The organism is Streptomyces bluensis (assembly GCF_014650715.1).
Classification (GTDB): Bacteria; Actinomycetota; Actinomycetes; order Streptomycetales; family Streptomycetaceae; genus Streptomyces; species Streptomyces bluensis.
In genome coordinates this window covers 452,377-510,047 of the sequence record NZ_BMVM01000001.1, presented here as the reverse complement: position 1 = coordinate 510,047, position 57,671 = coordinate 452,377, and the positions used below count along the sequence as shown (strand labels likewise).

Genomic DNA, 57,671 nt, shown 5'->3' with positions numbered 1-57,671 from the left:
GAGGTCCCGCCCCTGCATGTCGGGCGGGGTCTCCAGCCCGAAGTAGTTCAGGAGGGTGGGCGCGATGTCGATGGTCTGCGCGAGCGCGCCCCGGCGGGTGTCCACGCCCCGGGTGCGTGGGTCCCACAGGAACATCGGCAGATGCACGAGTTCGTTGAACCACGGCATCACCGACTTCGCCCACCAGCCGTGCTCGCCGAGCAGGAAGCCATGGTCGGTGTTGACGATCAGCAGAGTGTCGTCCCACATGTCGTGCTCGTCCATGACGTCGAGCACCCGGCCCAGCGAGTGGTCGCACATCGACACGAGGGCTGCGTACCGGCGTCGTGCGTGCTCGACCTGGTCCGCGGGCTCGGTGACCTTCTGGTAGCCGGGCCAGTCGAACTCGGGGCCGGCGTGGTCGTCCGGATAGCGGGAGGTGTACGGCTCGTGCACGAAGAAGGGCTCGTGCGGGTCGAAGAGTTCCAGTTGCAGCAGCCAGCGGTCCGCGCCCGCGTTGGTGTGCAGGAAGTGCACACCGGCGTCGACGGTACGGGTCTGGGAGTGTTCCGCCTCGGTGGGCATATAGGTGCGGTTGATCGCGTCCTGCCGACGCATGGACGGGCCCTCGCCCTCGCGGAGTCCGTCGACGACGCCTTTCCACGGATCGCCTTCCTGGCCGCGGAAGAATTCCCACGTGGTGTAGCGGGTGTGATACGTCGCCCCACCGTCCTCCCAGTAGTGCGGGTGGTCGGAGGCCAAGTGGGTGTGGATTCCCGCGTCGCGCAGTATTTGCGGCATCGAATCGTCGAAGGGCTCCAGCGGCCCCCACGAGCGGTGCAGGAAGTTGTAACGTCCGGTGTGCAATTCCCGGCGGGCCGGCATGCACGGCATTGATCCGGCGTAGAAGTTGTCGAACGTCACCGCCCGGGACGCCAGCCGCGCGAAATTCGGCGCGTCCACGATCGTATCCGCGTACGGAGCGAGCATGTGCCGGTTCAGACTGTCGAACATGAGGATGATGGCACGCACGGGAAGTGTTTCCTTCGTTCAGCGGGGTGTCGCGGACGTTCAGCGGGCGTCGCGGAGCAGCAAGAGGAGATCCGGGGCCTTCGCGTTTTCCGGAGCGTCGAGCAGCACCCGCCTCAACGTCTCCAGGCGCTCCAGATAGGCGTCTATCGCCTGGGCGCCGGCCTCGTGGGACCACTCGGCCACGAGCGTCGCCAGGTCCTCGTCGAACGCAGCGGACGTATCGACGGCTTCGCGGCGGTCACGGAAGCGGTAGCGGGCCACTTGCTCGTGACGTGCCGTGAGCTCGATGTCGATGAGACGCAAGAGCTGCTCACGCGTCATGAATCCGGCAAAGGCGAGCCGCGTCCCGAAATCCGGGTCCTGGAAACGTGTCGGAGGGCTGTACGGCCCGGTGAGCCAGTCGAGGAAGACGGTCATTCCCTCGTCGGTGATCCGGTACGTCTTGGCGTCGGTGGCACCGGCTCGCTGCTGAACGGTGTGGATCACCCACCCGCTGGCTTCCATTTTCCCCAGTGATCGGTAGACCTGACTCATCTGGGTGTTGGAACGCAGAAAGCGTCCATGGGTGTCGAGGTATTTCTTCAGGTCGTACCCGGTACTGGGGTGCCGGGCGAGCACACCCAGCAGAATGCTTTCGAGCTTCATCGCTCGCTCCTTACGGCGGCTCCGCGGGACTGTCCCTGCCCGGCGGACGATGCATGCCACAAGTGGAATGGCTAAGGTGGGGAGACCATGACACATGTTGAATGCCCCCGCAAGGGTTTGGACAGGCCGGAACCCACAGCTTCCGAGGCGCCCCGGCCGAAGGCCCGGTTTCCCGCCGGCTCGTCTCCCGGTGCGCGCTCTGCGCGCCCTCCGCGCGTGCAGACCCTCCTGCCCGGCCGGATCGCGCAAGCAGAGAGGAAGCGAACATGAGACGCCTCCGACCGCGCGAGCCGCGCTCCGGTGCCTCCATACCCTGGTACGAGGAGGGCGAGGAGCCGGACTACCGCTTCTCCCTGGCCAACGAGCGCACGTTCCTCGCATGGATCAGAACCGGGCTTGCCCTGCTGGCCGGTGCCGTCGCCGTCGCCCAGTTCGTCCAGCCGCTGACGCACAGCGAAGCAGGCCCGGCGCTCGGGGTGCTGCTGGCCGTGACCGGAACAGCGCTGTGCGCCGCGTCCTACGGACGCTGGCTACGGGTCCAGCGCGCGATGCGTCACCACCGCCCGCTGCCGATGACCCGGCTGCTCCCCGCGCTGGCCTGGGGCGCGTCCCTGTCGGGCATCGCCGTGCTGCTGCTGGTATGGAGAGTACAGTGACCACCTGGCACCCCTCCGGAACGACCCCGCACCCCGCAGACCCGCGCGACCCCGGCCTGCAAGCGGAGCGCACCGCACTCGCTCGGCGCCGCACGGCGCTCTCAGCGCTGGTGGCCGCGGCACTGGCGCTGCGCTTGGGACTGACACACGATGCCCCGCTGGTCACCGCGGCGGGCGCCTGCCTGGTGGCGACGGCGGCCCTGACCGCCAGGTCATCCGGAGTCGGCCGGCACCGGCTGCGGGCCGTGGCGTTCTGCGCCGCGGTTGCCGGCCTCCTGGTCACCGCGCAGGCGGCACTGCCCGCTCACTGACATCGGCCGCCCCATCGCTCGTAGCCCCGGCATCCACTCTCACCGAAAGGAGCAATGCCGCACATGCCCCCGCACTGCTGCCCGCCCGGTCGGCCCGGCGACCCGTCCGCCGCCCCGGCCCCTGTTGCCTTTGAAGGGAACGGTCAGGGCGACCACGCCTCCGCCATACCGCTCCCCGGCGGAACCTTCCTCATGGGCAGCGAGGACCCCGACGCCAACCCCGGCGACGGCGAAGGGCCGGTACGCGAGGTCACCGTGCACCCCTTCGCCATCGACGCCCACTGCGTGACCAACGAGCGCTTCGCCGCGTTCATCGAAGCAACCGGGTACCGCACCGAAGCCGAACTGTTCGGCTGGTCGTACGTCTTCGCCGCCTTCCTGCCCGGCGAACTGCGCCGCGCCTCCCCACGCCCGAAGAGCACCCCGTGGTGGTGCGGGGTCCAAGGGGCGTCCTGGGCATCGCCGGAAGGACCCGGCAGCGACCTTTCCGGCCGCTCGGACCATCCCGTCGTGCACGTCTCGTGGACCGACGCGAGCGCGTTCTGCCAATGGGAGGGATCACGTCTGCCGACCGAGGCGGAGTGGGAGTACGCCGCCCGCGGCGGCCTCAGGGGCAAACGCTTCCCCTGGGGCGACGAACTCACCCCTGGCGGCGAGCACCGCTGCAACATCTGGCAGGGCCGCTTCCCTTCCCACAACACCGCCGAGGACGGCTACGCCGGCACCGCCCCCGTCACCGCGTACCGGCCCAACGGCTACGGCCTGCACAATGTCGCCGGCAACGTATGGGAATGGTGCGCCGACTGGTGGGCCGCCGCCCCCTCCCGGACAAAGGGCTCCTGCCTCAACCCCGCCGGGCCCGGCAACGGCACCGCACGGGTGCTGCGCGGCGGCTCGTACCTGTGCCACGACTCCTACTGCAACCGCTACCGAGTAGCCGCCCGCACCAGCAACAGCCCCGACAGCTCCAGCGGGAATACCGGCTTCCGCGTCGCGTGGAACATCCCTCCCGGGTCCTGAAGTCGGCGTACCTCGGGCCGGTCAAGTCGTCGGCGGTCACGCCGGGGAGGAGGGTGCCGGCCTCGTGGCTGGCCTCGATTGGATCGCCGCGACCACCAGCGTGTACTCCGCCGCGCTCTCGGGCGGGGCGAACTGGTTCGACACGGCTTCTGTAGGCAGATCTGTCGCGTCTCATTGACGATGCGCAGGGCCGGGGCCTCACAGTCTGTGCTCTGCAGACGATCGCGTCTCATACGTACGGTCGCCGACGTGCTCATGACCTACTTCTCATGGACCAGTTGGGAATCCTGGGGGCTGTCGAGTCAGCCAGTCATCCCGGACCTCGTGCCGCTCTTGATAGACGACGATCTTCACCTCGAAGACTCGGCCGGCCCTCGGGTCACGACTGTGATCAACCGGTGCGCTCAGGAACTCCCGGCGAACGGATGTCCGGCCCCAGAGTCGTGGGAGGCGTACGTCCGCGTCGCGCGGGACTGGACGGTCTTCCTGGCTGACCACGGCATCCAACTCTTCGATAACCGAGCCGAGTTGCGGCGCGGCCTAAGCGCGTACGCGGTGTACCGCGCATGCGGGCCGCTGAAGGCGCGGTTCGCTGCCTCTACCTGGAACCAGCACATGAGCATCCTGTCCTTGTTCTACAGGTGGGCGGAAGACGAGGGATTCGCGTCCGCCGTGCCGTTCACCTACAAGCAGGCCGTCACGGCGTACGGCGACCGGGTGCGCATACCGTCCGTGAACCTCGCCAAGCGGCGGCTGCCGAAGCCGCACGTGACTATCAAGTACTTCGAGAAGGACTTTGCTTGTCCTTTAACCTCCGTCCCGACTCTGACGCTCCCGCTTAATGGGGTGATCATGACGGGCTGATCCGACACACTGGTCCGATGCGGCGCGATGATGAAGAGCCTTTGTCCGGCGGCAACGTCAGTGATGGTGTCGTTCGCGTCGGGGACACCGTTCGCCGTCCGGCCGGACCATGGACTCCCGCTGTGCATGCCCTGCTTGCCCACCTGCATGAGGCGGGATTCGGCGCGGCGCCTCGCCCACTCGGCATTGACGATCAGGGGCGCGAGGTCCTGACCTTCATGCCGGGAGATGTGGTCTGGCCCGACCGGTTCTCGCTGATGGAACCCGCTCGACAACTGGCGCGCGTTGCACGGCTGATCCGGGACTTCCACGACGCCGTGCAGGACTTCACGCCGCCTTGCGATGCGCAGTGGCAGACTCTGATCCCTGCTGAGGGCAGTGACATCATCGCCCACAACGACCTGGCCCCCTGGAACCTCGTGGTCGCAGGTGAGGCGCGGTGGGCCTTCATCGACTGGGACACTGCAGGTCCCGGCTCGCGCCTGTGGGATGTCGCATACGCCATTCATGGGTTCATCCCGCTGTCCGCGCATCCGGACTGGCAGAGCCCGGACGCGGCGGACCGACTGCGATTCTTCGCCGACGCCTACGGTCTTGCTGAGTCCGAGCGTTGTCGGTTGGTCCCTGTGCTGGGGCGCCGTACGCGTTCCATGCACGACTTCCTGCGCGACCAGGCAGCCCAAGGAGCCCAGCCCTGGGCAAGGCTGTGGGCTGAAGGCCATGGCGACGCCTGGCGAAACGACGCCGAATACATCGAGCAACGCGAAGACCAGTGGATGCAGGCTCTGCTCGCTGGCTGAGGCATCAGCGCCCGTGCCTGGCTCCCGGCGTCGAACGACATCTCGAACTGGATCACTCACCTGGGCATTCGCCGGACATTGAAGCGGCCTTCGTCTGATCATGTGCTCCGACCAAGGTGCACCGATCAAGACGAAGGCCGTGAGGGTGAGTCTGCTGCCTGACGCCGGTCCCGGAGAAGCGTTCACGCAAGCGTCACGCTTCCGGGAAGACTTATTCGACTGCCTGACCGCGCGCGAGGACGAACTGTTCGACCTCGTCGACGCGTTGCTGTGCGTGGACGGTCCGGTGACCTCGCCGGTGGACCTCACGCTGGTGGCCGAGCACCGGCGCGGGCACGGCGCGATGTACGAGGCACTGAACCACGGGAGTGTGAACGTGCCCCGGCTGCGGCAGGTGCTGGCCGGTCTGCCGATGCCGCGGGCCGCTGACGGCCGCCTGGTCCTGGCGGTCGACGTCAGCAACTGGCTGCGCCCCGACGCTCCGACCAGCGCGGACCGCTTGTTCTGCCACGTCTATGGCCGCAGCGGACGGTCCTCGGATCAATTCGTCCCCGGCTGGCCATACTCCTTCGTCGCCGCCCTCGAATCGGGCCGGACTTCCTGGTGCAAGCTCCTGGACGCCGTCCGTCTCGGACCCGAAGACGACGTCGCCGAGGTCACTGCCGCCCAGCTCCGCCGTGAGGTCGAGGACCTGATCGAGATGGGCCGCTGGCATGTCGGCGACCGCGACATCCTCATCGTCTTCGACGCCGGCTACGACGCCCCGCGCATGGCCCACCTCCTTACCGGCCTCCCGGTCGAGGTACTGGGACGGATGCGCTCCGACCGCGTCATGCGACGGCCGATGCCTACGCTCAAGGAGTACGCCCTGGCCTATCCCCAGGGCGGGCGGCCGCCGAAGCACGGCAAGGAGTTCCGCTTCGCCAAGCCGGACACCTGGGGTGGGCCGGACGCGGCAACCGTGCAGGTCACCGACCGGTACGGCACCGCCCGCGCGATGGCCCGGGACCGCATCCACCCCCGCCTGACCACCCGCTCCGCATGGGTCGACCACGCCGGCGAACTCCCCATCATCGAAGGCACGCTGATCCGCCTCCAGGTCGACCGCCTGCCCAACGGAGGCGACCCGCTCCCGCTCTGGCTGTGGTCGTCCGCCACCGGCCTGACCAGCGAGGAGGTCGACGTGCGCTGGCAGGCGTTCCTGAGGAGGTTCGACATCGAGCATCTCTTCAGGCTGATGAAACAGACCCTCGGGTGGACCCGTCCAAAGCTGCGAACCCCTGCGGCCGGCGAGCGCTGGACCTGGCTGATCATCGCAGCCCACACCCAGATCCGCCTCCTGCGCGAGGCCGCCGCCGACTTGCGGCGGCCGTGGGAGAAGCCCGCCGAACCCGGTCGGCTCACCCCAGCCCGAGTCCGCCGGGGGTTTAGGAACCTCCGCCCGCACCTGCACTGTCCGGCCCAAGCACCGATATCCTCAACTCCCGGACCTGGAAGGCCACTTGGCTCGAAGAACCGACGGCCCGCCACCCGCTACGACGTGGGTAAGACCGTGAAACGACCCGAGAGCATTATGGAACGAAACCGACTCAGACCATAAAGAACAAGTTGAGGACCTGTTCCTGAAGGGACTGGGCGGGCTGCGCCCGGACGGCACCGAAGACGGCGCCTACCGGGGCCGGACGACTGCGCGCAACTCAGCCGTGGGCGGCTTCGTCCTGTCCAGCGGGCTGCGGCGGCAGGACTTCACGTACCTGCTTGAGTGTGAGGTGCCAACGTTGCCGCCCCGCTCGACCGAGCTGCCGATTTGGCTGCCGGTGCCGCCCGGGGTCGCCAAGGGCCGCAAGTCCCGCACCACGTGGACGACGTACGGGCTACTCGCCCGGCTGCACCAGTACCTGCGACTACAGCGTGCCCTGGCGGTGGAGCGCTCGTCGTGGAGCCCGCCGGCCGAGTGGGCGGGAGACCCGGCCGCCCTGCCCCGTCCGCCTCCATCAGGTCACGGTGCACACCGGCCGGGGAACATCGGCCACAGTGAGATCGCTGACCACGACTCGGTGGTCTTTAGTGGGCGTATGCAGCCTGCAGCTACGGAAGTTCACGCCCCGGCCGAGGATGTAGTCGAACTTGGCCGCCTCGGTGGGGAACCCAGGCCCGGTCCTCGGGAGGGTCTTGGTGCACCGGGGATCCTTGACCGGTCCGCAGAACTGGTCGACGTCCTTGAATCCGGCCTGCCAGATCGGGGCCATGACTTTTGTGACGTGCGGCCGGGTGTTGAAGTCACCGAGAACGAGTGCGCGAGGGTGCGGTCGTGTGGCGGTCACCAGTTCTCCAGCCTGCAACTTCCTCAGTTCTTCGTGTTCGTGGCCCGGTGCGCTGAGGTGCGTGTTGAACACCCGGACCCACTGGCCGTCAAGCTTCGTGGTGAAGGACTGCATGCCACGCGCCTCCAGCCATCCCTCGTCCTCGCTGTAACCCTTCTTGTTGTGCGCCCTGACCGTGGTGCCCTTGGAGTACACGATCGCGGTGCCCAGCCGGCCCGGGCACCCGCCGTTCAGGGCGGCCAGTCCGCTCCGGTACTCGTACTTGAGTCCCGCTTCGTTGAGCTGCCGAACGGCCTCACGCACCTCGTTCAGACAGGATTCCTGCAACGCTGCCACCTGCGGAAGGAAGTGCTTGATCTGTTCCGCGATCGCCTTCGGCGTACCGAGGTCCTGCCCATTCGTGTTCCACGTCATGAACCGGTTGGGGATTGGCTTCAGGGGTACCTCGGCGGCCGTGGGTTCGCCGTCCGCAGGTCCGGCGTACGCGGGCGTCATAAGCCCCGCCACCACCGCCATCGACCCGATCAGCCCCACCTTCGTGGCGCGCCATGCTGTGCGTGCTGTGCTGCTCGTCCTACTCACGTTTCCCCCCGTTGCGTGGACAGTCGTGTGCGAAGAGACATGACACCCCATTTTCGTTGAAGGGTCTGCGATGAGCGCCCTGCGCGGGCGCCTGATGCTGCGCCAGCCCGACCGCAGCCCGTCAAACAAAACGGCCGAAGCAACTGTGAGTCGGGTCGTGGCATCCGTCCGGTACGCGGTTCGGGAACGGCCGCACGAATGCCACCGGAGGAATGACCAGCAGGGTGATTCGTGCTGCAATCTCACGGATTCCCGGAGAGACGGAACGTGGCCAGGACCAGGCGGTGATCCGACGAGGGACTGTAGAGGACCTTCGTCCGTCCCACGGTTTCGGGGCCGCCCCGGTAGAGGATGTAGTCCAGCTTCATGTTCTTGTACGTCGGTCGGCCGGGATGTGCCCAGGGGTCGGGGGCCGGGTCCGCGGCGTCCCGGAAACCCTCGCGGTAGAGGGGCTTCATCATTTTCGGGACAGCGTTGAAGTCACCTGTCAGGATCTGTCGGCCGGGCCAGGACTTCGAAAGGTCGACCAGTTCATTAATGTTGCTCGTGGGCTTCTCCCACGCGGGCGTGTCATTCCACGGGTGGGTGTTCAGGACGCGAACCTTCTGTCCGGCGATATCGGCCGTGAGCGCGACATAGCCTCGTTTCTGCGAGTCGGAACTCTTGTACTTGTATCGTTCGACCGATCCCGCTACGACACTCACCTTAGCTTTGCGGGTGAGTATCGCCTGGCCCTGGTATCCGCCCGCGCAGGCAAACGGATGCCAGTTCGTCTCCCGCCAGATGAGCATGTAATCGAGGTGGTCCTCCCACCTGAGCTGCCGTTGCAGCGTGATTGCCTGGTTCCTGCATATCTCTTGCAGGGAGATGATGTCTGCCCGCTGGTTCCTCAGGACCTTTCGCCAGCCGGACGGGACACCGTCTTCAGCGCCCCAGACGTTCCACGTCATCACCGTCACCTGCGGTGCCGCGGCAGCCGGTGCGACGGGGCCCGGGTCGGCCGATGCCGCCGCCGGCACGCCCGCGCAGAGGGCCAGGACCGTCGCCAGGACTGCGCCACGGCGCGTCAGAAGCCCGACTCGCATCGTTTACTCCTCGTCTCTGGGGGCCTCCGATAACCCGGTTGGTCCGGGCCGCTGCGTGCCCCACGGTGCCTGAGTGGTGCAGTCACGAGGATGCCGAGGGCGAGAGCGCTCGGCCTTGTCATTCCGCGCAGGGTGGTTGCCGATTCGCGCACGCCTTGGACGGGAGGTTTCTGTAGTCCCGTGGCGGGATCCCGTAGGTGGTTCGGAAGAGGCGGCTGAAGTGGGTGGGGTTGGTGAAGCCCCAGCGTTCGGCGATGGTCTGGATGGGGCGGGTGTTCAGGTGGGGGTTGGCCAGGTCGAGGCGGCAGCGTTCCAGACGGCGGTGGCGTATCCAGGCTGCCGGTGACGTGTCGTCCTCGGTGAGCAGCTGCTGGAGATGGCGCAGGGAGATGTGGTGGGCGTCCGCGATCGTCTGGGGAGTCATGTCAGGGTCGGCGAGGTGCTGCTCGATGAACGCGTTGATCTGGACCCGCAGGGCGCTGCGGCGGGCCTCCGGGCTCAGCGCATCGTCAGCCTCAAGGCAGCGGGCGATGACGGAGGCCAGGAGGTCCAGGGTGACTGAGGTGAGGGTGGGGATGTCGGCTCGGGTGAACTCGCCGGCGCGTGCGTTGAGGTCGGACAGCCAGCGCGCAAACACCCCGCCCATGCCGCTGCGCCCGCTGATCGGGACAGCGAGCAAGCCCCTCACCCTCTTCTCCGGCAGGGGCAGGAGCTTGTGAGGAAGCTGCACAATCAGTTGCGACCAGCTGTCCTGAAGAGGATGTCGGTGAGCATCGAAGGGATGACTGCTGTCCAGCACCATGAGGTCGCCCGCATGGAACGTCGTGTCGCTCCCGGCCTGAGAAAAAGACCCCTCGGCACCGAGCATGTAACTGATCATGTACACCTCGGGGTCGGAGTGCCGGATCATCTTCGCTGTCCGCGCGATCTCCAGATGTGGGAAGGACAGCGCGGACACCTGTAACTCCCCCAAGTCCACGACACGCACCTTGGCACGGAAGTCCTCCCGGTCGTTGCTGCGCTGCCGAGTGGGTATGTGCGACTCTGCTGTGTTTTCTTCGAACAGCACGAACCGCTCCGGCGCCGCCACGACCTCCGTGCTGAACTCCGTCACCAGCATTTCCAGCCCCCCGTAGCCGGTTTCCCTGCGGCTTCGAACGTGACATGGGGGGACGTACGCAGTCCAGCAGCACTTCGGTCACATATGCCGCCACGCACCGTCTCGCGGGCAACGAAGTCCCAAGATCAAGACGCGTCGAGCTTTAGAAACACGTTCATGGCACAGGGGTTCTGCGCCATGGCGTCGTCGGTGCGGCACCCGACCCTCGAACACAAAGACGGGCCCCGAAGCAACGCCTCGGGGCCCACACGGACAGGTTCTGCCAGTCGAATCCGACTGCCCTCCGATCCGTGAACGTGATGTCTGCGCTCACCAGGCGCTGGTCTCACAGGTGTAGTCGGTGTCGCCAGCAGATCCGTCATCCCAGAACGCGCGGACGAGCGTGCACCACTGCTGGTTACCTGAGATGTTGTTGACGGCTGCAGTGTCGGCAAGGTACGAGACATTCTCGCCGTACTTGCTCGTGCCGCTGCTGGCGGGTACGCCGTCCATGTAGACCTGCACATGAATCTCGGCGGCGGACGCAGAACTGCAGCGCAGGTAGCCGGTGCCGTAGACCCGCGGGCTAGAATAGGTCGGAACGGCAGCGGTAACGGTGCATGAAGTGGCTGCACCTGCTGAGGTTGCTTGTGCTGGGGCGGTGATAACACCGCCGGCAATGACCGCACTGACCGCCGCGCCTGTCATCAAATGACGAAGCTGCATATTTTCCCCCTGATCTCCGATGATTTCGACTCACTGGCGGGGAAATCTCAGAGGACATGGAAGTCCTAGAGCTTTCCCTTGCAGAATGCTTGCCCGTAGCTGCAATTAGCGCTTGGACCTGAGGTACCGTCACACAGAAGTGCGCGTCACACCCGTGCCCACCCCCGAGGACCTACCTCACCGACAGTTCACATCCTCCGACGGGACCGGCCTGCGCCACGCCCCGTCTCAGCTGGATAGGTTCGAGGACGGGGGCTAAGGGGTTGTTCGGAATTTCGACATCCAGGATGCCGAGGGGAACAGCACCGGGCCTTGTCATTCCGCGCAGCGTTGTTGCCGATTCGCGCACGCCTCGGGCGGCAGTTTCCTGTAGTCCAGCGTTCCAGACGGCGGTGGTCTATCCAGGCTGCCGGTGACGTCCGTCACGCACCTTCTCGCGGGCAATGAAGTCCGCAACGGCGTGCTGGAACCGCCCGCAAGCTCGGTGTCACCCTGATCGGCGTACTCCATTCGCGGCGCCCGTGATCTTCGCCGTAGCAGTGGTGAGGGGCCTGCTGTCTGCTTCGCTCACGCCACCTGGACGATCTGTCGGCGCCGAGGGGGCGCCGGGCCACCTGCGCTGCCCGCCCCGCGTCCCGCGGCCGGCCTTTCGCGTCGCCGGATCGCGATCCAATACCTGCACACCCATTGACCTGGCCGCGTCCGCAGACCTAGCCTCCGTCCTCATATGTAGACGATGTCTTCATATGGGGACCCCAGTCAATGGAGTGAACATGGTGGAAACTGCCGGTGTCGTCGGGCGCCTGAGCCACAGCATGGCGCGGGGCGTCCTGTCCTTCCCCCTCACCAGCTTCCGCGAGGACGGGGGCCTGGACCTGGACGCCTACCGCGCCTACCTCACCCTCCAGCTGGACGCCGGTCCGGGAGCGGTCTTCCCCGCCTGCGGCACCGGGGAGTTCACGGCTCTGGACGAGGACGAGTACCGCCAGGTCGTCACGGCCGCGGTGCGGGTGACCGACGGGCGCGTCCCCGTCGTCGCGGGCATCGGGTACGGCTGGGCGCAGGCACTGCGGTTCGCGCGCATCGCCGAGGAGTCGGGTGCCGACGCGGCACTCGTGCTGCCGCACTACCTGGTGCGGGCCCCGCAGGACGGGCTGGTGGAGCAGGTGCGCCGGATCGCCGCCGGCACCCGGCTGCCCCTGATCGCCTACCAGCGCGACCAGGTCTCCTTCACCGCCGACGGACTGCGCCGTATCGCGGAGATCCCCACCGTCATCGGGCTGAAGGACGGGCACAGCGACCTCGACCGCCTCCAGCGGCTGACGCTCGCGGCACCCGAGGGCTTCCTGTTCTTCAACGGGGCCGCGACGGCGGAGATCCAGGCGCGTGCGTACGCCGCCGTCGGGGTCCCCGCGTACTCGTCGGCCGTCCACGCCTTCGCCCCGGAGATCGCGCGGGCCTTCTTCGGCGCGTTCCAGGCGGACGACACCGCCCGGATGGACGAACTGCTGAGCGGCTTCTACATCCCGCTCGTCGAACTGCGCGACAGGGTCCCCGGCTACGCCGTCTCCCTCGTCAAGGCCGCCGCCCGGTTGCGTGGCCTGCCCGTCGGCCCGGTGCGCGCACCGCTCACGGACCCGGGCCCGGACGACCTCGCCGAGCTGACGAAGCTGCTCGACCACGGTCTGGGACTCGTCGGCGCCGGCCGCTGACCTTTTCAGTCCCCTCGCCGTACCCCCGAGGCGGTTCACGCACGCACCAGCACACCGCCAGTTCAAAGGAGAACTGACACATGCCGCTCGTCGTTGTGGGGATCAGTGTCCTGATCCTGCTCGTCCTGATGACGAAGCTCAAACTCAATGGTTTCGCCGCACTCCTCCTCGTGGCCGTGGGCGTCGCGGTGGTCCAGGGGATAGGCCTTGAGGACATACCGGAGGTCCTCTCCGAGGGCATCGGAAGCCAGATCGGCGACACCATGCTCACCATCGGGCTCGGCGCCATGGTCGGCCGGGTGATGGGGGACTCCGGTGCCGCCCAGCGGATCGCCGACAAGATCCTCGGCATCTGTGGCCCGCGCTGGGTCCAGGTCGCCATGGTGGTGACCGCCATGGTCATCGGCGTGACCATGTTCTACGAGGTCGCCTTCGTCATCATCGTCCCCGTCGCGTTCACCCTCGTACGGGTCACCCGGTCGAACCTGCTGTGGGTGGGGCTCCCCATGTCGATCGCCCTGTCCACCATGCACAGCTTCCTGCCGCCCCACCCGGGCCCGACCGCGGTGGCCGCGACCTTCCACGCCTCCGTCGGACTGACCCTGTTCTACGGCCTGTTCATCGCCGTCCCGATCGGTGCGCTCGTCGCCCTGCTGTGGCCGCGCATCCCCTTCGTCCGGGCGATGAACCCCTCCATCCCCAAGGGCCTGGTCAGCGAGCGCGTCTTCGAGGACGAGGAGATGCCCGGCATCGGCTGGTCCCTGGGGGTGGCCCTGCTGCCCGTGGTGCTGATCGCCGGGGCCGCGGTGACCGACCTGTCCACCTCCGCCTCGAACCCGCTGCTCCACTTCGTCGCCTTCATCGGGTCCGCGCCGATCGCCCTGCTGCTCACGCTGCTCGTCGCGATCTGGGCCTTCGGTCCGCGCATCGGCCGGAGCCTGACGGAGGTCAGCACCTCCTGCAAGGAAGCCGCCCAGGCGATGGCGATGATCCTGCTGGTGATCGGCGCGGGCGGAGCCTTCAAGAACGTCCTCGTCGAAGGCGGGATCTCCGACTACATCAAGGACACGACCGAGGGCTGGTCCATCTCGCCGATCATCCTGGCCTGGCTGATCGCGGCCATCCTCCGGGTGGCTCTCGGCTCGGCGACCGTGGCCGTCGTCACCGCCGCCGGTGTGGCGCTGCCGCTGCTCGCGGGCAGCGGTGTCCACCCCGAGGTCATGGTGCTGGCCGTGTCCTGCGGCTCGATCGCCTTCTCCCACGTCAACGACCCGGGCTTCTGGATGTTCAAGGAGTACTTCAACCTGTCCGTCCTGGACGCCATCAAGGCGCGCACCACCTACACCACGGTGCTCGCGATCCTCGGCCTGGGTGGCGTACTGGTGCTGGAACAGGTCCTCGACGCCCTCAGTATCTGACCGACCGCCGGCATGGCCTGCGTGTCGGCGAACCTCACGAGAATGGCACCGTCCGTCATGAGCCAGCCAGTCGTCACCAAGTTCTCCGTCCTCCCGGTCGCCGGCCGGGACTCCATGGCGCTCAACCTCTCCGGGGCGCACGCCCCCTACTTCACCCGCAACGTCGTCGTCATCGAGGACTCCGAGGGCCGTACGGGCCTCGGGGAGGTACCGGGCGGGGAGAAGATCACGCGGACCCTGCGTGACGCCGAGCCCCTCGTCGTCGGTGCGCGCGTGGGCGACTACAAGCGCGTCCTGCGCACGATGGAGGCGACGTTCGCGGACCGCGACCCGGGCGGCCGCGGCGCCCAGACCTTCGACCTGCGCACCACGGTGCACGCCGTCACCGCGGTCGAGTCGGCACTCCTGGACCTCCTCGGCCAGCATCTGGACCTCCCGGTCGCCGCCCTGCTGGGCGACGGCAAGCAGCGTGACGCCGTACGGGTCCTCGGCTATCTCTTCTACGTCGGCGACCCGGACCGCACCGACCTGGAGTACGTCCGTGAACCCGACTCCGCCGTGGACTGGTACCGGATCCGGCGCGAGGAGGCACTGACTCCCGAGGCGATCGTCCGACAGGCCGAGGCCACCTACGACCGGTACGGCTTCCACGACTTCAAGCTCAAGGGCGGCGTGCTGCCGGGCGACGAGGAGGTCAGGGCCGTCCAGGCGCTCAAGGAGCGTTTCCCCGAGGCCCGCATCACCCTCGACCCCAACGGCGCATGGACCCTGCGCGAGGCCGTCGAACTGTGCCGCCCCCTCGTCGGCACGCTCGCCTACGCCGAGGACCCCTGCGGGGCGGAGGACGGCTACTCCGGCCGTGAGATCCTCGCCGAGTTCCGCCGGGCAACGGGCCTGCCCACAGCGACCAACATGATCGCCACGGACTGGCGCCAGCTCACGCACGCCCTGGCCCTGCAGTCGGTCTCCATCCCGCTCGCCGACCCCCACTTCTGGACCATGCAGGGGTCGGTACGGGTCGCGCAGCTCTGCAACGCCATGGGGCTGACCTGGGGTTGCCACTCCAACAACCACTTCGACATCTCCCTGGCGATGATGGCGCACTGCGGGGCCGCCGCGCCCGGCGAGTACAACGCCCTCGACACCCACTGGATCTGGCAGGAAGGACTGGAGCGGCTCACCGTCGAACCGCCGCGGATCGTCGGCGGCGAGGTCGCCGTCCCCGACATGCCCGGCCTCGGCCTCCGGCTCGACATGGACCGTCTCCGCGCGGCCCACGAGCTCTACAAGGAGAAGGCGCTGTCGGGCCGCGACGACGCGATCGGGATGCAGTACCTGATCAAGGACTGGACCTTCGACAGCAAGCGTCCCTGTCTCGTGCGCTGAGCGCGGTGGAGCCGCTCCCCGCTTCGGGTGCGGCTCATCCGCCGAGCCGGCGCAGCCGTTCCGCGTCACAGGTACGGGGGCACGTGGAGCAGGCTTCGCCGGGACGGATCGTGTAGTAGAGGCAGCAGCTGGTGCGGGTGCGGGTCGGGTGTTCGCGGCCGTCGGCGGTGCGCAGAGGGCGGAAGCCCGCGCCGCCGGGGAAGGGCGCCAGGGCGGAGGGCAGTACCTCGGTCGCGGCCCGTACAGCGGTGGCCTCCTCGCCGAGCACCCGGCCGAGATACCAGATGCCCGAGACCAGATCGTCGGCGACCATGCCCCACAGGGCGCGTGAGCCACGCCGTGTGTACGGGCCGATCGCGTCCAGCACCGGACCCATGTGAGTGGCGACCGCCTGCCTCAACTCGCCCCGCAGCGCGTCCTCCTGAGCCACGGGCAGCGCACCCGACAGTGCGACGGCCGGGTCGTCCGGCAGGCAGACGAGGCGGGCGCCCGGCGTGATGTCGAACGCCCCCGAGGCGAGGTCGATCCGTACGTCCTCGGGTGCGATGCGCGGCACCCTTCGTTCCAGATACCAGACACCGCCCATCAGCAGGCCCACCGACCAGGCGTAGTCGTGGAGGGCGCGCGAGGCGGCGACATGGCGGGGTGCGGTGTGGCCGTAGCGCTCCCGAATCCGTGCGGCCTCGGCGTCGACGAAGGCCTCGGCCCCCTCCTGACCCTCCATCAGACACGGCCTCAGGGGGCCCGGCCGTCCGCCGTCCGTGACGTGCACCGACAGCACCTCGCACAGGGAGGTCAGGCGCCGGTACGACGTGGCGAGGAGTCCGGGCACGTCCGTGTCGGCTTCTGCCGGCGCGAGATCGAGGGCCAGGGTCATCGGAACTCCAGAGAGTGAGATGCAGAGCGAAACAAGAAGGTAAGCCTTACCTTATTCTGAAGATCGAGTGCTGATGACCAAGGAGGTCGCGTGACGGCGGGCAAGGTGGTGCACTTCGGTGACCTGCGACTTCCTCACAGGTCTGGGAAGCGGATGCTCGCCGAAGTGGCGGAGGCCGGCGGTGTCGAGCTGCCGGGGAGCTGAAGCAGCCGTGAGAACTGAAACGGCCTCGACCCGTCCCAGACGGCCCCGATACTCCGCGCCCTCACGGACGGCACCCACCCACAGCTCGAACTCCGGGGCATCCACGCCCACTTGGCCAGCGGGCTCGACGCCGCCGACCTCCTGGCGATGGCCCGAGCCATCGTGACCTGGGCGGCGGGACTGGCAGCCCCGCTCAGCGAGGTGAACGTCGGCGGCGGTATGACGGTGGACTACGCGCAGCCCGAGAGCCGCTTCACTCACGGCGTACTGCGGCTGGTACGCCACCGAGGTGCTGGAGGTGAAGCACAGCCACGGTGAGGAGTTCGCGGTCGTCCGAGGCGGCACGCACCATCTGCGCACCCCCGCGACCAAGGGGCACGACCAGCCGTGCTCGGTGCTGGAGATGGACGCCTGGCCCCACCCCTGGCCACGCCCGGCGGGCAGCGGCGACCGTGTCACGCTCACCGGCCAGCTGTGCACCCCGAAGGACGTCCTCGCCCGGCACGTCCACGCCCCGGGGCTGCGGGCCGGGGACCGGGTGGTGTTCGCCCTGGCGGGGGCGTACGCGTGGAACATCTCCCCTCACGATTTCCTGATGCACCCGCGCCCGGGTTCCACTTCCTGGACGCTGGGGGCTGAGGGTTGGGGGCCGTTGACAGAGGATGAGCGGGAGCGCAAACTCACGCCCCAGTGAGTGAAGGCCGTTTCACTGCGCGAACACGCTCGTCCTCGCCGTCGAGGAGACGTCCATGCACACGACCGTCGGGATCATCGGCGGCGGCCCCTCCGGGCTGCTGCTCGCCCGCCTGCTGCACAACGCCGGGATCGACAGCGTCGTCCTGGAACGCCGCGACCGGGCCTACGTCGAGCAGCGGCAGCGGGCGGGGATCCTGGAGCAGGCCACCGTGGACGTCCTGCGCGCCGCGGGCGCGGGGGAGCGGCTGGAGCGCGAGGGCATGCCCCACGACGGCATCGAGCTGCGCTACGGCGGTCGTTCCCACCGGGTGGACTTCCCGGAACTGACGGGCGGGCGCCGGGTGTGGGTCTACGCCCAGACCGAAGTGGTGAAGGACCTCGTCGCCCTCCAACTCGCCGACGGCGGACCGCTCCGCTTCGAGGCGGAGGTGCACGCGGTGGAGGGCGCCACGGCATCGGTCCGGACAGGGGACCGCCCGGTGATCCGCTACACCCACGAGAACCGTGAGAAGACCCTGACCTGCGACTACGTGGTCGGCTGCGACGGCTTCCACGGCGTGACCCGGGGCGCCCTGCCCGAGGGCGTGCTGACGACGTACGAGCGGACCTACCCGTACTCCTGGCTGGGCATCCTCGCCGACGCGCCGCCCGTCTACCAGGAGCTGATCTACGCCCACTCCGAGCGCGGCTTCGCCCTGGCGAGCATGCGCTCCGAGTCCGTCAGCCGGCTCTACCTCCAGGTGCCGGGCGGCACGGACCAGGCCGACTGGTCCGACGAGCGGATCTGGGACGAGCTGGACGCCCGCTTCGCCCTCGACGCGAACCCGGAATGGCGACTCAAGCGCGGCACCGTCACGTCCAAGGCGGTGCTGCCGATGCGCAGCCATGTCACCGAGCCGATGCGGTACGGCCGGGTCTTCCTGGCGGGCGACGCCGCGCATATCGTGCCGCCCACCGGCGCCAAGGGCCTCAACCTGGCCGCCGCCGACGTCATCGTCCTGGCCCGCGCCTTCGCGCACCTGAAGGAGACCGGTTCGACCGGCCTGCTGGACGCCTACTCCGACACCTGCCTGCGCAGAGTGTGGCGCGCCGAGCACTTCTCGTCCTTCATGACGACGACGTTGCACACAGACCCGGAGCAGTCGCCCTTCGACACGAGACTCCAGCTCTCCCAGCTCGACCGCATCGCGACGTCGGAGCACGCTGCGGCCGAGCTGGCGGAGAACTACACGGGGTTGCCGCTCGGTCAGTAGCCGACGCGGAAGGTCGCGTCCTGCCGGTCGGTCGTCGTCGAGATCGGGTCGACGCGCAGGACGTAGTCGGAGTGCCGGATGTAGCGGGTCGGGTTGTTGTACGAGCGGAAGGACGCCCAGCCGGAGTCCGCGAGGCCGGCCGTTCGATGGAAGGTCGCGTCCGCCGCGAACGTCGATGTGCCGTCGTTGAGGTCGAGGCGCAGCTCGTAGTTGTAGTGCCGCAGATAGCGGGTGGGGTAGTTGACCGACTGGAAGGACACGGCGGAGCTGTCGGCGAGACCGGGCACGAGCTTCCACTGGGAGTCGGAGGGCAGGTCGAACGGGTAGGCGTCGATGCGGCCGACGAAGTTGGCGTGGCGGACGTAACGGGCCGGTTGGTTGTAGGACTTGAGCCGGTTCCAGGCAGGCGCGCCCCACTTGGCGAGCAGGTTGTTGTACTCGGTGCTGGTGATGGTCGTGATGCCACAGTGCTTGGAGTTGACCGGCTGGGTGTAGGTCTTCTGGTCGAGGGCGGTCCAGGTGCCGGAGGCGAGGTCGGACGTCTGCCATGCGTAGAAGACGCCGTTCGGTGTGTAGGTGTCTCCCCACAGGTACCAGGTGTTCGAGGTCAGGGACTTGAACACGGTGGGTGCCTCGGTGCCGCCGTGCGCGACACCAGTGCTGAACTCGGTGAAGCTCCCGGGGTTGAGTGAGGTGGAGCGTGCGCCGACCAGGGTCTGGTTCTTCTTGAAGTAGAGATAGTTGACGCCGCCCACGCCGACGGTCATGTTGCCGTCGATGACGTCGTAGCCCGGGTCGAAGAAGACCTGCGGGGCGGAGGCCGTGATGAAGTCGCTGGTGTAGTTCACCATGATCACGTTGTGCCCGCTGGAGTTCACCGATGAGTAGATGACCGCATACTGTCGCCGTCCGGCGTCCCAGAACGCCTCGGGAGCCCAGCTGTGGGTGGTCATGTCGTGCAGCTTGAGGCGGCGGTACCCGGTGAAGGTGCGCAGGTCGGCGGAGTCCCAGACGTGGATGTACTGGCTGTTGTAGCTCCAGTCGGTGCCCTTGAGGTCCGTGGCGAGGACGACGAAGGTGCCGTCCTGCTTGCGCATGAGGAAGGGGTCGCGCAGTCCGAGCGCGCCCGCGGTGGGGGCGGCGACCGGGTTGTTCTGGTTCAGTGGCGTCCAGTTCAGCCCGTCGGGGCTGACCGCGAGGTGGAGACCGTAGTCGGTGCCCTCGCCGAGGTTCGTCGACTCGGTGAAGTAGCACATCACATAGGCCGAGTCGGCGGCGTGAGCCGTGCCCGCGCCGAGGCTCATCACGCCGGTCATGGCCAGGGGAGTGGCGGCGGCCATGCCGAGGAAGAGCCGGCGCGACGGCTGGGGGCCCGGGTGGGATGGTGCGCTCATCTGGTCTCCAATGGGCGTGCGGGAGCCGGGGAATTGAGAGATGACCGGTATTTCGAACGGAGTTCGGTGAATCGATCAGAAGGTAGGGGTGTGGTGCGGACACGTCAATTGTTCTGTCGTTCTTCGGTGATCTCTGTGAACGCGGTGGTGCGCGGCACACCGGCGAAGAGGCGCGGTGACGGGCGGACGCGCTCCCGCCCGGTGCCGGTGCGCCACGATGCGCCCGTGGAAACAGGCCGGAATCCCCTCAGTCATCTCTCGCCCGCGAGAAACTGGACGTTCGGGACCGCTGTGCTGGATCAGGGGAGCGAGGGCGACGTGAACTCTGCACAACAGGCGGGGAGTCGGGGCAGGAGCCGCTCGGTGGGCCGTCATGCGGTGGTCGTGGGAGGCGGCGTCGCGGGGCTGCTCGCGGCCCACGTCCTCGCCGAACACGCCGACCGGGTGACGGTCGTCGAGCGCGACCGGTACCCCGAGGGGGCCGGTCCACGCCCCGGGGTACCGCAGAGCCGTCACCCGCACGTCCTGATCGAAGGCGGGCAACGGGCTCTGGACGCGTTGCTGCCGGGGTTCACGGACGAGTTGCGCGCGGCGGGCGCGCCCCGGGTCGGGATGCCGTCCGACATGGCGCAGTGGCAGGCGGGGCGCTGGTTCCGGCGGGTTCCGGCGTCGATACACATCTTCACCGGCTCGCGCCTGCAGTTCGAGGAACTGCTACGGCGGCGGGTGCTCGCCCACCCGGCCGTCACCACGCTGGAGTCGACGGACGTCGTGGGGCTGCTCGGCGACGCGTCGCGGGTCCGGGGCCTACTGGTGCGCGAGCGCGGCGACGGCGCCCGCAAGGAGGAGCGCCCGCTGGAGGCGGATCTGGTCGTGGACGCCTCCGGGCGCGCCACGAAGGCCCCGCAGTGGCTCACCGCGATCGGCGCGGACGCCCCGCACGAGGAGACCATCGACACCGGTCTCGCCTACGCCTCACGGGTCTACCGCGACACCGACGGGACCCTGAGCGGCGACACGCCCGCCGTTTACGTCATCCCGAACCCCGAGCAGACCTACGGAGCCGTCGTCCTGCCCCTGGAGGACGGCAATCATCTGGTCACTTTCTCGGGCCTGCGCGGCGACGAACCGCCCACGGGCGATGACGAGTACCTGGCGTACGCGAAGCGGCTTCCGCACCCCTTGGTGTACCGCTGGCTGCGCGAGGCCGAGCCGCGGTCGCCGGCGTTCGGGTTCCGCCAGACGGCCAACGTACGGCGCCGGTACGACCTGCCCGGCCGGCGTCCCGCGGGCTTCCTGGCCGCCGGGGACGCGCTGTGCACGTTCAACCCGGTCTACGGCCAGGGCATGTCCGTCGCGGCGATGACCGCCGTGGCCCTGCGTGACGCGCTCGCCGACGGGCGCCGGACACCGACGACACGCCGGGTGCAGCGCGCCCTCCTCGCGGCGTCCCGGCAGGCCTGGGACATCTCGGCCGGGGCGGACAGGAACATGCCGGGCGCCCTCGGGAACGCGGTCGCCTCACGGGTCGTGGACCGGCCCGTCGGCTGGTATCTGCGCCGGGTCGAGGAGCGCACCCCCGGCGACCCCGTGGTGGGCGAGGCCTTCCGCTCGGTGCTGTCGCTGAAGGCGCCGGTCAGCGCGCTGTTCACGCCGCAGGTGGCCCGGGCCGTGTTGTTCGGCCCGCCCGCCCCCACACCCGCCGAGCCCCCGATGTCACGGGAGGTGCAGGACACCTGACGGCGACCGCTCCGAGCGCTACGTCAGCGGCGGTCTGGAACTGGCCCGTGCCGACGCATGGGTCACCGCCATGTGCGATCGGCCCTCGGCCGGCCGCGCTGGTCGGGGGTCCCGTGGGGCGTCGGGCTGGGCGGCTGCGGTGATGTCGCCGGCGACACCGGCGACCCCGCGTTGGGCCGCCCGGGCCCTTCGGGGCGTACGGCGCCGGGGTCGCCGGAGGTCGGCTCGGCACCGGAGAGAAGCTGTTCCAGGCGCGCCGTCAGCAGTTCGGTCACCGGGAGGCGGTGGGCGTGGGCCCGCTCGTAGGCGAGCACCTCCTCCACCTCGTCGGCGGTGAGCGCGCGGACGCGGCTCTCCAGACTCCCGATCGGCAGGTGGTCGTAGTCGGGCAGTGGCAGCGCGGCGCGCTCGGCCATGTTTCTCACCGCCCAGGTGTCCTCGGTGTACTCGGTCATGACTCTGGTGACAGCAGGCTGATCGGGGGCCGGCCTGCGGCCTAGGCCCTGTCGTCAAACTCCCGCTGTCCGCCCGGAGGGCGGCAGGCGGGAGTTTGACGACAGGGCCTAGTGGGCGCCCAGGCCGCCACTGCCGAAGGAGCCACCGCTGCCCTTGCTCCAGCGCGGCCGCTGCTTCGACGTGCTCGGCCGGGAGCCCAGGTTGCCGTGCACCTGGTAGGGCGTGAGCCGGAGCTCGCTCCGGGGTATCTCGTCGGGTTCGCGGTACGCCTGCTCCTCGCGGACAGCGCCGCTCTCCGGCAGCCGGGGCTGCTCCTCCCGGCTCGGCCGGCGTGGCTCACGGCTGCGTACGCGGTTGCCCATCCAGAAGGCACCGCCCAGCAGCACCACCACGATCAGGCCCATGACGCCCGCCCAGAGGCCGACCAGCGCGCTTCCACCTGCAGCGAAATACAGCCATTCCGTACTCATGTATGGCGAATACCCCTGTAGACGTCAGTGAACCAGCTCATGTTCAGCGGGATGCAACAGTCATCGAACGGCTTCGTTCCGTGCGCCAGGCGCTCGCGAATGCGTCAAGAACGAGCGGGTTTGATGGGTTTCCGCTCGGCTACCCGCCCGTTGTGACATCGACGAAGACTTCTCAGCAGGAGCTCTTCCGGTTTCTTGAGGACCGCTTCGCGTGCGCACAGGCGTGCACGGAGTGTGCGCGGGCGTGCGCCCTGAGCGCAAGCCTCGCCGATCCGGACGGGCCCACGGACCAGGAACGCATACGGCGCAAGGGCATCATGTGCGCGGAGGTGTGCGACGCGACGTGCCGGGTGCTCTCCGAGCAGATCCACCAGGACGAGACCGCGCTCCGGGCTCAGGTGGAGTGGTGCCGGGAGATCTGCCTGGAGTGCGCCCACGCCTTCGACGCCCACCCCGGCGCCGAGGGCAGCGCCCAGTCCTGCCGCGACTGCGCCCGCGCCTGCACGGACTTCCTCACGACACTCGCCGCTTGATACGGGGAGCTGTCCGAGGCGGAGACCGCGCGCCGCGGACTCCGGGTCTCTTCGGGCTCCTGGCCCACTCGCCCTTCGTTGTTCCCAATTACTGGAACACGTTCTACGGTGTGCGCCGTCAGGTCCGGCCTTGGGGAGCCAGGAGGCGCCGTGCATCTGGAATACACGCCCGAGCAGCAGCGGCTGCGCACCGAACTGCGCGCCTACTTCGGCGAGTTGGTGCCGGACGACGTGCACGCCCGGCACGCCGGACCGGCTGCCCAGAAGCGCTTCTACCGCGAGACGATCCGGCGCCTCGGCACGGACGGCTGGCTCGGTGTGGGCTGGCCGAAGGAGTACGGCGGGCGCGGGCTGACGCCCATGGAGCAGTTCATCTTCTTCGACGAGGCGGCCCAGGCGGGCGTCCCGCTGCCCCTGATGGCGCTCAACACGGTCGGCCCGACGATCATGCGGTTCGGCAGTGAGGAACAGAAGACCTACTTTCTGCCGCGCATCCTCTCCGGCGAGATCGACTTCGCGATCGGCTACAGCGAGCCCGACGCGGGCACGGACCTCGCCTCGCTGAAGACCCGAGCGGTCAGGGAGGGCGACGAGGCCACCGGCCACTACACGGTCAACGGCCAGAAGATCTGGACCACGAACGGCGACACCGCGGACTGGGTGTGGCTGGCCGTGCGCACCGACCCGGACGCCCCGCCCCACAAGGGCATCACGATGCTCCTGGTCCCGACCACGGACCCCGGCTACTCCTGCACCCTGATCAACACCCTCGCCTCGCACGACACCACCGCCAGCTACTACGAGAACATCCGCGTCCCCGTCTCCCGCCGCGTCGGTGAGGAGAACAAGGGCTGGCGGCTGATCACCAACCAGCTCAACCACGAACGCGTCACCCTCGCCGCCCACGGCACCATGGCCATCCGCGCCCTGCACGACGTGCAGCGCTGGGCCATGGAGACCAAGCTCGCCGACGGCCGCCGCGTCGTCGACCTGCCCTGGGTGCGCCGCCGCCTCGCCCAGACCCATACGAAGCTCGACGCGATGAAGCTGCTCAACTGGCAGATGGTGAACGCCGTCCAGGAAGGCACCCTCACCCCCCAGGACGCCTCCGCCGTCAAGGTCTACGGCTCCGAGGCGCGCCGCGAGGCCTACGCCTGGCTCATGGAGATCGTCGCCGCGGCCGGCCCCCTGAAGGACGGCTCCGCGGGCTCCGTCCTCCACGGCGAACTGGAACGTGGCTACCGCTCCGCCGTGATCTTCACCTTCGGTGGCGGCAACAACGAGATCCAGCGCGAGATCATCTCCTGGATCGGTCTGGGGATGCCCCGTGTGCGCCGTTAGCCCGACTGCTTCCCGTCACAGGCGCAGGCCGAGGGCGACACGAGTGACACCCCGTGGCCGCGGGCACATCTGACTCCGTGGACGCTCTTCGCACAGATGCTCAGGGGCTGTTCGGGGCCGACTCGGTGACCTGGCAGGTGCACGGCGACCCGATGATGTGGGTCGCCGGCATCCGCGCCCTGTACCTCCAGGCCCTCCACCCGCGGGCGGTGCGCGGTGTCATGCAGAACTCCGACTTCCGGCGCGACGCGTGGGGCCGGCTGATGCGGACCGCCACCTTCGTCGGCACGATCACCTACGGCACCGCCGAGGCCGCGGAGCGCGCGGGCGCCCGCGTACGGAAGATCCACAGCAAGCTCTCGGCGACCGACCCCGACACGGGGGAGCGGTACCCGGTCGACGAGCCGGAGCTGCTGCGGTGGGTGCACTGCGCCGAGATCGACTCCTACCTGCACGTCCTGCGGTGCTCGGGGTTCCCCTTCACGGACGCCGCGGCCGACCGGTACATCGCCGAACAACGCATCGCCGCCGAACTGGTGGGCCTGGACCCCGACGAGGTCCCGGGCGATCGGGAGGAGTTGGCCGCCTACTTCACACAGGTGCTGCCGGAGCTGGCTGCCGGACCCGAGGCACGGGAGGTCGACGACTTCCTGCGCACACCCCCCACGCACACGTTGCTCGTTCCGGCGCGCGCCCTGCTGTGGCGGCGCGTGGCGAACCTGGCGTACGCCTCCCTGCCGCCGTACGCCCATGAGCTGTATGGCAGGCGGGCCCCGTCACCGGCCGTGGTGACCCGGCGCCTGCGCCTCACCGGCACCCTCCTGCGCTGCGTTCCCGCACGTCTGCGCTGGCAACTCCCGCCCAAACACATCATCCGCGCCATGCGACGGCTCGGTCCCGGTTCGCGCCCGGCACCGTACAAAGTCGTGCGATAGCCCGCCATACTGGACGAGCCAGGGGAGGGCGGGGCCGGACACACGGGGGCGATCGCAGGCGATGGGGGACACCAGGCTGATCCAGGGCCGGTATCGGATGCTTGATCTGATCGGGCGCGGCGGGATGGGCGAGGTCTGGCGCGCGAGAGACGAGTCACTGGGCCGGCACGTCGCCGTGAAGTGCCTCAAACCCCTGAACACGCAACATGACCCCGCCCTGACGCGGGTACTGCGGGAGCGGTTCCGCCGCGAGGCCCGCGTGGCCGCCGCACTCCAGCACCGCGGAGTGACCGTCGTCCACGACTTCGGGGAGGCCGACGGGGTGCTCTACCTCGTCATGGAACTCCTGGAGGGCCGTAATCTCAGCCAGCTCCTGGAGGACAACAAGCAGCACCCGCTGCCCGTCGACGACGTCGTCGAGATCGCCGAGCAGGCTGCCGCCGCCCTCGCCTACACCCACCAGCAGGGCATCGTGCACCGCGACCTGAAGCCCGCGAACATCATGCGGCTCACCGAAGGCACGGTGAAGATCTGCGACTTCGGCATAGCGCGCCTCGGCCACGACATCGGCTTCACCTCACGCCTCACCGGCACCGGTATCGCCATGGGCACCCCTCACTACATGTCGCCGGAGCAGATCGGCGGCGACCAGGTCGACCACCGCAGCGACCTGTACTCGTTCGGGTGCGTGCTGTACGAGATCGCCACGGGCGTACCGCCGTTCGACCTCGACGACGCGTGGGCGGTCCTCGTCGGCCACCGCGACACCCCGCCGGAGCCGCCGCGCAGCCACCGCCCCGAGCTGCCCGAGTACATGGAGCGGACGATCCTGGACCTGCTCGCCAAACAGCCGGACGAACGACCGCAGGACGCCCGGGAGCTGGGCCGCAGGATCCATGAGGGCCGCACGGCGTCCTTCCGCGTCCCGACGGTGGTGCCGCGCCCCGTCCCCTCCTCGGCTCAGGCGCACCAGGTAGCGCCGTCGGCCGGGCAGCGCCCCGAGCAGCTCCTGTCCCGGGAACCCCGCCTGCCGTCCTGGACCCGGGGCATGACCACCGGCCACAAGGCGGCGGGCAGAGGACTGCGCAGCACCCCGCCGGACGCCTCGGCGGGCCTCACCGGCGACTGGATCGTCCGCCCCGCCACAGGCCGTACCGAGGAACCCGTCCGCACCGACCGCCCCGCCCCGCCCCCCGAGGTCGTCAGCGCCCTGGCGGGCCGGCACAACGCGGGCCTCAGCCTGGGCCGCCTCGGCCGCTGGACGGAGGCGGGCGCGGTACACCGCGCGGTCGCCGCCGAACGCGAGCACGTCCTCGGCCCCGACCACCCCGACACCCTCGCCAGCCGCTACGAGGTCGGCTTCACCCTCAGCCGCACCGGCCGCCCCGCCGACGCCCTGCGCGAGTACACGCACGTGGCCCGGACCCGGGAGCGGGTGCTCGGCCCCGACCACCCCGACACCCTCACCGTCAGGCAGGAAACGGCGTACGTGCTCGGCCGGCTGGGGCGGCACTTCGAGGCCCACCAGGCGTACGCCTCCGTCCTCGCGGCGCGCGAGCACACCATGGGCCCCGACCACCCCGACACCCTCCGCTGCCGCCACAACCTCGCCTTCAACCTGAGCCGGCTCGGGCGCCTGGAGGAGTCGTACGCGATGGCGTCCGACGTGGCCCGCGCCCGCGCCCGGGTGCTCGGCCCGAACCACCCCGACACCCTTGTGACCCGGTACGAGGTCGCCTATCTGCTCGGCCAGTTGGGGCGCTGGCCGGAGGCGCTGCGCATGTACCAGGAGGTCGCCGAGTCCCGCGCCCAGGCCCTCGGTCCCGATCACCCGGACACCCTCGCCAGCCGCTACGAGGTCGGCATCAGCCTCGGCCGGCTCGGCCGCAGCGCCGACGCGCTCACGCTCTACCGGGCCCTCGTCGACGACCGGACCCGCGTCCACGGCCCCGCCCACGCCGAGACCCTGCGCGCCCGCCACGGCCTCGGCGTGAACCTCGGCCGGCTCGGCCGCTGGGAGGAGGCCCTCGCCGAGTCGCGCGACGTGTGCGCCCTGCGCGAGCGCGTCCTCGGCCTCGACCACCCGGACACCCTGGTCAGCTGTCGCGAGGTCGCCGTCGGCCTGGGCTGGCTCGGCCGCTGGCCCGACGCCCTCACCGAGTACCGGCGGGTGGCCGACGCCCGCGAGCGCGTCCTCGGCGCCGCCCACCCCGACGCCCTCGCCAGCCGCAACGACGAGGCCCACTGCCTGGAGCAGCTGGGACGCGGCACGGAAGCGGTGGAGCTGTATCGCAGAGTGGCGGAGCTGCGACAGCGGCCCTGAGGGACGGTCCGCCCGCGCACCGGGGGTTCCGGCGGCCGCTGGGCCACCTGCCCCGCCCCTCTGGCCGGTCCGGATCGCCGCGTGTTACGAAGAGCCATGCCAGTACACAGAGCCATGCCAGTCCATGAGGGATCCGTACGTGAGCAATCCGTACGCGAGCAATCCGTACGTGGGGAATCCGTACGTGAGGGACGCCGGTCGTACGACGCCGTGATCGTCGGCGGCGGCCACAACGGGCTGGTCGCAGCCGCCTACCTCGCCCGCGCCGGACGGTCGGTGCTCGTGCTGGAGCGGCTGGCGACCACCGGGGGCGCCGCCGTGTCCACCCGGCCGTTCGCCGGGGTCGACGCGCGGCTGTCGCGCTACTCGTACCTGGTCAGCCTGCTGCCCCGGAAGATCGTCCGCGACCTCGGTCTGGACTTCAGGGTCCGCGGCCGCACGATCTCCTCGTACACGCCCGTGGAACGCGACGGGCGCCCCACCGGACTCCTCGTGGGCGGTGGTGAGCGGCGCACGCGGGAGGCGTTCGCGCGGCTGACCGGCTCGGACCGCGAGTACCAGGCCTGGCAGCGCTTCTACGACATGACGGGCCGAGTCGCCCAGCGGGTCTTCCCCACCCTGACGGAGCCGCTGCCCACCCGCGACGAGCTGCGCGCCCGCGTCGACGACGAGGACGCCTGGCGGACGCTCTTCGAAGAGCCGATCGGCCTGGCCATCGAGGAGCACTTCAGCGACGACCTGGTCCGCGGCGTCGTCCTCACCGATGCCCTGATCGGCACCTTCGCCGATGCCCACGACCCCGCCCTGCCACAGAACCGCTGCTTCCTCTACCACGTGATCGGCGGCGGAACGGGCGCCTGGGACGTACCGGTCGGCGGCATGGGCGCCCTCACCGACGCGCTGGCCACGGCCGCGAGGGACGCGGGCGCCGTGATGGCCACAGGCCACGAGGCGGTGCGGATCGAGACCGACGGGCGAACCGCCGAGGTCACGTACCGCACGGCGGACACGGAGAGCGTGGTCGCCGCCCGCCATGTCCTGGTGAACGCCTCCCCCCAGGAACTGGCCGTCCTCACCGGGGACGAGCCCCCCACCCCCGCCGAGGGCGCGCAGCTCAAGGTCAACATGCTGCTCACCCGGCTGCCCGCGCTGCGCGACACCTCGGTCGACCCGCGCCACGCCTTCGCCGGGACCTTCCACATCGCCGAGGGCTACGAGCAACTGGCGACCGCGTACGCCGAGGCGGCGGCCGGGACGCTGCCCGCGGCCCCACCCTCGGAGATCTACTGCCACTCGCTCACCGACCCGACCATCCTCGGCCCCGGTCTGGTCGAACAGGGCTTTCAGACGCTCACCCTCTTCGGACTGCACACACCCGCCCGGCTCTTCACGCACGACAACGACTCCGTCCGTGAGGAACTGCTGAAGTCGACCCTCGCCCAGCTCGACGCGCACCTCGCCGAACCGATCAGCGACTGTCTGGCCACCGATGCCGAGGGCCGTCCGTGCATCGAGGCCAGGACCCCGCTCGACCTGGAGCGCGGCCTGCGGCTGCCGGGCGGCAACATCTTCCACCGCGAGCTCTCCTGGCCCTACGCCCAGGACGGCACGGGCCGCTGGGGCGTGGAGACCCGGCACCCGAACGTCCTGCTGTGCGGCGCGGGCGCGGTGCGCGGCGGCGGAGTCAGCGGGGTGCCCGGCCACAACGCGGCGATGGCGGTGCTGGAGACCCTGGGGGCGGCGTCATGATCCGGGCGTCGAGCCGCATGCATCGCGCCCGTGCGGGTAGTGCGGACGATGCCTGATTCTGTACGCCACGGCGGCTCCGCACGGCGGAGCGGCCGACGCACCACAGGGAGGCTCGCATGGCCGAGCTCAGCCCCACTGACCTGCAGAAGGCACTCAAGGGCGCGGAGTACCCGACGGACAAGAAACACCTCGTCGAGCGCGCTCGTGAGAACCATGCCGACGACAAGGTCGTGAGCCGCCTCAACGGCCTCAAGAGGGATCGCTTCGACGGGCCGAACGAGGTCCAGAAGGCCGTCTTCAGCGAGTAGCGGCCACTGGCCGGCCAGGGTGGGCCGGACGCGGCCGGTCGTCTTGCGGCCGACGCCGTCCAGCCCGCCGTATTCACAGCGCGCGGCATCCGTCGCGCGCTTCTCGTCGGCCCCCGCGCACCGCAGAGGCCCGGGGGAGGCGCACCGCGCAGTAGGGGAGGCGCACTGCGGAGCAGCAAATCTGACGCCTCATCAGAAAACCCCTTCCTTCGTCCGGAGGACTGCGGCATCCTGCGCCCATGCAGACGGAGCTGAGCAAGACACTGGGAGTCGAGCACGCCGTCTTCGGCTTCACGCCGTTCCCCGCCGTCGCCGCGGCCATCAGCCGGGCCGGCGGCTTCGGGGTGCTCGGCGCGGTCCGCTACACGGCCCCCGACGAACTCAAACGCGACCTCGACTGGATCGAGGCCCACGTCGACGGCACGCCGTACGGCCTGGACGTCGTCATGCCGGCCAAGAAGGTGGAAGGCGTCACCGAGGCCGACGTAGAGGCGATGATCCCGGAGAGCCACCGGCAGTTCGTCAAGGACACCCTCACCCGGTACGGCGTGCCCGAACTCGCCGAGGGCGAGGCCTCCGGATGGCGTATCACCGGTTGGATGGAGCAGGTCGCCCGTACCCAGCTCGACGTCGCCTTCGACTATCCGATCAAGCTGCTCGCCAACGCGCTCGGCTCACCGCCGGCCGATGTCATCGACCGCGCCCACGAGCAGGACGTGCTCGTCGCCGCGCTCGCGGGCAGCGCCCGGCACGCCCGCAAGCACGCGGACGCGGGCATCGACATCGTCGTCGCGCAGGGCTACGAGGCAGGCGGCCACACCGGCGAGATCGCCTCCATGGTGCTCACCCCCGAAGTCGTGGACGCCGTCGACCCGTTGCCCGTCCTGGCCGCGGGCGGCATCGGCAGCGGCCGGCAGGTGGCGGCCGCACTCGCTCTCGGCGCCCAGGGTGTGTGGCTGGGCTCCCTGTGGCTGACCACCACCGAGGCGGAGCTCCCCTCACCCCGGCTGATCGAGAAACTGCTCGCCGCCGGATCGGGCGACACCGTCCGCTCCCGCGCGCTCACCGGAAAGCCCGCACGTCAGCTCCGTACCGAATGGACCGACGCCTGGGACGACCCCGACGGGCCGGGCGCCCTCCCCATGCCGATGCAGGGCCTGCTGGTCGCCGAGGCCGTCTCCCGCATCCAGAAGTACGAGGTGGAGCCGCTCCTTGGCACCCCGGTCGGGCAGATCGTCGGCCGGATGAACAGTCAGCGCAGCGTCCAGGCGGTCTTCGACGACCTCACGCGAGGCTTCGAGAAGGCCGTCGACCGCGTCAACCGGATCGCCGGAAGGAGTGCGGAGCAGTGAGCCAAGCCCCCCACGGTTTCTGGGCCCAGGCCGCCGCGGACCCGGACCGCACGGTCATCGTGGCGCCCGACGGCGAGGAGTGGACCGCCGGTCGCCTCCACGCGGACGCCAACCGCCTTGTCCACGGGCTGCGCGCGGCCGGACTGGAACGCGGCGACGCCTTCGCGGTCGTGCTCCCGAACGGGGTGGAGTTCTTCACCGCGTACCTGGCCGCCAGCCAGGCCGGTTTCTACCTCGTCCCCGTCAACCACCACTTCGTCGGCCCCGAGATCGCCTGGATCGTGTCCGACTCGGGCGCCAAGGTGCTGATCGCGCACGAGCGGTTCGCCGAGGCCGCGCACTACGCCGCCGACGAGGCCGGGCTGCCCGGCAGCCACCGGTACGCGGTCGGCACGGTCGAGGGCTTCCGCCCGTACGGCGAACTCCTCGACGGACAGCCGGAGTCGGCGCCCTCCGACCGCACCCTCGGCTGGGTCATGAACTACACCTCGGGCACGACCGGCCGCCCGCGAGGCATCCGGCGCCCGCTGCCCGGCAGGCTCCCCGAGGAGTCCTACCTCGGCGGCTTCCTCGCCATCTTCGGCATCATGCCGTACGACGACAACGTCCACCTCGTCTGCTCGCCGCTCTACCACACGGCGGTCCTGCAGTTCGCGGGCGCGTCCCTGCACATTGGGCACCGGCTGGTGCTGATGGACAAGTGGACACCGGAGGAGATGCTCCGGCTGATCGACACCCACCGGTGCACACACACCCATATGGTCCCCACACAGTTCCACCGCCTCCTGGCGCTGCCGGACCACATCAGGCAGTCGTACGACGTGTCGTCCATGCGGCACGCCATCCACGGCGCCGCCCCCTGCCCGGACCATGTGAAGCGCGCCATGATCGAGTGGTGGGGACACAGCGTCGAGGAGTACTACGCGGCCAGCGAGGGAGGCGGCGCCTTCGCCACCGCCGAGGACTGGCTGAAGAAGCCCGGCACCGTCGGCAAGGCCTGGCCCATCAGCGAGCTCGCCGTCTTCGACGACGACGGCAACCGGCTGCCGCCCGGTGAACTCGGCACCGTCTACATGAAGATGAGCACCGGCGGATTCTCGTACCACAAGGACGAGACCAAGACGAAGAAGAACCGCATCGGCGACTTCTTCACCGTCGGCGATCTCGGCTACCTCGATGAGGACGGCTACCTCTTCCTCCGCGACCGGAAGATCGACCTGATCATCTCCGGAGGCGTCAACATCTATCCGGCCGAGATCGAGGCCGCGCTGCTCACCCACCCCGCCGTCGCCGACGCCGCCGCGTTCGGCATCCCGCACGACGACTGGGGCGAGGAGGTGAAGGCCGTGGTCGAGCCCGCCCCGGGTTTCCTGCCGGGCCCGACGCTCGCCGAGGAGATCCTGAACCACTGCGCGCGTCGGCTCGCCGGATACAAACGACCCAAGAGCGTCGACTTCATCGAGGCAATGCCCCGCGACCCCAACGGCAAGCTCTACAAACGGCGCCTTCGCGAGCCGTACTGGGAGGGACGGGCCAGGACGGTGTGACCCGGACCGCCTGCGGCCCTACAGGGGGACCGGCAAGGCGGCAACGGGCGGGATGAGTGTGGTGCCGCCACAGGTAGCGGCACCACACTTCCACCCGTCACACGACTCAGCGCTACACGACTCAGCGCTGTTCGCTGACCCGGACAACCGTGAGCTTCGGCGAGGACAGGATGTCCTTCTCGCAGAAGCGCGACGTCACCCACCGCTCACCGGAGAACAGCCGCGTCTGGTCGCTGTAGTGCGGCGAGTTCGGGTTCGACGACTGGGAGTACGTCAGCAGGGTGCGCGCCACCGGGCAGCTGCTGCCGTCCCAGCCGACCGCCTGGAGGTGGCTGGAGCCGAACGGCACCTCCGTATAGCCGCCGCCCGCCGCGTTCCACGTCGGTTCGAGCACGTTCCACACGCCGAGCCTCCCCGAGCCGCCGGGCACCGGGACGCGCTCGCCGCCACGGACGACGAACTGGTGCGCGCCGAGCTGCGCGTCCAAGGAGATGCCCGCGGCCCGCAGTTCCGCCACCGCGTCGGCGAGGGCCGTGGCGAATCCGGGTGCGTCCGTGTTCAGCGTGTTCGGCGTACGTACCGGGTCCGCCGCCGAGAACGGCACCTTCCACAGCCCGCTCGGGGGCAGCTTCCGCCAGAACCGGTCGAAGAGCAGCGCACCCCGGCTGCCGGTGTCCATGGTGCGATCCCAGGCCTTGATGACCTCGCACGCCTGCGACACGTCCACGGCCTTGCCGTCACTGCCCGTCGTCGTACCGCCGGGCAACGCGGCACAGGCCCGCGCCACGTCCTCGGCGGCGAGGTCACCCGCCGGTACCCGGTTGGCGAACTGCTGCCGCTCCAGGTCCCGTACGGTCAGATCCCCCCGCTCGGCCATCGCCGCCACATCCTCGATGCCGCCGCGGGTGCGCAGACCGAGCTCGGTGCCCACGGTGCCGAAGATCCGCTCGTACCCGGTGATCGGCTGGTCGGCGTTGGTCATCCAGGGAGTGCCGTTGGAGTTCTCCACGTACGGCGCGTCCTTCAGCGTCGGCATCCTCGACGGTCCGAGGATGCCCGGCGTCACGGCGTCGGGGTCGCTGCCGAGGGCGCAGTCGCCGCGCGAGCCGTCGAGGACCGCGATCCCGGACGCCGGATACGTGGTCCTGCCGAGCTCCGTCGAGCAGCGCTCCGCCAGCTCGTCGGTGATCCGCGGGACCACCTGCGACTGGGTGAAGAGGGAGTGCCCCGCGCGGTCGGCGGCGAGCGTGTTCACCCAGGGGATGCCCTGGTGCCGGGCGAGGGACTTCAGCACGTCGTCCGTGCTGCGCGCCTTGCCGAAGCCGAGCGAGGTGTCGGCGAAGCGCAGGTTCGCCGCGTTGGGGTCGTACAGGGCGTACGCGTGCGTGGTGGTCCACGGCAGCGGGACCTGGGGGCTGAGGGAGGTGACGACAGGGCCGTAGCGGGTCCACCACTGGGTGCGGGTCACCGACGTGCCGTCCTTGACGGGCACCGTCACGCTCCGCTTCGTCATGCGCTCCGGCTTACCGTCCACGAGGTACGTGGTCGGATCGGCCGGATCCAGCGTCAGCTGGTGGAAGTTGGCCGGAATGCCGGTCGAGACCGTGTGGCTCCACGCCACATGTGCGTTGAACCCTATGGAGATCGTCGGAAGTCCGAGCAGAGTGCCACCCGAGACGTTCAGCTCACCGGGGATCGTCTGCTGCGACTGCCAGAACCGGCGCCCGCCCTCCCAGGGATAGTGGGGGTTTCCCAGCAGCAGCCCTCGCCCGTTCGCCGTCGTGTCGCCGCGGAAGGCGACCGCGTTCGAGCCCATGTCGCCCGTGCCCCACAGCTCGCGCGCCGCTGTGGCGACCGCCTTCGCGCCCGGTGTGCGCGAGGCCGCCGAACCGACGGCGGTGGCGGACCCGGAAGGCGGCTGCGCGGTCGCGATGGTGTCCACGAAGCGTCCCTCGCCCGAGATCACGGCGACGGCGTAGCCGCGGACGGCCACGTCGAGCTCGGTGACCGGCCGGATCCAGGAGGCGCCCGCGCACGCGGGGTCCGTGATCTTGTTCTGCTTCAGCCAGGCGTTGTAGCCCGCCGCCCAGCCGCGCATCATGTCCCGGACCTCGCGGCCCGGTCCCACCGGGGCGGGTTCGGTGAGCAGTTTCTCCACGGTGCGGCTCTCGCGGACACCCCGGAAGTACAGGTCGCTGGTCAGGTTCGTACGGGCCGCCGAGAGTTCGCCGTCGGCGACCGCGTCGGCGCCGAAGTGCCGTGAGCGCTCGCCGCGCAGGGTCACGAAGCCCTCGGCGAGCGTGCACACCTCGTCGGCGGCCTGCGCCCAGCCCTCGCCGAAGCCGAGGTCCGCGTAGTTCTCGGCGAGAATGTGCGGGATGCCGTACTCGGTGTAGCGGATGACGGCGGACAGGCCGCCGTTCGACGGGTTCTCCTGACGGTCCGTGGCGCCGGCCGCGGCGGCCGGCAGGGAGCCGGCGGCGGTGAACAGGGCCACGGCCGTCACGACGAGACGTCTCAGACGGGTGCGCAAAACGAGCCTCCCAACGTCCTGTAGGGAAGGGGAGGTTGAGCGTAACAACGGGTAAGGTCCGGTGTCCGTACGTACGTTCGGGTCACGACGGGGTTGATCCACTTCAGGCCATGTGTGCCGACTTCGGCCCGTGTGCGTGCTGCGCTTGACCGCGCTCGCGCGGCGCGACGAGGATCACGCCATCGCAAGCGGGACTGAAGGAGCAGGCATGACGGTGGTGGCCGGTCGCAACGTGACGGTGGACGGGGTACTGCGACGCAGCGCCCGGCGGACTCCCGCCCGCGTCGCGGTCCACTACGGCGAACGGTCCTGGACGTACGCGGCGCTGGAGGACGCCGTCGCCCGTGCCGCCCAGGTGCTGCGCGACACCGGGCTCGCCCCCGGCGACCGCGTCGCAGCCTACGGCCACAACTCGGACGCGTACCTGATCGCCTTCCTGGCCTGTGCCCGCGCCGGTCTGGTCCACGTCCCCGTCAACCACAACCTGACCGGCGACGACCTGACGTACATCCTCGACCAGTCCGGCAGCACACTCGTCCTCACCGACCCGCACCTGGCGGACCGCCTTCCCGGTTCCGTCCGTACCCTGGCGCTGCGCGACACCGACGACTCACTGCTCGCACGGCTCGACACCACCGCCCCGTACGACGGGGACGAGCCGCGTGCCGAGGACCTCACACAGTTGCTGTACACCTCGGGCACCACCGCGCTCCCCAAGGGCGCGATGATGACGCACCGGGCGCTCGTGCACGAGTACCTCAGCGCGATCGCCGCCCTCGACCTCCAGGCGGGGGACCGGCCCGTGCACGCGCTTCCGCTGTACCACTCGGCGCAGATGCACGTCTTCCTGCTGCCGTACCTGGCGGTGGGGGCCGAGAACGTCATCCTCGACGCACCCGACGGCGACACGCTCTTCGACCTGATCGAGTCCGGCCGGGTGGACAGCGTGTTCGCCCCGCCCACCGTGTGGATCGGTCTGTCCAACCGCCCCGACTTCGCGACCCGCGACCTCGGCGGACTGCGCAAGGCGTACTACGGGGCGTCGATCATGCCGGTGCCCGTCCTGGAGCGGCTGAAGGAGCGACTGCCCAAGCTGGCCTTCTACAACTGCTTCGGGCAGAGCGAGATCGGCCCCCTGGCCATGGTCCTCGGGCCGTACGAACACAAGGGACGGATGGACTCCTGCGGGCGGCCCGTGCTGTTCGTCGAGGCGCGGGTCGTCGACGACTCCGGCACGGACGTGCCCGACGGGGAGCAAGGGGAGATCGTCTACCAGTCGCCGCAGTTGTGCGAGGGCTACTGGGAGAAGCCGGACGAGACGGCCGAGGCCTTCCGCGACGGCTGGTTCCACTCCGGTGACCTCGCCGTGCGCGACGCCGAGGGGTTCTTCACGATCGTGGACCGGGTGAAGGACGTCATCAACTCCGGTGGCGTCCTCGTCGCCTCGCGCCAGGTCGAGGACGCGCTCTACACGCACGAGCAGGTCGCCGAGGTCGCGGTGATCGGCCTCCCCGACGAGAAGTGGATCGAGGCCGTGACCGCCGTGGTCGTCCCTCGCGGTGAGGTGACGGAGGACGACCTCCTGGCCCACGCCCGCGAGAAACTCGCCGGTTTCAAGGCCCCCAAGAGGGTCCTGTTCGTGGACGAACTGCCACGCAACGCAAGCGGAAAGATCTTGAAACGAGAGCTGCGGAACCGGTTCGCGGAGTCCTGAGGGCGGTCGTGCCCGCGGCCCGCCCGGCGGACGGCCCGCGGCCCCTGCCCTTCCCATCCCTAGGGACTCCACCCTGCGGCCCTGGGGGGCCAAGGGGGCTGTGCCCCCTGGCCGCCGGGGTTTAGGGCTGGGCCCTTGCACCCTTCGGGGCCGTGCCCCCGGCCCCTTCTCCGGGGCGCCGCTCCGGGAACCGGGTGCGGGGTCCAGGGGGTCCGTTTTGGATTCAGGGCCCGGATCCGTTTCTGGATTCAGGCCCCGGACCTCGTTTCGGGGGCCAGCCCCCGGACCCCGTTTCCACGGACCAGTCCCTGAACTACGCCGGCCACGTCGAACAACCCTGGCCGGGTTGCAACTTCCCGGCCGGGCGGAATCACTCCGGCCGGGCGGAAGCACACCGCCCAGGCCGAACCACCCGCCCAGGCCGACTCACCGCCCGGGCCGATCACCCCGGCCCGGGCAGGGACTCTCGGACGAGGCCGGGCTTCAGCAGCCTGTCGCGGGGTTCCCCGCCTGGGCGAAGCCGAGAGCTGGGGTGTTGGAGGTCGAGGCCGTCAGGCCGACAAGCGGGGGTCTGGGGGCGGTAGCCCCCAGGGATGGGACGGGTAGGGGCGGCGGGGGCGAGAACTTCCTAGCCCGAGCCCGGACGCAGATCGACGATCCGCTTGATCTTTCCCACGGACCGCTCCAGGGACTCCGGTTCGACGATCTCGACCGCGACCGACACCCCGATCCCGTCCTTCACCGCAGCCGTGATGACGCGCGCGGCCTCGTCCCGGACCTCTGGCCCGGCCCCTGCCCGCGCCTCCGCCCGCACGGTGAGCGCGTCGAGCCGCCCCTCACGGGTCAGCCGCAACTGGAAGTGCGGGGCGACGCCCGGGGTGCGAAGCACGATCTCCTCGATCTGGGTGGGGAACAGGTTCACCCCACGCAGGATCACCATGTCGTCACTCCGCCCCGTGACCTTCTCGATCCGGCGGAACGTACGAGCGGTGCCGGGCAGCAGCCGCGTGAGGTCCCGGGTCCGGTAACGGATCACCGGCAGGGCCTCCTTGGTGAGGGAGGTGAACACCAGCTCGCCCTTCTCGCCCTCCGGCAGCACCTCACCCGTGACCGGATCGACAACCTCTGGGAAGAAGTGGTCCTCCCACACGTGCAGCCCGTCCTTCGTCTCCACGCACTCCTGGGCCACGCCGGGCCCGATCACCTCCGACAGCCCGTATATGTCGACGGCGTCGATCGCGAACCGCTCCTCGATCTCCCGCCGCATCTCCTCGGTCCACGGCTCGGCCCCGAAGATCCCCACCCGCAGTGACGTCCCGCGCGGGTCGACGCCCTGGCGCTCGAACTCGTCCAGGAGGGTCAGCATGTAGGAGGGCGTCACCATGATGATCCCGGGCTTCAGGTCCTGGATGAGCTGGACCTGACGTGCCGTCATGCCGCCGGACGCCGGGATGACGGTGCACCCGAGCCGCTCGGCGCCGTAGTGCGCGCCGAGGCCGCCGGTGAACAGGCCGTACCCGTACGCCACATGGACCGTGTCACCGGGCCGCCCCCCGGCCGCCCGGATCGAACGGGCCACCATGTCGGACCACATCGACAGGTCGCTCTCGGTGTACCCGACGACTGTGGGCTTCCCGGTCGTCCCGCTCGACGCGTGGATGCGCCGGATCCGCTCCCGCGGCACGGCGAACATCCCGTACGGATAGTGCTCCCGGAGGTCCGCCTTCGTGGTGAACGGGAAGCGGGCCAGATCGGCGAGCGTACGGCAGTCGCCGGGATGCACCCCGGCCTTGTCGAACGCCTCCCGATAGAAGTCCACGTTGGCGTACGCATGGTGCAGCGATGCCCGCAGCCGCTCCACCTGCAGCGCCCGCAACTGAGGCGCGTCCAGCCGTTCCCCCGCGTCCAGCGGCCCCGCCGCGTCCACCATGGGCACTCTCCCTCACCGGTCTCACAGCATGCCCCACGACCGATCATTCGGTCGCTCAACCGGTGATCAGTAATCCAGCCCGCCGGCCCGCAGGCAAGACACCTGCCCGTTCTTTCTTCCCGTGCCGCCCCCGTCCCATGGGCTCCGGGGCCCGGCTGCGCAAGGGCAAGCCCTGGTAGGAGGACGCCTACCCGGCGTTCGAGGCGGCCTGGACCGGACAGGGACCAGGGCGGCGGCATGATAGGGACCTGAGGGCGGCGGCATGATGACGTACGCGCCCTTCTTCTACGGCCGCTGGGACGCCGCCACCGCCACCGACCGCGCCCACCGGTAGTCCGCCTTGCCGCTGGGGGAACGCTGGATCGTGTCCGTGACGACCAGCTGGCGGGGGATCTTGTACCCGGCGAGACGGGCCCGGCAGTGCGACTGGATGTCCTCCAGGGACAACAGGGCCGCCCCCGCGCGCAGCTGTACCACGGCCGCCACATGGTTGCCCCACTTCGCGTCCGGCACTCCCGCGACCAGCGCGTCGTACACGTCCGGATGGGCCTTGAGGGCCTGTTCGACCTCTTCCGGATAGACCTTCTCGCCACCGGTGTTGATGCACTGGGAACCACGGCCGAGGACGGTGACGACGCCCTCCTCGTCGACGGTCGCCATGTCCCCGAGGAGGACCCAGCGCTCGCCGTCCTTCTCGAAGAAGGTCTCGGCGGTTTTCCTCATGTCGTTGTAGTAGCCCAGCGGTACGTGCCCGCGCTGCGCGATGCGGCCCGGCACACCGACCGGCACCGGCTCGTACGTCGCCGGGTCGACGACCTGCGTACGGGAGTTGACGCGGATCCTGAAGCCGCGCTCCGGGCCCGAGTCCGCCGTCGCCGTGCCGTTGAAGCCGGACTCCGAGGAGCCGAAGTTGTTGAGCAGCATCACGTTCGGCACGAGTGCCTGGAACTGCTCCCGCACCGTGTCCGACATGACCGCGCCGGACGACGACACGCTGTACAGAGAGGAGCAGTCCGTGCCCTTCAACGGCCCGCCCAACGCGTCGATCAGCGGCCGGAGCATCGCGTCGCCCACCAGCGACATGCTGGTGACCTTCTCCCGCTCGATCGTCCGCAGGACCTCCTCGGGGACGAACTTCCGGTGCAGAACGACCCGTTGGCCGAAGTTGAAGCCGATGAAGGCCGTGAGTGTCGACGTGCCGTGCATCAGGGGCGGAGTGGGGAAGAAGGTGATCCCGTCACCGCCGACCGCCACCCGTTCGGCGAGTTCCTCCGGCGTCTTCACCGGCTCACCGGTCGGCGCGCCACCGCCAAGGCCCGAGAAGAACAGATCCTCCTGCCGCCACATCACGCCCTTCGGCATACCCGTCGTGCCGCCGGTGTAGATGATGAACTGGTCGTCCGCCGAGCGCGCCGGAAACCCCCGCTCGGGGGAACCGGAGGCCTCGGCGTCGGCGAAGTCCACCGCCGTGAGTGACGGCGCCTCCGGCCCGGGCGCCCCGACCCGTAACAGGTGCCGTACCGTGTCGGCCCGCGGCAGCGCCGCCGCCACCCGCTCCGTGAACTCCGCGTCGAAGACCAGCCCCACCAGGTCCGCGTCCCGGTAGAGGTAGACCAACTCATCTTCCACGTACCTGTAGTTGACGTTCACCGGGACGACTCTTGCCTTCAGGCAGCCCAGTGCGGTCTGCAGGTACTCGATGCCGTTGTAGAGGTGGAGCCCGACGTGCTCACCGGGGCGTATCCCGCTGTCGATCAGATGGTGGCCGATGCGGTTCGCCGCCGCGTCCAGTTCCGAGAAGGTGAGTCGGCGCTCCGCGCCCGTACCGGGGTGGTCGATGTACACCAGGGCCTCGCGGTCCGGAACCACGTCGACGACCGACTCGAACAGGTCGGCAAGGTTGTACTCCACCGCTCCTCCTCACCCCGAACGTCCACGGCTGCCGTACGACTCGCCGGTCATCAGAGCAAAGGGCGCCACAACTGTGAAGGGCCCGCGCACAACAAATCTGACTGCCTGTCAGAAAACTCTTGAAGTGGCTCCGCGCCTCCTGCAACCTGTTCTCGTTCTGACACAGGGAGGTCGGCGATGAGTGGGACGGAACACCTCACCGTGCAGCGCGAGGGCGCCACACTGGTGCTCACGCTCAACAGGCCGGAGGCGAAGAACGCACTCTCACTGCCCATGCTCGTCGGCCTGTACGACGGATGGGCCGAGGCCGACGCGGACGACTCGATCCGCTCGATCGTGTTCACCGGCGCGGGCGGCACGTTCTGCGCCGGAATGGACCTCAAGGCCCTCGCCGGCAACGGCATGGAGGGCCAGCGGTACCGCGACCGGCTCAAGGCCGACCCCGACCTGCACTGGAAGGCGATGCTGCGCCACCACCGCCCCCGCAAGCCGGTGATCGCGGCCGTGGAAGGGCACTGCGTCGCGGGCGGTACGGAGATGCTCCAGGGCACCGACATCCGGGTCGCGGGCGAGTCCGCCACCTTCGGCCTCTTCGAGGTCGGACGCGGCCTGTTCCCCATCGGCGGCTCCACGGTCCGCCTCCAGCGCCAGATCCCGCGCACCCACGCCCTGGAGATGCTGCTCACCGGCCGCCCGTACAGCGCCCGTGAAGCCGCCGGCATCGGGCTGATCGGGCATGTCGTCCCCGACGGGACGGCGCTCGCCAAGGCCCTGGAGATCGCCGAGCGGATCAACGCCTGCGGCCCGCTCGCCGTCGAGGCCGTCAAGGCCTCCGTGTACGAGACCGCCGAGATGACGGAGACCGACGGTCTCGCCGCCGAACTGAAGCGCGGCTGGCCGATCTTCGACACCGCCGACGCCAAGGAAGGCGCCCGCGCCTTCGCGGAGAAACGACCACCCGTCTACAAGCGCGCCTAGGGCCTGTTGCGAAAGTCCCGCCTGCCCGGCGACGCCCGGCACGCCCTCTCGCCGCACCGGGCACAGGCCCAAGTACATCCAGTACGAGGGCCTGCGCCCGGCACGCCGAGAGCACGCACCGGACGCCGCCGGGCCCGCCCTTCGGGCGGACGACGGGACTTTCGCAACAGGCCCCGGGCGCTCCGCTGGAGGCCGGTTCACAGCAGCGGGTTCGTTGTGGCTGGTCGCGCAGTTCATCGCGCCCCCTTGCGGGACGCGGCCCCTGTTTCGTGAGGAGATGTCGTGCCCGAAGTCCTCAAAGCTCCCCTCGTCGTCGAGTTCCCCTTCACCCGCTCCCTCGGCCCCGTGCAGAGCGCCTTCCTCACGGGGCTGCGCGAACGCGTCGTCCTCGGCGTGCGGACCGGTGACGGCCGAGTCCTCGTCCCACCCGTCGAGTACGACCCGGTCACCGCCGAGGAGATCCGCGATCTCGTCGAGGTGGCCCCCACCGGAACCGTCACCACCTGGGCCTGGAACCACGCCCCGCGCCGCGGCCAGCCCCTCGACACCCCCTTCGCCTGGGCCCTGGTGCGGCTCGACGGCGCCGACACGGCCCTCCTGCACGCTCTCGACGCCCCCGGCCCCGACGCCGTACGCACCGGGATGCGCGTCCGCGTCCGCTGGGCCGCCGAACGCACCGGCGCCATCACGGACATCGCCTGCTTCGAGCCGTACGACGGCGATCCCACCCCACCAGGCGACCACACGGGCCAGTTCGAAGAACCGGTCACCGGCATCATCGCCCCCGCCCGTCTCGACTACACCTACTCGCCCGGCCGCGCCCAGTCCGACTACATCGCCGCGCTCTCCGGCCGGCGCACCGTCGGGGAGCGCTGCCCGTCCTGCCGCAAGGTGTACGTCCCGCCCAGAGGCGCCTGCCCCACCTGCGGCGTCGCCACGTCCGAGCAGGTCGAGGTCGGCCCCCGAGGCACCGTCACCACCTTCTGCATCGTGAACATCAAGGCGAAGAACCTCGACATCGACGTGCCGTACGTCTACGCGCACATCGCTCTCGACGGCGCCGATCTCGCCCTGCACGGCCGTATCGCCGGCATCCCCTACGACGAGGTGCGCATGGGTCTGCGCGTCGAACCGGTGTGGACCGAGGGCGCCCGCTATCCCGACCACTACCGGCCCACCGGCGAACCCGACGCGGACTACGACACCTACAAGGAGCTGCTGTGACGCGCGAGGAAGCAGAAGCCGTCCGGGACATCGCCGTGGTCGCCTTCGCACAGACCGACCACCGGCGCACCAGCGGGGAGCTCTCGGAGGTGGAGATGCTCATGCCCGTCCTGCACGAGGTGCTTCAGACCACCGGTCTGAAGACCGCCGACATCGGCTTCACCTGCTCGGGCTCCTCCGACTACCTCGCGGGCCGTGCCTTCTCCTTCACCATGGCCCTCGACGGCGTCGGCGCGTGGCCGCCGATCTCCGAGTCCCACGTGGAGATGGACGGCGCGTGGGCGCTGTACGAAGCGTGGACCAAGCTGCTCACCAGGGACGCGGACACCGCGCTCGTCTACTCCTACGGCAAGTCCTCGCCCGGCTCCGTACGCGATGTGCTGACCCGGCAGCTGGACCCGTACTACGTGGCGCCGCTGTGGCCCGACTCGGTGGCGCTGGCCGCACTCCAGGCGCAGGCGCTCATCGACGCGGGGGAGACGGACGAGCCCGCGCTGGCCGGTGTCGCGGCGCGCAGCCGGGCCTCCGCGACCGCCAACTCCCATGCCCAGCTCAGCGGTGCCGTGCCACAGGGCGACTACCTGGTGCGCCCGTTGCGCCGAGGGGACTGCCCGCCCATCGGCGACGGAGCGGCCGCCGTGATCCTCGCGGCAGGGGAACGGGCCCGCGAACTGTGCCCACGACCCGCCTGGATCCGGGGCATCGACCACCGCGTGGAGGCGCACGGGCTGGGCGTACGCGACCTCACCGACTCGCCGTCCACGCGGCTGGCCGCCGAGAAGGCCGGCGCCTTCGAACGACCGGTGGACACCGCCGAGTTGCACGCACCCTTCACCTCCCAGGAAGTGATCCTGCGCAAGGCGCTCCGGCTCGACGACGGCGTGACCGTCAACCCCTCCGGGGGAGCCCTCGCCGCCAACCCGGTCATGGCCGCGGGCCTGATCCGCATCGGCGAGGCAGCCGCCCGCATCCACCGTGGCGACTCCGATCGCGCGCTCGCGCACGCCACGTCGGGTCCCTGTCTGCAACAGAACCTCGTCGCCGTCCTGGAAGGGGAGTCATGAGCGCCATGAGCAAGGAGCCCGTGGCCGTCGTCGGGATCGGCCAGACCAAGCATGTGGCGGCGCGCCGGGACGTGTCGATCGCGGGGCTGGTGCGCGAGGCCGCCCGACGCGCCCTCGACGACGCGGAGTTGACCTGGGCCGACATCGACGCGGTCGTCATCGGCAAGGCGCCCGACTTCTTCGAGGGCGTCATGATGCCCGAGCTGTACCTCGCCGACGCGCTCGGCGCGGTGGGCAAGCCGATGCTGCGGGTGCACACGGCCGGTTCGGTCGGCGGCTCGACCGCGCTCGTCGCCGCGGGCCTCGTCGCCGCCCGCGTCCACGGCACCGTCCTGACCCTGGCCTTCGAGAAGCAGTCCGAGTCGAACGCCATGTGGGGGCTCTCCCTGCCCATCCCCTTCCAGCAGCCCCTGCTGGCGGGCGCGGGGGGCTTCTTCGCCCCGCACGTCCGCGCGTACATGCGGCGCAGCGGCGCACCGGACACGGTCGGCTCGCTCGTCGCGTACAAGGACCGGCGCAACGCCCTGAAAAACCCCTACGCGCATCTCCATGAACACGACATCACCCTGGAGAAGGTCCAGGCCTCGCCCATGCTCTGGGACCCGATCCGTTACTCCGAGACCTGCCCCTCCTCCGACGGCGCCTGCGCGATGGTGCTCACCGACCGTGCGGGCGCGGCCCGTTCGCCGAGGCCGCCCGCCTGGATGCTCGGCGGGGCGATGCGCAGCGAACCGACGCTCTTCGCGGGCAAGGACTGCGTGTCGCCGCAGGCGGGCAAGGACTGCGCGGCCGACGTGTACCGGCAGGCGGGCATCGCCGACCCGCGCCGCGAGATCGACGCGGTCGAGATGTACGTGCCGTTCTCCTGGTACGAGCCCATGTGGCTGGAGAACCTCGGGTTCGCCGACGAGGGCGAGGGCTGGAAACTCACCGAGTCGGGGGTGACCGAGCTGGACGGCGACCTCCCCGTCAACATGTCGGGCGGCGTGCTGTCCACGAACCCCATCGGTGCCTCCGGGATGATCCGGTTCGCCGAGGCCGCGCTCCAGGTCCGCGGACAGGCGGGAGAACACCAGGTGGACGGGGCCCGCCGCGTGCTCGGGCACGCCTATGGCGGGGGATCGCAGTTCTTCTCGATGTGGCTGGTCGGGGACGAGCCACCGGCCACCTGAACGTTCGCTTCACGTGGCCTGTTGGCGACCGTGACCGATCGCTAGTCTGGCGGCGGACGACGAACCGGGAGGAGCACGGACGTGGCCGAGAGCACCATGGAGCAGCAGTCGCTCGCGGGCTGGCACAAGCCGGACCTGGACCTCAGCAACGCGGATTGGCGGTCCAGCAGCCGGGGGCGGGGCGACGTCCAGATCGCCTTTGTCGAGGGCTTCATCGCGATGCGCAACAGCGGCCGGCCGGAGAGCCCTTCCCTGATCTTCACGCCCGCGGAGTGGGGCGCGTTCATGTCGGACGCACGTGAGGGGGAGTTCGACCTGACCTGAGGCACACCGGCCCGCTCACCGGGGATGCCCGGCTCGCCCTCGACGCCGCACGCGATCCGAGCACGCCGACCTTGCCCCGACCGTGTCGCACTTGCACCGACCGTGCCGGCGTGGCCGTCGCGCCGGACCGGTGACCGTGAGCCCGCCCCGCCGCGCCTCCTGCGGGCGGGCCCACCGGGCCGGCAGATGCCGAGGTGAGACGGTCACGGCGGGCAGGCGCGGTTGGCGGGGTGCGTACCCGGGCACGGAGCCGGTTTCGCCGCCGGGCACGTACCATGGCGGCATGTCCTTCCTCCGCCGCCGCAGCGCCACCCCCGCCGGGCCCGACTTCGACGTACTGGCCATGGACCCGGGTGACTGGCCGGGCAATCTCGGCGCGGGCCTGCTGCCCGCCCCCGACGGCAGCTGCCAGGGTGTCTTCCTGCGGTACGACCTGTTCGGCGGCCGGGGTCCCGCGATGATCATCGGCAACCTTCCGGAGGGCTCACCGGCGCGGGACACCGCCGAGGGCGAGATCCCGTTCGAGGTGGCCCAGCTGCTGCTCGCGCTGGAGAACGACGAGGAGGTCACCGTCGTCGGTTCCGAGGACATGCCGGTGATGCAGGGCGACAACCTCCTGATCGTGCGGCGCCTCAAGCTCTCCGAAGGCCGCATCTCCTGCGTGCAGTTCGACCGCAGTGACCATGTCCTGGTGACCATCGCCGCCTGGGACCGCCCCATCACGGACGACCTGTACGCACTCCTGAAGCCGCTGCCCGCCGAGCTCTTCCAGCAGGGCTGATCCTCGGGCGTACAAGAACGCATCGGTCAAACGCACCGGCCCGGCTTCCAGCGCGTTTTTGTCATGACCCTTGTTACCTCAGTCATCCGACCATTACGGTCCGAGGCATGTCACCTGAGATGTCCCGGAGAGCAACACTGAAGAGTGCACTTGGTGGCGCCGGCGCCCTGACCCTGGGAGAGGGAGTCCTTTCACCGTCTGCGGAAGCCGCTGATTCGTCCCATGTATCCGACCATGAATCCGAATCGCTGAAGACGCCTCTGGAACTGTGGTACGCCGCTCCCGCCTCCGACTGGGAGCGCGAGGCCCTGCCCATCGGAGGCGGTGCGCTCGGCGCCATGGTGTTCGGCACGCTCGCCTCCGAGCGCCTCCAGCTCAACGAGAAGACGCTGTGGACCGGCGGCCCCGGTTCCGTCCAGGGCTACCACCACGGCAACTGGACCGAGCCCCGCCCCGGTGCGATCGAGGGCATCCAGGAGCGGATCGACGCCGAGACGAAGCTCGACCCCGACTCCGTCACCGCTCGCCTCGGCCAGGCGCGTGTCGGCTACGGCGCTCACCAGACCTTCGGCGACCTCCACCTCGACCTGCCCGGCGCGCCCACGGACACCCCCACCGGCTACCGCCGCGCCCTGGACCTGCGCGACGCGGTGGCGACCGTGACGTACCCACACCAACAGGGGCGCCACTCAAGGGAGTTCTTCGCCTCCCACCCGGACCAGGTGATCGTCGGCCGGCTGACCGGAGACGTCACCCTCACCCTGCGCTACACCTCGCCCCGCACCGACTTCACGACGACGGCCACCGGCGACCGGATCACCGTACGCGGTGAACTCGCCGACAACGGACTGAAGTTCGAGGCTCAGATCCGGGTCCATCAGGAAGGCGGCGCCCTCACCGCGAACGCGGACGGCACCCTCACCGTCACGGACGCCGACAGCATGTGGTTCGTCCTCTCGGCGGGCACCGACTACGCCGACACCTACCCCGACTACCGGGGCGACGACCCGCACGCGGCGGTGACGAAAGCCGTCGACGAGGCGTTCGGCAAGGGGTACGGCACGCTCCGGTCACGCCACGTCCGCGACCACCAAGCCCTCTTCGAGCGGGTCGCGCTCGACATCCGCGCGGCGGTCCCGGACATCCCCACGAACGAACTGCTGGCGAACTACACCGGCGGAACGACCCCCGCCGACCGGGCGCTGGAGGCGCTGTACTTCCAGTACGGCCGCTACCTCCTCATCGCCTCCTCCCGCCCCGGCTCGCTGCCCGCGAACCTCCAGGGCGTCTGGAACCACAGCACCACACCCCCCTGGTCGGCCGACTACCACGTCAACATCAACCTCCAGATGAACTACTGGCCGGCCGAGGCCGCCAACCTCGCCGAGACCACCGCCCCGTACGACCGCTTCGTCGAAGCCCTGCGCGCCCCCGGCCGGCGTACGGCCGAGGAGATGTTCGGCTCACGCGGCTGGGTCGTCCACAACGAGACCAACCCGTACGGCTTCACCGGGGTGCACGACTGGCCGACCGCGTTCTGGTTCCCGGAAGCCGCCGCATGGGTGACGGGGCAGCTGTACGAGCACTACCGGTTCGGCGGCTCCACGGCGTACCTGCGCTCCACCGCCTATCCCGTGATGAAGGAGGCCGCCGAGTTCTGGCTCGACAACCTGCGCACCGACCCGCGCGACGGCACCCTCGTCGTGACGCCCAGCTACTCACCGGAACACGGTGACTTCACGGCGGGCGCGGCCATGTCGCAGCAGATCGTCTACGACCTGTTCACCAACACCCTTGAGGCGGCCCGGATCCTGGGAGATGCCCCCGACTTCCGCGAGCACCTCGCGGCCGCGCTCGACACGTTGGACACGGGGCTGCGGATCGGCTCCTGGGGACAGCTGCAGGAGTGGAAGGCCGACCTCGACGACCCGGACGACGACCACCGCCATGTCTCCCACCTGTTCGCCCTGCACCCGGGCCGCCAGATCGAGCCGGGCAGCAAGTGGGCCGAGGCGGCGAAGGTCTCGCTCACCGCACGCGGCGACGGCGGAACCGGCTGGTCCAAGGCATGGAAGATCAACTTCTGGGCGCGGCTGCGCGACGGCGACCACGCCCACAAGATGCTCGGCGAACAGCTCAAGTCCTCGACCCTGCCCAACCTCTGGGACACCCATCCGCCGTTCCAGATCGACGGCAACTTCGGCGCCACCGCGGGAGTCGTCGAGATGCTCCTGCAGAGCCAGCACGACGTGATCGAGATCCTTCCCGCCCTCCCCGCCGCCTGGCCCGACGGCTCGGTCCGCGGCCTGCGCGCCCGGGGCGGCGCCACCGTCGACATCGACTGGGCCGACGGCAAGGCCAGCCGTGTCACGCTCACCGCGTCCCGGACCCGGCAACTCACCGTGCGCAGCGACCTGTTGCGCGGCGGGCAGACCACCTTCAAGGCGGTCGCCGGGCAGCGGTACGTGTGGGGGAACGACAGCTGAGACGGCGCCGGGGCCCAGGCCCGCGCCCGGACCCCGGCACACCCGCTCGCCTCAGGCGCCCGCCGGCAACACCAGCACGTCAGCGGCCCGTACGTACGCCACCCTGTGGCCGAACTGGATCTCGACGTACTGGTCCTTGCCGACCACGACCCGGTGCGGAGCCGTGTCGAAGGTCGGCGAGTAGAAGTACTCGCCGGGCAGCTTGTCTCCGGCCACATACCGCTGTCCCTGCCGCAGCTTGTACGGCAGCGGCGACACCGACTGGACCGGAACACCGTCCGGATAGGCCGCCGCCTCCGGGTACGCGCGGCCGTACACCGGGATCTCGGTAAGGCCCTTCCTCGGCGTCACGACCGTACCGGAGGCACTGACGGCCGTCGGCTGCGCCTTCGGGTTCCTGAACCAGGCCTTCTGGCCCAGGTACCAGATCGCCGTCCAGTCACCCTCGCGGCCCGCCACGGCGTACTGCTGGCCGGTGGAGACGCGCGAACCGATGTCGTTCACGTCGATGGTCGAGGCACTGCCGTCGGGCCGCAGACCGATGTCCTGGACCAGGGGAGCGCTCTCGGCGGGCTGCGTGTGGAGGCGTACGGCGCTGGAGCCGTGGGCGGCGCACGGCTCACCCGACTTGACGCAGCCCGTGAACGCCGGCCGGTTCTTCGCGAAGTCGGGGGCGATCGTCACCACGCCGCTGTTCGTGTCCGCCGTGGGCTTGAAGGGCCGGCCCAGCAGAGTGAAGTAGTGCCGCCAGTCCCAGTACGGGCCCGGGTCCGTGTGCATGCCCGGGATCGTCCCGCTGGTCGGGCCGGGCACGGTGTCGTGACCGAGGATGTGCTGGCGGTCCAGCGGAATGCGGTACTTCTCCGCGAGGTACGTCACCAGGCGCGCCGACGTCCGGTACATCGCCTCCGTGTACCAGGCGTCGGGCGAGGCGAGGAAGCCCTCGTGCTCCAGACCGATCGACTTGGCGTTGAGGTACCAGTTGCCCGCGTGCCAGGCCACGTCCTTCGTCTTCACATGCTGGGCGATGTGACCGTCGGTCGAGCGCAGGGAGTAGTGCCACGAGACGTAGGTCGGGTCCTGGACCAGCTTGAGCGTGGTGTCCCAGGTGGCCTCGGTGTCGTGGATGACGATGTACTTGATGCTCTGCGACGCGGGGCGGTCGGCCAGGTCGTGGTTGCCGTAGTCCCCGTCGCCGAACTCCTCGTACGGCGCCGGGATCCACTCACAGCCCACGGTCCCCGGACATTCCGTGCCGGCGGCGGACGCGGTGCGCAGCCCGGCCTGCTCCAGTTGCCCGGTACCGGGGCTCACACCGGGCTCGGCGGCGAGTGCCACCCGCTGGCCGGCGTCCGTGGTGCGCTGCTCGCCACCACGGATCACCTCGAAGACGTCGTTCGCGTACGCCGCGGCCGTCGCGTTGTCGTCCGCGCCGGAGAACCTCGCGACCGCCCCGTACCAGTCGGCCGGGTCGTCGCTGAGTGGCTCGCCGAGGTCGCGCTGCGCGGCGGCGAGGAGCGCGGCGCCGCCCGCCACGTTGGCCGCCGCGTCGGTGCGCAGCTTCTCGGCCGGGAGGCCGGTCAGCTCGGCCGCCCGTGGCAGCGTCCGCAGGCGGGCCGGAAGCGCGGACCCCTTCGGGAGACCGGCCTCGCGTGGCGGCGCCGCACGGGAGCCGTCGCCGCGGGCGTCCTCCGTTCCCTCGCTGTGGTGGGCGGCCTCCGCGAGGGCCGTCCGGGCGTCGGTGAGGTGCATCGGCCCGTAGCCGCCCGAGACGCTGGGCGCCCCGCCGTGCGCGTCCCAGCGGGACTGGAGATACGACACGCCGAGCAGCACGCTCTGCGGGACGTCGTACTCCGCGGCCGCGGACGCGAAGGCCCGCTGCAGCCGGGCGACGGAGGACTGCTCCGCGCTGTCGGACGGGGCAGCGCCGAGCAGGGGCAGCAGCAGCGCCGCCGAGGCGGCGGAGAGCGCCGTCCGCTGGACGCGTCTGCGCCGGGCGGCGGGCGTGCGGTCGGTGAGGGTTCCTCGCAATGCAGCCTCCTGGGACGGTTGAGCATGACGGGGCGTGCGGTGCCGAGCGTGGGTCAGTGGTACCGGCTGGCCGATGATCCGTCAATCATGCCCAGGAAACGGTGATTCCCCCTGTCGGTCGGAGGTGCCAGCGATGTCGTGGCGCCGCCCTCGGGCCTGCGGGGCGTCAGTGGGATGGCCCCATCGGATGGCGCGTCCCGGACATGACGAAGGTCCGCGGCGCGCCACCCTCCTGGGCGCACCGCGGACCGACATCCCCCGTCAGCGAGTGCCGACCGCCGCTCGGACTGCCCTGCGGGCGAGCTGGCAGTCGTCGTGCAGCCGCCTCAGCAGCAGCCGCTGTTCCTCGCCGGACGGCACAGTGCCCGCAGGGGCCTGTCCCGGTGCGGCCGGGGTCGTGTCGTGCATCGAACGCTGCACGGCCGTCTCGTAGGTACGGATCTCACGGGTGAGCACGAGCATCAGGTTCACCAGGAACGCGTCGCGTGAGGCCGGGCCGGCGGACTGCGCCATCTGACTGATCTGACGGCGTGCGACCGGAGCGTCCCCGAGCACCGCCCACAACGTCGCCAGGTCGTAGCCCGGCAGATACCAGCCCGCGTGCTCCCAGTCCACCAGCACCGGACCAGGCGGTGAGAGCAGGATGTTCGACAGGAGGGCGTCGCCGTGGCAGAACTGGCCCAGGCCCTGTCGGCTCGCCGTGTGCGCCAGGCCGTGCAGCAGCTTCTGCAGATCGCCCATGTCCCGGTCGGTGAGCAGACCCAGCTCATGAAAGCGCGAGATCCGCTCCGCGTAGTCCAGCGGCGCCTCGAACGTGCCCGCCGGCGGCCGCCACGCGTTGAGCCTGCAGATCGCGCCCAGCACCGCCCGGATGTCCGCACGCGGCGGCGCCTCCGTGGGATGCCGCTGCAGCGCGGCCGCCCGGCCCGGCATCCGCTCGACCACCAGCGTGCAGTTGTCCGGGTCCGCCGCGATCAGCCGCGGCACCCGCACCGGCGGCCGGTGCCGCACGAACGACCGGTATGCGGCTATCTCGTGCCGGATGCGCTCGGTCCACATGGGGGAGTGGTCCAGTAAGACCTTCGCGACGGCCGTGCTGCGCCCCGTCGCGCCGACGAGGAGCACGGAGCGCCCGCTGCGGCGCAGCACCTGAACCGGCGTGAACTCCGGACAGATGCGGTGCACCGAGGCGATCACCGCGCGCAGCTGCGCGCCCTGAGGGCCGGACAAGTCGAGTCTCCCGCTGAGCGGTGGGGTGCCGAGCCCGGCCCGCCGCGTCCTGCCGGCACCGAGTACGGGAGCCGCCGGGCGCCCGGGGTCGAGGTAGGGGCCGCTGCCCCCCGGACGGGGAGGACGCAGCGACCGGGACGGGGCGGACACGGAGGACGATGCTGCGTACATGGGGAGACAGATCCCTTCGTGTGCCTGAGAGTTCGTCGCGCTGCCCGGCCCGGCAGCCCGGGTGCACCCTGGGGAGTGCTCCGACGGCTACCGGGTCGGGGTGGCGCGTTCCTACCCGACACCAGGTGTCCCGTGGCACACCATCTGGCGCACCCTGGCGAACCCTGGCGAATAGTCCCGGTGCAACTGACAGGGGGCTACTGTCAACTCAGCCGAGATCCTGGGGGCTTGATGTGAGCGGACAACCCAACACCCGCCTGGCGGACCTGTTCGGCCTGGCCGGCTGGTCGAAGGGCGAGCTCGCGAGGCTGGTCAACCGGCAGGCGGCGGCCATGGGCCACCCCCAGCTGGCGACCGACACCTCGCGGGTGCGGCGGTGGATCGACATGGGAGAGATCCCGCGCGATCCGGTGCCGCGGGTGCTGGCGGCCCTGTTCACCGAGCGTCTCGGCCGTGTCGTGACCATCGAGGACCTCGGTCTGGTCCGGCACGGGCGTGCGGGAAAACGGCAGGGCGACGGGAGTGTGGACCATCCCGACGGAGTGCCGTGGGCGCCCGAACGGACCGCCGCGGTCCTCACCGAATTCACGGGAATGGACCTCATGCTCAACCGACGCGGTTTGGTGGGCGCGGGTGCCGCGCTCGCCGCGGGATCCGCACTCAACAGCGCCATGCACGAGTGGCTCCACACCGATCCGGCCCTCGCGGCCGACGCTCCCCGAACCGACCATCCTCTGCAGGCCGACCCCGCCGGGTTCGACCGGTACGAGGCCGCACCCATCGGGTGGCAGGAGATCGAGGAACTGGAGCGCTCGGTCGAGGTGTTCCGGGCCTGGGACGCGGCCCGCGGCGGCGGGCTGCAGCGCAAGGCTGTCGTGGGACAGCTCAACGAGGTGGGAGGCATGCTCTCCTACCGCCACCCCGAACCTCTCCAGCGGCGCCTGTGGGGCGTCGCCGCCAACCTCGCCGTCCTCGCGGGCTGGATGTCCCACGACATCGGTCTGGAACCCACGGCCCAGAAGTACTTCGTCATCGCCGCTCACGCGGCCAGAGAAGGCGGTGACCGGCCCCGTGCCGGCGAGGCGCTCTCCCGGGCGGCCCGCCAGATGGTGCATCTGGGCCGGCCCGACGACGCACTCGACCTCATGAAGCTCGCCAAGTCCGGCTCCGGAGACGAGGTGCTGCCGCGCACCAAGGCCATGCTCTGCACCATCGAGGCCTGGGCACAGGCGTCCCTGGGCAAGGGCCAGGCCATGCGGCGCACCCTGGGTGAGGCGGAGGAACTGTTCGTCTCCGACAAGGGGGACGTACCGCCGCCGAGTTGGATGCAGATGTTCGACGAGGCGGATCTGCACGGCATGCAGGCCCTCGCGTACCGCACCCTCGCCGAGCACGACCCGGCCGCGGCGGTCATCGCACAGCGCCACGCCAAGCAGGCGCTCGAACTGCGTGAGGCGGGCCGGGACCGGTCGAAGATCTTCGACCACATCTCGCTGGCGTCGGCCTGCTTCATCGCCGACGACCCCGAACAGGCGGACACCTACGCACGTCTGGCCCTGACGTCGATGGGGACGAACTCCTCCCACCGCACCTGGGACCGGCTGCGCGAGATGTACCGGCTCACCGGGCATTACTCCAGCTATCCGAAGATCCAGGACCTGCGTGAGGAGATCAAGCTGGCGCTGCCCAGGGACTCGTTGAAGTCCGCGGGTGGCAACAGCGCTCGGGCGTAGGGAGGGCCCGTGCCGTCGTAGCAGTCAGGGCGAAAGCCGGCCAGAACCAGTGGCCCGCACTTTTGGGCTGCCGAAGCAAGGCGGTTGTCAGGAGACGACCCTGGCCACGAGCACGCAGGCGTCGTCCTCGCGCTCGGCCCCGCCGAACTCCTCGACCACCGTCCGTACACAGTCCTGGGCCGTGCGGGCTCCGTCGAAGCGCGGGGCCAGACGGAGCAGATTCCGGGCACCCGCCGCGCCCCCTCGCCGAGGGACCAGTCCGTCGGTGTGAAGGAGCAGGAGGTCGCCCTGTTCGAGGGTCACATCGGCCTGCCCGTAGGCGGCCCCCGAGGTCGCCCCCAGCAGCACGCCGTCAGGGGCTGTCAGCGCGCACCCCGTCCCGTCGCGGAACAGCAGCGGGGCGGGGTGTCCTGCCTGTGCCCAGGTCAGGGTGCGGGTCTCCGGTCGGTAGCGGCAGCAGACGGCGCTGCCGAGGGCCGGCTGGACGGTGGCGTCGAGTAACTGGTTGAGCCAGGTCATGATGTGGCTCGGTTCGGAGCCCGTCACGGCCATGCCGCGCAGCGCGCCGATCAGCATCGCCATGCCCGAGGTCACGGTGACACCGTGACCGGTGAGGTCGCCGACGCTCAACAGGGTTTGTCCGCCGGGCAGTTCGAGGGCGTCGTACCAGTCGCCTCCGATCAGGGAACTGGTCGAGGACGGCAGGTAGTGGGCGGCCAGGTCGAGCGTCTGCGGGCCCTGGTGCGGGAGCCGCAGGGAGCCACGCCACGGCGGCAGCACGGCTTCCTGCAACTCGACCGCGAGCCGGTGCTCGGTCTGGGCGACGTGCCGCTGACGTTGCAGCGAGTCACGGGTCTCGCTCACCGTCCGCCGGCTGCGCCGCAGTTCGCTGACGTCCCGCAGCACGGCCCACATCGAGGCGGTGCTGCCGTCGGCGTCGAGCACGGGTTCGCCCATCATGTGCACGGTGCGCGCTTGGCCGTCGGGGAGGACGATCCGGAACTCCCCGTCGATGCGCTTGCCGTCGACGAGGCAGTCGGTGACCATCGAGGTCAGCCGGGGCCGGTCCTCGTCCAGGACCAGGGACGGCAGTTCGTCGAGGGTGAGCGGCGCGGTGGCAGGGTCCCGGCCGAGAATCCCGTACAGCTCACCGGACCAGCTCACCTCGTCCGTCAGCAGGTTCCACTGCGCGCTGCCGACGCGGCTGAGCAGTGAGCCGCTCCGGGGCGCGGGGGGCGCGACCGGCAGGGGCGATCCCGTCGGCGGCTCGGCGGACACCGGCGGCGGGCCGTCCCGCAACTGGCCCAAGTGCTCGTCCAGATCGTTGAGTTGATGCAGGGCGAGGTCGTACAGCGCGCGCTGCCAGCGTCCCTCGGCGTCCGAACCGTCGCCCTGTGCGTCCCGCCGTACGGCGTCCACGTCGCCCCGTAGCCGTCGCGTCTGCGAGATGAGTGCCTCGACCGTGCCGTGCCCGGGGGGCTGGGCGGCCGGGCGATCCGCAGAGAGGTGGGGCGGCATGACGGACTCCGAGAGGGGGACGGTACGACCAGGAGTGACGGAAGGGCCGTTACGACTCTTGCACAGCCTGCCACGCCCTGTAAGGGATTTGGCGACACACGATTCAGTGGTGCTTCTGGCATATGCCCCAGTCCTTATGGAGAGGTCATGTGGCATCACGGCGGTACGCATGCGCGGGGTCAAGTCGTAGACGACGTACGTGACTTGGTGGGCTGTCGAATGCGCGGCCACCGCTCTCGCGCCTGTGTTCGACGGTTGTTTGTTCCGCCCCTCTCCGGTCGGCGGCGACGCTCAGTAGCGCAGGACCCCGGCGATCCCCTGGGCGTCCCCGAGCGTGCCGTCCGGTACGAAGCGGACCTCCGCCCCGGTCTCCAGGCATTGTTCGACGATCTGGTCCACGATGTCCTCGCGGGCGTCGAGGTCGCCGCTCTCGGCCGGAACGAGGTGCTCCCCCTGGTCGTCGCGGACCGTCACGCGGTAGTTCTCCTCGACGGCGAGGAGCCGGACCCGGCCCGCCTCGGCGTGCTGCCAGACCTCGTCGACCCCGGCGGCGAACTCCTTGCGGCCACGGGCCAGTTCGAGCTCCCGGGTCACGGAGTCGACGTGCTCGCGGTCCTCGGCGGCGATCAGTGGCCGCACCGCCTGCCACACGGCCTCGTGCGACGCGTGTGCCAGACCGCCGTGCGGGATGTGCGTGGCCTCCCTGGCGACCGTGCCGACCTCGTCCAGGGCGGACAGGGCGGCCTGCTCGCCCGTGACGTACAACGGTCGGGGGTTCTCGCGGAGCACGGCGGCCATCGCCGTGTCGGCGTCGCGCAGGAAGTGGCGGGTCCCTTCGTCCCGGAACGTGCTGGGCACGTCACCGATGCGTTCCTGCCGCTCCGTGTCCGGGTTCTCCACGAGGTCCCGGGTCAGCGGGAAGCCGCCGGTGTGCTCCGCCACCACATGATCACCGCCGCCGTTCCACAGGGTTGCCCGGTCGGCGGAGACCGACAGCACCCAGAACGGCCGCTCCGCGGACTGTGCGGCCACCAGGTTGCGGGTCAGGAAGGTGTCCGAGAGCACCACGCGCTCGGGCACCGTGCGGGCAAGCGACCACACCTGGTGCTCGCCCGGCGCCGCGAAGATCACCAGACCGTCCTCGGTATGCGTCAGGTCGACCTCCGCCAGGGCCTGGTCGAGCTGGGCCGCGACGTCGTTGCGTCGCTCCCTGGTGACCGCCGGATCGGTCTCCAGCTGCTTCTTGGCCTCGGCCAGCACGTTGCGCAGCCGCACCGGGTCCTGAGCGTTGTCGGGTTCGCGGCGGTGCGTGGGCGTCAGTACGGACACCGCCGGATACGGCCGTGGGCGGCGCAGCTCGGTCAGGGTCGCGGGACTGAGGGTGTGCTCCATATCAGCACCATAGGACTGATTCGCGACTCGGGCATTTGGGGTAATCGACGATCAAGCGGAAGGTGGAAGCAGAAGGCGGGCTGAGCGGGACCGGATCGGCCGGCGGAGCGACAGGTCGGCCGGAGGGGTGGCCGACCTGCCTGGTCCCGGTGGGCCCGGTGCGTGCCGGAGCGCGACGCCTGCCCTGTGGGACACGCGGGGTGCCCGAGAGGTTGTGGTGGGCGCGTCCGTACGCTCACCGGGCAGGGCACGGGACGCTCTCAGTCGGCGTCGTCGTCCGATCCGCACGAACTCCCGTCGGCCGGCAGCGATCCGTACATCAGGAAGTCGTCGACCTTCTGGTGCACGCACTTCGAGGACCCGTACCCGGTGTGCCCCTCGCCCTTGTTGTCGAGGACGACGGCCGAGGAACCGAGCCGCTCGGCGGTCTCCACGGTCCAGCGGTACGGAGTCGCCGGGTCCCCCCGGGTGCCGACGAGCAGCATCTTCGGCGTGTCCACGTTCCGCACCTTCTCACGGACGTAGGAGGTGCCCTTGGGACGGCCGTAGCACATCAGCACCTGGGTCAGCCGGTACTGCCCGAAGACCGGCGACGCCTCCTCGTACTGGGCACGCAGCCGGGCGACGCGCTCGGTCATGCGTGCCGCCGAGGGGCGGTCGGG

The 57,671-nt window shown here is 70.0% G+C and carries 46 protein-coding genes and 1 pseudogene (2 of these 47 only partly in view); 29 read left to right on the top strand and 18 right to left on the bottom strand.

Translation table 11 applies throughout. From position 1 onward, the window contains the following. Positions 1-1,011, bottom strand: partial view of a sulfatase gene (locus IE262_RS02375; RefSeq protein WP_189870889.1) — the 5' portion only. 738 nt of this gene lie to the left of the window's left edge; 1,011 of the gene's 1,749 nt are visible here — the first part of the coding sequence; its start codon is at positions 1,009-1,011; its stop codon lies off the left edge, out of view. Between the two features lie 39 nt (positions 1,012-1,050). Then, the gene (locus tag IE262_RS02370) at positions 1,051-1,656 is read right to left on the bottom strand and encodes a PadR family transcriptional regulator (RefSeq protein ID WP_134042144.1); all 606 of its coding nucleotides are present in this window, start codon (positions 1,654-1,656) and stop codon (positions 1,051-1,053) included. A gap of 266 nt (positions 1,657-1,922) precedes the next feature. On the opposite strand from IE262_RS02370, the gene IE262_RS02365 reads away from it, so the two are divergent. The 6 genes from IE262_RS02365 (at position 1,923) to IE262_RS02340 (ending at position 6,907) form a co-directional block, all read left to right on the top strand. Continuing rightward, positions 1,923-2,312: a YidH family protein gene (locus IE262_RS02365; RefSeq protein ID WP_189870887.1), complete on the top strand. Its 390-nt coding sequence runs from the start codon at positions 1,923-1,925 to the stop codon at positions 2,310-2,312. After that, positions 2,309-2,623 carry a DUF202 domain-containing protein gene (locus IE262_RS02360; protein WP_229877056.1) on the top strand — a complete coding sequence of 105 codons (315 nt, stop codon included), beginning with the start codon at positions 2,309-2,311 and terminating at the stop codon, positions 2,621-2,623. The genes IE262_RS02365 and IE262_RS02360 overlap by 4 nt, the downstream gene beginning before the upstream one ends. Before the next feature lie 54 nt (positions 2,624-2,677). Beyond that, on the top strand, positions 2,678-3,643 hold the full coding sequence (locus IE262_RS02355; RefSeq protein ID WP_189870883.1) for a formylglycine-generating enzyme family protein: 966 nt from the start codon (positions 2,678-2,680) through the stop codon (positions 3,641-3,643). A 249-nt stretch (positions 3,644-3,892) separates the two neighbouring features. After that, the gene (locus IE262_RS02350) at positions 3,893-4,507 is read left to right on the top strand and encodes a site-specific integrase (protein ID WP_189870881.1); all 615 of its coding nucleotides are present in this window, start codon (positions 3,893-3,895) and stop codon (positions 4,505-4,507) included. A gap of 17 nt (positions 4,508-4,524) precedes the next feature. Then, the gene (locus tag IE262_RS02345) at positions 4,525-5,307 is read left to right on the top strand and encodes a phosphotransferase enzyme family protein (protein WP_189870879.1); all 783 of its coding nucleotides are present in this window, start codon (positions 4,525-4,527) and stop codon (positions 5,305-5,307) included. 145 nt (positions 5,308-5,452) lie between these two features. Next, positions 5,453-6,907, top strand: a complete 1,455-nt coding sequence (locus IE262_RS02340; protein WP_189870877.1) for an NF041680 family putative transposase — start codon at positions 5,453-5,455, stop codon at positions 6,905-6,907. Between the two features lie 394 nt (positions 6,908-7,301). Here IE262_RS02340 and IE262_RS02335 read toward each other — a convergent pair whose 3' ends face one another. From IE262_RS02335 to IE262_RS02320, 4 genes are all read right to left on the bottom strand, one after another. Then, positions 7,302-8,213, bottom strand: a complete 912-nt coding sequence (locus IE262_RS02335) for an endonuclease/exonuclease/phosphatase family protein (RefSeq protein ID WP_189870875.1) — start codon at positions 8,211-8,213, stop codon at positions 7,302-7,304. Positions 8,214-8,455: 242 nt separating this feature from the next. Beyond that, positions 8,456-9,298, bottom strand: a complete 843-nt coding sequence (locus IE262_RS02330) for an endonuclease/exonuclease/phosphatase family protein (RefSeq protein ID WP_189870873.1) — start codon at positions 9,296-9,298, stop codon at positions 8,456-8,458. A gap of 118 nt (positions 9,299-9,416) precedes the next feature. Next, positions 9,417-10,418, bottom strand: coding sequence for an AraC-like ligand-binding domain-containing protein (locus IE262_RS02325; RefSeq protein ID WP_189870872.1), 1,002 nt, complete (start codon positions 10,416-10,418; stop codon positions 9,417-9,419). A gap of 309 nt (positions 10,419-10,727) precedes the next feature. Further along, positions 10,728-11,123, bottom strand: coding sequence for a hypothetical protein (locus IE262_RS02320; RefSeq protein ID WP_189870870.1), 396 nt, complete (start codon positions 11,121-11,123; stop codon positions 10,728-10,730). A 773-nt stretch (positions 11,124-11,896) separates the two neighbouring features. Between IE262_RS02320 and IE262_RS02315 the strand changes: the two genes are divergently transcribed. From IE262_RS02315 to IE262_RS02305, 3 genes are all read left to right on the top strand, one after another. Next, positions 11,897-12,835, top strand: coding sequence for a 5-dehydro-4-deoxyglucarate dehydratase (locus IE262_RS02315; protein ID WP_166681815.1), 939 nt, complete (start codon positions 11,897-11,899; stop codon positions 12,833-12,835). 80 nt (positions 12,836-12,915) lie between these two features. Next, positions 12,916-14,253, top strand: a complete 1,338-nt coding sequence (locus IE262_RS02310) for a gluconate:H+ symporter (RefSeq protein ID WP_134042134.1) — start codon at positions 12,916-12,918, stop codon at positions 14,251-14,253. A gap of 57 nt (positions 14,254-14,310) precedes the next feature. Then, the gene (locus IE262_RS02305; protein WP_189870868.1) at positions 14,311-15,639 is read left to right on the top strand and encodes an enolase C-terminal domain-like protein; all 1,329 of its coding nucleotides are present in this window, start codon (positions 14,311-14,313) and stop codon (positions 15,637-15,639) included. A gap of 34 nt (positions 15,640-15,673) precedes the next feature. Here the strand turns inward: IE262_RS02305 and IE262_RS02300 are convergent, their stop codons facing one another. Beyond that, positions 15,674-16,516 carry a (2Fe-2S)-binding protein gene (locus IE262_RS02300; protein WP_189870866.1) on the bottom strand — a complete coding sequence of 281 codons (843 nt, stop codon included), beginning with the start codon at positions 16,514-16,516 and terminating at the stop codon, positions 15,674-15,676. Between the two features lie 225 nt (positions 16,517-16,741). Between IE262_RS02300 and IE262_RS02295 the strand changes: the two are divergent. Then, positions 16,742-17,359 (top strand): annotated as a pseudogene (locus IE262_RS02295) (type III PLP-dependent enzyme domain-containing protein); the annotation flags it as partial. A 110-nt stretch (positions 17,360-17,469) separates the two neighbouring features. Next, positions 17,470-18,669, top strand: coding sequence for a 4-hydroxybenzoate 3-monooxygenase (locus IE262_RS02290; protein ID WP_189870864.1), 1,200 nt, complete (start codon positions 17,470-17,472; stop codon positions 18,667-18,669). On the opposite strand, the gene IE262_RS02285 is transcribed toward IE262_RS02290, so the two are convergent. After that, positions 18,663-20,063, bottom strand: coding sequence for a glycoside hydrolase family 43 protein (locus tag IE262_RS02285; RefSeq protein WP_189870862.1), 1,401 nt, complete (start codon positions 20,061-20,063; stop codon positions 18,663-18,665). The two genes, IE262_RS02290 and IE262_RS02285, sit on opposite strands and share 7 nt — an antisense overlap. Positions 20,064-20,426: 363 nt before the next feature. Between IE262_RS02285 and IE262_RS02280 the strand changes: the two genes are divergently transcribed. Continuing rightward, entirely contained in the window at positions 20,427-21,803 is a 1,377-nt protein-coding gene (locus IE262_RS02280) for an NAD(P)/FAD-dependent oxidoreductase (RefSeq protein WP_229877054.1), read from the top strand. A gap of 62 nt (positions 21,804-21,865) precedes the next feature. On the opposite strand, the gene IE262_RS02275 is transcribed toward IE262_RS02280, so the two are convergent. Together IE262_RS02275 and IE262_RS02270 are read right to left on the bottom strand one after the other, a co-directional pair. Further along, on the bottom strand, positions 21,866-22,258 hold the full coding sequence (locus IE262_RS02275; protein WP_373304960.1) for a DUF8129 domain-containing protein: 393 nt from the start codon (positions 22,256-22,258) through the stop codon (positions 21,866-21,868). Between the two features lie 108 nt (positions 22,259-22,366). Beyond that, a complete protein-coding gene (locus IE262_RS02270) occupies positions 22,367-22,729 on the bottom strand; it encodes a DUF6479 family protein (protein ID WP_189870860.1) in 363 nt (120 codons plus the stop codon). 152 nt (positions 22,730-22,881) lie between these two features. On the opposite strand from IE262_RS02270, the gene IE262_RS02265 reads away from it, so the two are divergent. From IE262_RS02265 to IE262_RS02230, 8 genes are all read left to right on the top strand, one after another. Beyond that, positions 22,882-23,262, top strand: a complete 381-nt coding sequence (locus IE262_RS02265) for a four-helix bundle copper-binding protein (RefSeq protein WP_189870858.1) — start codon at positions 22,882-22,884, stop codon at positions 23,260-23,262. Between the two features lie 150 nt (positions 23,263-23,412). Beyond that, positions 23,413-24,603 (top strand): acyl-CoA dehydrogenase family protein, encoded by a 1,191-nt coding sequence (locus IE262_RS02260; RefSeq protein ID WP_189870856.1) that lies wholly within the window; start codon positions 23,413-23,415, stop codon positions 24,601-24,603. 152 nt (positions 24,604-24,755) lie between these two features. Continuing rightward, positions 24,756-25,538, top strand: coding sequence for an oxygenase MpaB family protein (locus tag IE262_RS02255; protein WP_373304972.1), 783 nt, complete (start codon positions 24,756-24,758; stop codon positions 25,536-25,538). A 61-nt stretch (positions 25,539-25,599) separates the two neighbouring features. Continuing rightward, entirely contained in the window at positions 25,600-27,861 is a 2,262-nt protein-coding gene (locus IE262_RS02250; RefSeq protein WP_189870852.1) for a serine/threonine-protein kinase, read from the top strand. A 114-nt stretch (positions 27,862-27,975) separates the two neighbouring features. Next, a complete protein-coding gene (locus IE262_RS02245) occupies positions 27,976-29,610 on the top strand; it encodes a phytoene desaturase family protein (RefSeq protein ID WP_189870850.1) in 1,635 nt (544 codons plus the stop codon). Between the two features lie 116 nt (positions 29,611-29,726). Further along, on the top strand, positions 29,727-29,918 hold the full coding sequence (locus IE262_RS02240) for a DUF2795 domain-containing protein (protein ID WP_189870847.1): 192 nt from the start codon (positions 29,727-29,729) through the stop codon (positions 29,916-29,918). Between the two features lie 239 nt (positions 29,919-30,157). Beyond that, positions 30,158-31,270 carry an NAD(P)H-dependent flavin oxidoreductase gene (locus tag IE262_RS02235; RefSeq protein WP_189870845.1) on the top strand — a complete coding sequence of 371 codons (1,113 nt, stop codon included), beginning with the start codon at positions 30,158-30,160 and terminating at the stop codon, positions 31,268-31,270. Continuing rightward, positions 31,267-32,817, top strand: a complete 1,551-nt coding sequence (locus IE262_RS02230; protein ID WP_134042108.1) for an acyl-CoA synthetase — start codon at positions 31,267-31,269, stop codon at positions 32,815-32,817. The genes IE262_RS02235 and IE262_RS02230 overlap by 4 nt, the downstream gene beginning before the upstream one ends. A 121-nt stretch (positions 32,818-32,938) precedes the next feature. Here the strand turns inward: IE262_RS02230 and IE262_RS02225 are convergent, their stop codons facing one another. Continuing rightward, complete coding sequence (locus tag IE262_RS02225) at positions 32,939-35,350, bottom strand: penicillin acylase family protein (protein WP_189870843.1); 2,412 nt, start codon at positions 35,348-35,350, stop codon at positions 32,939-32,941. A gap of 208 nt (positions 35,351-35,558) precedes the next feature. On the opposite strand from IE262_RS02225, the gene IE262_RS02220 reads away from it, so the two are divergent. After that, on the top strand, positions 35,559-37,064 hold the full coding sequence (locus IE262_RS02220) for an acyl-CoA synthetase (protein ID WP_189870841.1): 1,506 nt from the start codon (positions 35,559-35,561) through the stop codon (positions 37,062-37,064). Positions 37,065-37,692: 628 nt separating this feature from the next. Here IE262_RS02220 and paaK read toward each other — a convergent pair. Next, on the bottom strand, positions 37,693-38,994 hold the full coding sequence (gene paaK / locus IE262_RS02215) for a phenylacetate--CoA ligase PaaK (RefSeq protein WP_134042102.1): 1,302 nt from the start codon (positions 38,992-38,994) through the stop codon (positions 37,693-37,695). A 285-nt stretch (positions 38,995-39,279) separates the two neighbouring features. After that, entirely contained in the window at positions 39,280-40,905 is a 1,626-nt protein-coding gene (locus tag IE262_RS02210) for an acyl-CoA synthetase (protein ID WP_189870839.1), read from the bottom strand. A 177-nt stretch (positions 40,906-41,082) separates the two neighbouring features. On the opposite strand from IE262_RS02210, the gene IE262_RS02205 reads away from it, so the two are divergent. The 7 genes from IE262_RS02205 (at position 41,083) to IE262_RS02175 (ending at position 48,934) form a co-directional block, all read left to right on the top strand. Next, complete coding sequence (locus IE262_RS02205) at positions 41,083-41,883, top strand: crotonase/enoyl-CoA hydratase family protein (protein WP_134042098.1); 801 nt, start codon at positions 41,083-41,085, stop codon at positions 41,881-41,883. Positions 41,884-42,165: 282 nt separating this feature from the next. After that, on the top strand, positions 42,166-43,107 hold the full coding sequence (locus IE262_RS02200) for a Zn-ribbon domain-containing OB-fold protein (protein WP_134042096.1): 942 nt from the start codon (positions 42,166-42,168) through the stop codon (positions 43,105-43,107). Next, complete coding sequence (locus tag IE262_RS02195; RefSeq protein ID WP_189870837.1) at positions 43,104-44,171, top strand: thiolase family protein; 1,068 nt, start codon at positions 43,104-43,106, stop codon at positions 44,169-44,171. Before IE262_RS02200 ends, IE262_RS02195 begins: the two co-directional genes overlap by 4 nt. Before the next feature lie 5 nt (positions 44,172-44,176). Continuing rightward, the gene (locus IE262_RS02190; RefSeq protein ID WP_134042092.1) at positions 44,177-45,343 is read left to right on the top strand and encodes a thiolase family protein; all 1,167 of its coding nucleotides are present in this window, start codon (positions 44,177-44,179) and stop codon (positions 45,341-45,343) included. Between the two features lie 96 nt (positions 45,344-45,439). Continuing rightward, the gene (locus IE262_RS02185) at positions 45,440-45,667 is read left to right on the top strand and encodes a DUF397 domain-containing protein (protein ID WP_373304971.1); all 228 of its coding nucleotides are present in this window, start codon (positions 45,440-45,442) and stop codon (positions 45,665-45,667) included. Positions 45,668-45,950: 283 nt separating this feature from the next. After that, entirely contained in the window at positions 45,951-46,448 is a 498-nt protein-coding gene (locus IE262_RS02180; protein WP_134042088.1) for a hypothetical protein, read from the top strand. A gap of 107 nt (positions 46,449-46,555) precedes the next feature. Next, positions 46,556-48,934 carry a glycoside hydrolase family 95 protein gene (locus tag IE262_RS02175; RefSeq protein WP_189870835.1) on the top strand — a complete coding sequence of 793 codons (2,379 nt, stop codon included), beginning with the start codon at positions 46,556-46,558 and terminating at the stop codon, positions 48,932-48,934. 51 nt (positions 48,935-48,985) lie between these two features. Here the strand turns inward: IE262_RS02175 and IE262_RS02170 are convergent, their stop codons facing one another. Together IE262_RS02170 and IE262_RS02165 are read right to left on the bottom strand one after the other, a co-directional pair. Further along, entirely contained in the window at positions 48,986-50,965 is a 1,980-nt protein-coding gene (locus IE262_RS02170) for an N-acetylmuramoyl-L-alanine amidase (protein WP_189870833.1), read from the bottom strand. A 261-nt stretch (positions 50,966-51,226) separates the two neighbouring features. After that, positions 51,227-52,366 carry an aminoglycoside phosphotransferase family protein gene (locus tag IE262_RS02165; protein ID WP_134042082.1) on the bottom strand — a complete coding sequence of 380 codons (1,140 nt, stop codon included), beginning with the start codon at positions 52,364-52,366 and terminating at the stop codon, positions 51,227-51,229. A 233-nt stretch (positions 52,367-52,599) separates the two neighbouring features. Between IE262_RS02165 and IE262_RS02160 the strand changes: the two genes are divergently transcribed. Continuing rightward, positions 52,600-54,099 (top strand): DNA-binding protein NsdB, encoded by a 1,500-nt coding sequence (locus tag IE262_RS02160; protein WP_134042080.1) that lies wholly within the window; start codon positions 52,600-52,602, stop codon positions 54,097-54,099. An 87-nt stretch (positions 54,100-54,186) separates the two neighbouring features. Here IE262_RS02160 and IE262_RS02155 read toward each other — a convergent pair whose 3' ends face one another. From IE262_RS02155 to IE262_RS02145, 3 genes are all read right to left on the bottom strand, one after another. Continuing rightward, the gene (locus IE262_RS02155; RefSeq protein ID WP_189870831.1) at positions 54,187-55,617 is read right to left on the bottom strand and encodes a PP2C family protein-serine/threonine phosphatase; all 1,431 of its coding nucleotides are present in this window, start codon (positions 55,615-55,617) and stop codon (positions 54,187-54,189) included. 291 nt (positions 55,618-55,908) lie between these two features. Further along, positions 55,909-57,009 carry a baeRF3 domain-containing protein gene (locus IE262_RS02150; protein WP_134042076.1) on the bottom strand — a complete coding sequence of 367 codons (1,101 nt, stop codon included), beginning with the start codon at positions 57,007-57,009 and terminating at the stop codon, positions 55,909-55,911. Positions 57,010-57,269: 260 nt separating this feature from the next. Continuing rightward, positions 57,270-57,671, bottom strand: partial view of an alpha/beta hydrolase gene (locus IE262_RS02145; protein ID WP_134042074.1) — the 3' end only. The gene runs 1,185 nt beyond the window's last position; 402 of the gene's 1,587 nt are visible here — the last part of the coding sequence; its start codon lies beyond the right edge, outside the window; it ends in the stop codon at positions 57,270-57,272.

What these genes read in the sequence shown, in the direction of transcription:
- IE262_RS02235 (WP_189870845.1), top strand. Translation starts at nt 30,158, where the DNA reads ATGCAGACGGAGCTGAGCAAGACACTGGGAGTCGAGCACGCCGTCTTC.
- IE262_RS02180 (WP_134042088.1), top strand. Translation starts at nt 45,951, where the DNA reads ATGTCCTTCCTCCGCCGCCGCAGCGCCACCCCCGCCGGGCCCGACTTC.
- IE262_RS02310 (WP_134042134.1), top strand. Translation starts at nt 12,916, where the DNA reads ATGCCGCTCGTCGTTGTGGGGATCAGTGTCCTGATCCTGCTCGTCCTG.
- IE262_RS02365 (WP_189870887.1), top strand. Translation starts at nt 1,923, where the DNA reads ATGAGACGCCTCCGACCGCGCGAGCCGCGCTCCGGTGCCTCCATACCC.
- IE262_RS02220 (WP_189870841.1), top strand. Translation starts at nt 35,559, where the DNA reads ATGACGGTGGTGGCCGGTCGCAACGTGACGGTGGACGGGGTACTGCGA.
- IE262_RS02370 (WP_134042144.1), bottom strand. Translation starts at nt 1,656, where the DNA reads ATGAAGCTCGAAAGCATTCTGCTGGGTGTGCTCGCCCGGCACCCCAGT.
- IE262_RS02270 (WP_189870860.1), bottom strand. Translation starts at nt 22,729, where the DNA reads ATGAGTACGGAATGGCTGTATTTCGCTGCAGGTGGAAGCGCGCTGGTC.
- IE262_RS02175 (WP_189870835.1), top strand. Translation starts at nt 46,556, where the DNA reads ATGTCACCTGAGATGTCCCGGAGAGCAACACTGAAGAGTGCACTTGGT.
- IE262_RS02205 (WP_134042098.1), top strand. Translation starts at nt 41,083, where the DNA reads ATGAGTGGGACGGAACACCTCACCGTGCAGCGCGAGGGCGCCACACTG.
- IE262_RS02320 (WP_189870870.1), bottom strand. Translation starts at nt 11,123, where the DNA reads ATGCAGCTTCGTCATTTGATGACAGGCGCGGCGGTCAGTGCGGTCATT.
- IE262_RS02255 (WP_373304972.1), top strand. Translation starts at nt 24,756, where the DNA reads ATGATGTGGGTCGCCGGCATCCGCGCCCTGTACCTCCAGGCCCTCCAC.
- IE262_RS02300 (WP_189870866.1), bottom strand. Translation starts at nt 16,516, where the DNA reads ATGACCCTGGCCCTCGATCTCGCGCCGGCAGAAGCCGACACGGACGTG.
- IE262_RS02315 (WP_166681815.1), top strand. Translation starts at nt 11,897, where the DNA reads ATGGTGGAAACTGCCGGTGTCGTCGGGCGCCTGAGCCACAGCATGGCG.
- IE262_RS02240 (WP_189870847.1), top strand. Translation starts at nt 29,727, where the DNA reads ATGGCCGAGCTCAGCCCCACTGACCTGCAGAAGGCACTCAAGGGCGCG.
- IE262_RS02245 (WP_189870850.1), top strand. Translation starts at nt 27,976, where the DNA reads ATGCCAGTCCATGAGGGATCCGTACGTGAGCAATCCGTACGCGAGCAA.
- IE262_RS02185 (WP_373304971.1), top strand. Translation starts at nt 45,440, where the DNA reads ATGGAGCAGCAGTCGCTCGCGGGCTGGCACAAGCCGGACCTGGACCTC.
- IE262_RS02330 (WP_189870873.1), bottom strand. Translation starts at nt 9,298, where the DNA reads ATGCGAGTCGGGCTTCTGACGCGCCGTGGCGCAGTCCTGGCGACGGTC.
- IE262_RS02250 (WP_189870852.1), top strand. Translation starts at nt 25,600, where the DNA reads ATGGGGGACACCAGGCTGATCCAGGGCCGGTATCGGATGCTTGATCTG.
- IE262_RS02285 (WP_189870862.1), bottom strand. Translation starts at nt 20,063, where the DNA reads ATGAGCGCACCATCCCACCCGGGCCCCCAGCCGTCGCGCCGGCTCTTC.
- IE262_RS02305 (WP_189870868.1), top strand. Translation starts at nt 14,311, where the DNA reads ATGAGCCAGCCAGTCGTCACCAAGTTCTCCGTCCTCCCGGTCGCCGGC.
- IE262_RS02190 (WP_134042092.1), top strand. Translation starts at nt 44,177, where the DNA reads ATGAGCAAGGAGCCCGTGGCCGTCGTCGGGATCGGCCAGACCAAGCAT.
- IE262_RS02290 (WP_189870864.1), top strand. Translation starts at nt 17,470, where the DNA reads ATGCACACGACCGTCGGGATCATCGGCGGCGGCCCCTCCGGGCTGCTG.
- IE262_RS02150 (WP_134042076.1), bottom strand. Translation starts at nt 57,009, where the DNA reads ATGGAGCACACCCTCAGTCCCGCGACCCTGACCGAGCTGCGCCGCCCA.
- paaK (WP_134042102.1), bottom strand. Translation starts at nt 38,994, where the DNA reads ATGGTGGACGCGGCGGGGCCGCTGGACGCGGGGGAACGGCTGGACGCG.
- IE262_RS02325 (WP_189870872.1), bottom strand. Translation starts at nt 10,418, where the DNA reads ATGCTGGTGACGGAGTTCAGCACGGAGGTCGTGGCGGCGCCGGAGCGG.
- IE262_RS02165 (WP_134042082.1), bottom strand. Translation starts at nt 52,366, where the DNA reads ATGTACGCAGCATCGTCCTCCGTGTCCGCCCCGTCCCGGTCGCTGCGT.
- IE262_RS02155 (WP_189870831.1), bottom strand. Translation starts at nt 55,617, where the DNA reads ATGCCGCCCCACCTCTCTGCGGATCGCCCGGCCGCCCAGCCCCCCGGG.
- IE262_RS02355 (WP_189870883.1), top strand. Translation starts at nt 2,678, where the DNA reads ATGCCGCACATGCCCCCGCACTGCTGCCCGCCCGGTCGGCCCGGCGAC.
- IE262_RS02275 (WP_373304960.1), bottom strand. Translation starts at nt 22,258, where the DNA reads ATGACCGAGTACACCGAGGACACCTGGGCGGTGAGAAACATGGCCGAG.
- IE262_RS02345 (WP_189870879.1), top strand. Translation starts at nt 4,525, where the DNA reads ATGCGGCGCGATGATGAAGAGCCTTTGTCCGGCGGCAACGTCAGTGAT.